Source organism: Streptomyces sp. NPDC004721, assembly GCF_053601495.1.
In genome coordinates this window covers 1-55,315 of sequence record NZ_JBSGBZ010000038.1, presented here as the reverse complement: position 1 = coordinate 55,315, position 55,315 = coordinate 1, and the positions used below count along the sequence as shown (strand labels likewise).

Sequence of the window (55,315 nt, the reverse complement as noted above, 5' to 3'; positions counted from 1 at the left end):
AACACGTGCAGGTTCGGCAGCAGCCAGTGGAAGACGGCCAGCATGAACCCCAGCCCGCCGAACCAGCCGTCGTACGCCGCCCGCTTCCCGGTCGGGGCAGAGCGGACCAGCAGGATCCACGGGACCAGGGCGACGTAGGCGAACCACCACAGCGACGGGGCGGGAAACGCGAACACGAACAGGGCGCCCGCGAGCGCGGCGAACACCGAACGCCGCCACGGGGAGGTGAGCCACCGGCCGAACGTCTTCATACGGTGCCCTCCTACCCCCCCACGGATGGCTCCAGTGTGCGCGCCCCGGAAGATCCCGCCCAGAGGGCCTTGGAGGGGCTCGGAATTCCCGCCTCCGCGCGCGGGCGGCCGGGGTCCTAGGATGATCACATGGGGTGTGGTCGCTCGGGGCTGCGGAGGTCCGAATGAAACGTCTCGTGACAGTCGTCACCGGCGGTGGCCGGGGCATCGGGGCCGCGATCTGCCGGCGGCTCGCGGCCGACGGGCACGACGTGGTCGTGGGGTACGTCGACGACACCGAGGCCGCCGAGGCGGTGGCCGACGAGGTGCTCGAGGCCGGGGCGCGCGGGGTGACCGTGCGGATGGACACCTCGGTGGAGGCGGACGTCGAACGGCTCTTCGCCACGGCGGAGGAACGACTCGGGCCCGTCACCGGGCTGGTGAACAACGCTGGGGTGAGCGGACCGCTGGGCCGGCTCGCCGACACCGACACCGCCGACCTGCGACGCGTCGTGGACGTCAACCTCCTGGGCACCCTGCTGTGCTCGCGCCGTGCGGCCCAGCTGATGGCGCCCCGGAAGAACGGCGTGATCGTGAACGTCTCGTCCGCGGCCGCCACGCTCGGCAGCCCCGGGGAGTTCGTCCACTACGCCGCGACGAAGGCCGCCGTGGACGCCCTCACCCTGGGCCTGGCCAAGGAACTCGGCCCGGACGGCATCCGCGTCAACGCGGTCGCGCCCGGCATGATCGACACCGGGATGCACGCGGCGATGGGCGACCCGGACCGGGTGCGGCGGGCGGCCGGAAACATCCCGCTGGGCCGGGCGGGCCGGGCGGAGGAGATCGCCGCGGCCGTCGCATGGCTGATGTCACCGGACGCCTCCTACACGACGGGAGCGGTACTGCGGGTGTCGGGCGGACGCTGAGCTCGAACCGGGTCGCCGGCCCGGGCCGGAGCGGCGACCGCCCGTGGCCCGGGGGCGTCAGGCGGCCGCGATGAGCTCGTCCCTCATCGCGGTGGCCCACTCGACCACCAGCAACTCGTACTCCTCGCGCTCCTGGGTCGACAGGGACCCGCCCGAGCGCAGCCACAGCGACCGGATCTGCTCGTTCAGCTCGGCGGCGGACCGCACGGAACCAGGGGCCACTGAATCGGGGAACATGGCCACAGCCTAGGGGCAAGGACTGACACTGCGCTACCGGACGGCTACAGCGGCCGTATGGACTCGGTCACCCGCGCCCGTCCCGGCCTCCGTACCGACCGGGTCGCCGAGTACGTGTACGCGTGCGGTGCCGTCAGCGGTTCCGCAGGTGGTGGCGCTTGCGCCAGGCGACCGCCGTGCCGAGCACGGCCGGTACCACGATGCAGGCCATCGCCAGGAGGAAGGCCGGAGAGGTCGGCGCGGAGGCGCGGGCGCCGGCGACGGCGTAGGCGGCGGTGTTGGGGATCGAGCCGAGGGCCGTGGCGAGGAGGAACGTCGTCCAGCCCATGCGGGAGACGGCGGCGCAGTAGTTGGCGGCCCAGAACGGGACTCCCGGGAAGAGCCGGGCCGCCATCATCGAACGGAAGCCGTGCCGGCTGAGCTGACCGTCCGCCGCCTTCAGCAGCCGGCCGCGCAGCAGCGGGCGCAGCGCGTCCTGGCCCAGCACGCGGCCGAGGCCGAAGGCCGCCCCCGCGCCCAGCACGGTGCCGGCCAGCGCCGCCGCCAGTCCCAGCTGCGAGCCGAACAGCGCGCCCGCGGCCAGGTTCAGCAGCGGCCGTGGCACGAACGCCACCGTGCACAGGCCGTACGCCGCGGCGAACACCACCGCCGCGCCGGCCCCGCCCAGCTGCGGCGGCCAGCCGTGCGCCAGCAGTCTCTGCGGCTCGAAGAGCAGCACGGACACTCCGGCCGCCGTGAGCAGGACGAGCAGGAGGGAGAGCCGCGCCCAGGGCGACAGCAGCACGCCCGCGCAGCGGGAGGCGAGGCCGGCCGGCGCGGTGGACGGAACGGCCGGGGCCGGCGGCCCGGTGGGGACGGCGGCGGCCGGCTCGGTGGCGGCGGCCCGGGGAGAGGCCGTGGCGGTGCCCCCAGAGCGGGTGGTGGCATCGAGCATTCGGTGACATTAGCGGACGGATGCGAGTGATCGCCGCATGGCCCGGGTCACGAGTGCGCCGAGTGCGCACGCCGCCGGCGCCTCGGCCAAGTCCCCAACCAAGCCCCCGGCCCTCCTGTCCTGAGAACCGTTCGCCGCCCTAAAACCGTTCGACGGGCGGCCGGGGTGTCGTGAATGATCTGTCCCATGTTCCGGCACGCCTTCGTCCTCGCAGCATCCGCGGTCGCGGATGCCCCGGAGGCTGCCGTCCTCATCCTCGTCGCCGCAGTCGACGGCGCCCGAAGCTGACCCTCCCCGGACCGTCCGGCGGACCCCTCAGGGGGAGGGTCGGCCATCCCGTGGGGTCCCGCAGCATCGACCAGGCTTCGAGGTACAGCCATGCCCAAGACGGCGTACGTACGCACCAAACCGCACCTGAACATCGGCACGATGGGTCATGTCGACCACGGCAAGACCACGTTGACCGCCGCCATCACGAAGGTGCTCGCCGAGCGCGGCTCCGGCACCTTCGTCCCGTTCGACCGCATCGACCGGGCTCCGGAGGAGGCCGCGCGCGGCATCACCATCAACATCGCGCACGTCGAGTACGAGACCGACACCCGGCACTACGCGCACGTGGACATGCCGGGCCATGCCGACTACGTCAAGAACATGGTCACCGGGGCCGCGCAGCTCGACGGCGCGATCCTCGTCGTCTCCGCGCTCGACGGGATCATGCCGCAGACCGCCGAACACGTACTGCTCGCCCGGCAGGTGGGCGTGAACCACATCGTCGTCGCCCTCAACAAGGCCGACGCCGGTGACGAGGAGCTCATCGACCTCGTCGAACTGGAGGTCCGCGACCTGCTCACCGAGCACGGCTTCGGCGGCGACGCGGTACCCGTCGTACGGGTCTCCGGGCTTCGCGCCCTGGAGGGCGACCCGCGCTGGACGGCGTCGATCGAGGCGCTGCTCGACGCGGTGGACACCTACGTGCCGATGCCCGAGCGGTACCTGGACGCGCCGTTCCTGCTGCCGGTGGAGAACGTGCTCACCATCACCGGCCGCGGAACCGTGGTGACGGGCGCGGTCGAGCGCGGCACGGTCCGCGTCGGCGACCGGGTCGAAGTGCTGGGTGCCGGCCTGGAGACGGTGGTCACCGGACTGGAGACCTTCGGCAAGCCCATGGAGGAGGCGCAGGCCGGGGACAACGTGGCGCTGCTGCTGCGCGGGGTGCCGCGTGACGCGGTCCGCCGCGGCCACGTCGTCGCGGCGCCGGGCAGCGTGGTCCCGCGCCGGCGCTTCACCGCGCGGGTGTACGTGCTGTCGGCGCGCGAGGGCGGCCGTACGACACCGGTGTCCACCGGCTACCGGCCGCAGTTCTACATCCGCACGGCGGACGTGGTGGGCGACGTCGACCTTGGCGAGGCGGTCGTCGCGCGACCCGGCGACACGGTCACGATGACGGTGGAGCTGGGGCGCGAGGTGCCCCTGGAGCCGGGGCTGGGGTTCGCCATCCGTGAGGGCGGCCGCACCGTCGGCGCGGGGACCGTGACCGCCGTCGTGTGAACGCCGTCGTGTGAAGGGGACCGCGGAGGCCGGGGACCGCCGGCCGGTGCTTGCCGGCCGGCGGTCCCCTCGCCGCCCCTTGCATGGCGGAGGCGTCCGGTGTGTGACGGGGCCGTCCGGGGTGTGACGGACCGGCACAATGGACACGTGAACGAGCCCATACCCGTGACCCGAGCCGTCGATCACGGGACCGCCAAGCTGATGCCCGACGTCGACCGCGAGCGGGCCTGGCTGCTGACCGTGGACGGTGCGCCGCAGTCGTACGTCGACCTGGACGAGCCCACCCACCTGGAGTTCGAGTACGCGCGGCGGCTCGGCCACGCCCTGGACACGGTCGCGCTGCCGGGCTCCCCGCTGGACGTGCTGCACCTCGGCGGGGGCGCCCTCACACTGCCGCGGTACGTGGCCGCGACCCGGCCCGGCTCCCGGCAGGACGTCGTCGAGGCCGACCGCGGCCTGCTGGAGTTGGTCGTCGCCCAGCTGCCGCTGCCGGACGGCGCCGACGTCTCGCTGCACACCGCCGACGCCCGCGCCTGGCTGGAGGCCGCCCCCGACGACTCGGCTGACGTACTGGTCGCGGACGTCTTCGGCGGCTCCCGCGTGCCGGCCCACCTCACGTCCCTCGGCTACGTCCACGAGGCGGAGCGCGTGCTGCGCCCCGACGGCGTCTACCTCGCCAACCTCGCCGACGCCGCCCCGTTCGCCTTCCTGCGTTCCCAACTCGCCACCCTCGCGGTGGCCTTCGAGGAGATCGCGCTGATCGCCGAACCCGCGGTGCTGCGCGGCCGCCGCTTCGGCAACGCGGTGCTGATCGCCGCGCACCGCCCGCTCGACGTGGCCGCGCTGACCCGGCGGACCGCCTCCGACGCGTTCCCCGCCCGCGTCGAACACGGCGCCGCACTAAAGGAGTTCACCGGGAACGCCGAGCCGGTGCGGGACGACGAGGCCGTAGCGTCGCCCGAGCCTCCGGACGGCGCGTTCGGCATCGGCTGACCAGGGCCGCCCGGCGCCGCCACGGCGGCCGGTCAGCCGCCGGTCGGGGTTCCGTGCAGCCGGACCGTGCCGAGGATCTTCATGATGGTCGCGGTGGGGACCTCCTCGCCCACGCCCTTGGCACCGTAGAAGTTCCAGGACACGAAGTCCCCGGCGGAGTTCTTGAAGCCGAAGGAGAGCGCCTTGCCGTCGCTCGCGCACTTGCCCTTCTGGGGCGTGTTGTTCGACTGGGCCCAGGCGACGCTGCCCTTGATGCCCGACGTGGTCGTGTAGGGCTTGGCCTTCTGGTCGAACGTCAGGCTCTTCTTGTCGGGTTGGGTGTAGCCGCCGTAGACCCACCAGCCCACGGTGTTCACGGCCACCTCGTTGGTGTCCTTGGCGCCGTCGGCGCCCTTGGTGCCCACCGCGGCGAGCGACGTGTCCTCGTCGCGGCCGTCCTTGTCGTCGTCGGACGTGCACCACTTCGACTTGTACTCGGCCACGCCGGACATGATGGTGAGCAGCTTGCCGTTCTTGTGGTCCTCGAAGCCGATGCTCACCCCCGCCGACTGGACCTCCCAGTCGGCCGGGACGTCGAAGGCGATGCCCCGCTTGGGGTTCACGACGACCTTCCAGCCGGGGATCGTCGGCTTCTCCGTCTCCGTGCCGCGCGGATTGTCGTCCGAGCCGGAGCCCGAGTCCGAGGCGCTCGGGTCGACGGAGGCCGAAGTGGTGGGCGACGGGCTCGACTTGGCGTCGTCCGATCCGCCGTCGGCCTTGTCGTCCTTGTTCCCGCCGAGAACCAGGAAGCCGGTCACACCGGCGGTCAGAGCCACGGCCGTGACGCAGAGGATCGCGATGAGCTTCGTCCGGTTGCCGCCCCCGCCCGGCTGCTTCGGCGACTGGGGAGCGCCAACCTGTGTGGGCGTACCCCACTGCGGTTGCTGGGCATATGGGTTGGGCTGCTGGTAGCCGGGCTGCTGATAGGGATTCGGCTGTTGGTATCCCGGCTGCTGGTACGGGTTGTTCTGCGGGTTCTGCTCGCCCCCGGGCGGCTGCTGTCCTGGCCACATGGGCAGTAACCCTAGTGGCGCCAGGGACACGATTCGGTCACCGCCTTTTGTCAGGGACGTACCAGTGACGGGCGCGGATACCCGCCCGCCCGCTCTGGCCCGGACGGCCTACTGGTGAGTAACATTCCGGCATGAGCGCTGACCAGATGTCGATCGGCGAGATGCTCGCCGCCACCGTGCCGATGGCCCGGACCCTGAACCTGGAGTTCCTTCAGGCCACGCCGGAGAAGGCGGTGGTGACCCTGCCGGACCAGGCCGACTACCACAACCACGTCGGCGGGCCGCACGCCGGCGCGATGTTCACGCTGGGGGAGTCCGCGAGCGGGGCCATCGTGCTGGCCGCGTTCGGCGACCAGCTCTCCCGTGCCGTGCCCCTCGCCGTGCGGGCCGAGATCGCCTACCGGAAGCTGGCCATGGGAGCCGTCACCGCCACCGCGACCCTGGGCCGTCCCGCCGCCGACGTCGTCGCGGAACTGGACGCGGGACAGCGGCCGGAGTTCCCGGTCTCGGTCGAGATCCGGCGCGCGGACGGGGCCGTCACGGGAGAGATGACGGTGGTCTGGACCCTGCGGCCCAACGGCTGAGCGGCTGCCGCCGCCCTTCACGTGGCCGTGGAGCGCCGAGGCGGACATCGGGCGAGTCCCCGAGCATCAGGCGAGCCTTCAAGCCGACGCTCCCGTCCGATCGCGGGCGGGAGCGCCGGCGCGGTCCGCGGGAGCTGTCCGGCCGGGCCGAACCGGTAGGCTTCCCCGGGGGTGCGTCTTCGTGGCGCTCCGCAGCACATGCACGCGAAACGGGGAGGAACCGGCGGTGCACGTCCAGGAATGGCTCGACACGGTACCTGCGGCCGCCGTCTACGCCGTGGTCGGCCTGGTCATCGGTCTGGAGAGCCTGGGCATCCCGCTGCCCGGCGAGATCGTCCTGGTCTCCGCGGCCCTGCTGTCCTCGCAGCACGCGGGGATCAACCCGGTCGTCCTCGGCGTGTGCGCCACCGTGGGCGCGGTCGTCGGCGACTCCATCGGCTACGCCATCGGCCGCAAGGGCGGCAGGCCGCTGCTCGCCTGGCTGGGGAAGAAGTTCCCCAAGCACTTCAGCGAGGGGCACATCGCGACCGCCGAGCGCTCCTTCGAGAAGTGGGGCATGTGGGCGGTGTTCTTCGGCCGCTTCGTCGCCCTGCTGCGCATCTTCGCCGGCCCCCTGGCAGGCGTGCTGCACATGCCGTACTGGAGGTTCCTCGTCGCCAACGTCCTCGGCGGCATCTGCTGGGCGGGCGGCACCACGGCGGTCATCTACTACGTGGGTGTCGTGGCCGAGTCCTGGCTGAAGAAGTTCTCCTGGCTCGGCCTGGTGGCGGCCGTGCTCTTCGGGCTCGGCTCGATGCTGGTGCTCAAGCGCAGGGCGAAGAAGGCGCAGTCGGGCGCGCAGAGCGAGACCGAGGAGCCGGAACCGGTCCCCGCCGCGGAGTAGCCGGGCGTCCCCGAGGGGGCGCGGATCCTGGGTCCTAGGCGTGCACCTCTCGGTGCGCCTGCGCGAGCTGCGTGTACATCGTGCCGTTCAGGGTGATCCCCTCGCGCTCCTCCCGCGTCAGCTCCCGCCTGACCTTGGCGGGGACGCCCGCGACCAGCGACCCCGGCGGCACGCGCATGCCCTGCGGCACCAGCGCCTGCGCCGCCACCAGGGATCCCGCGCCGATCACCGCGCCGTTCAGCACGGTGGCCCCCATGCCGATCAGGCAGTCGTCCTCGACGGTCGCGCCGTGCACCACGGCGTTGTGCCCGATGGAGACGCGCTCGCCGACGCCGACCGGGAAGCCGGGGTCGGCGTGCAGCGTGCAGTTGTCCTGGACGTTGCTGCCCGCGCCGACGGCGATCCGCTCCACGTCGCCGCGCAGCACCGCGCCGTACCAGACGCTCGCCCCCGCGCCCAGGGTCACGTCACCGATCACGGTGGCCGTGGGCGCCACGAACGCCCCCTCGTCCACCTGCGGCTCGCGGCCGCCGATGCCCGCGATCAGCGCCTTGTCCGTCATCCTCGTCTCCCTTTCACCGCATGGGTCCGACGGCACCGTACGTCATCCGGTGGGGCGAAGATCACAGACGTGCGGCGTCATGGGCGTGGCCCGGACTGAGTACGGTGAGCGGGTGCCCACGCGTAGGAACACGTTCTCACCATGGTGGCGCCGCCTCGCGCAGCGCGCCGTCCACGCGGGCTGGGCCTGGGTGCAACGCACGGGCTCCGTCACGGCCGAGCGGCCCGGACGCCTCCGCTTCGGCGCGATGGGAACAGGTACCAGGCTGGCCTTCCCGCTCGGCACCGTCTTCGGCGAACCGTGGATCCACCTCGGCGCGCACTGCATCGTCGGCGAGCAGGTCACGCTGACCGCCGGTCTGATGCCTGACCTGGACCTCGGCCCGGAGCCGATCCTGCGCATCGGGGACGGGGTGGTGCTCGGCCGCGGCAGCCACGTCATCGCCGACACCACGGTCACCATCGGCAGCGACTGCTACTTCGGCCCCTACGTCTACGTCACCTCCACCAACCACTCCTACGACGACCCGCACCAGCCCATCGGCAAGCAGTGGCCCCGGATGGAGCCGGTGGAGATCGGTCCCGGCTGCTGGATCGGCACCGGCGCGGTGATCCTGCCCGGGGCGCGGATCGGGCGGAACGTCGTGGTGGCGGCCGGCGCGGTGGTGCGCGGCGAGGTCCCCGACCACGCGGTGGTCGCGGGGGCGCCCGCCCGGGTCGTACGCCGCTGGACCGCCGCCGAGGGCTGGCAGCCGCCGCTGCGGACCCCGGCCCCGGTGCCGATACCGCAGGGCATCACCCCGGAGCAGTTGCTGGCGCTGGCGGAGCTGGACGAGGAGAGCGCTGCCCGGCTGGCCGAGTGGGGCCGGGAGCCCGGTTCCCGGCTCGCGGGGCTGGAGACCGAGGGCGGCTGATTCGGTCCCGGTCGTCCTCCGCCCGGCCCACTGGCTCAGCCCGTCGCCAGCAGCAGTGTCCCCACCAGGGCCAGACCCGCTCCGGCCGCCTGGACGGCCCGCAGCCGTTCGCTGAGGAAGCCGCGGGCGGCGAGCGCGGTCACCACCGGGTAGAGGGAGGCGAGGACGGCGGCCACCGTGACCGGGCCGTGCTGGGCGGCGACGCAGTACGTGCCGTTGGCGGCGACGTCCGCGAGGCCGACGAAGCCGAGCGCGGGCAGCGAGCGCCAGGGGAATCCGGTCTCGGGCAGTACGGGCCCGCCGCGCCGCGCGGAGGCGTACAGCGCGGCCCCGCCCGCCGCCACGTTGGTCACGCGCTGCACGAAGAGCGCGAGGAACAGGCCGGTGACGGTGGTGGAGGCCTCGGCGATCAGCGCGAACACCGTGCCGAAGCCGAGGGCCGCGACCAGGGTCAGCCCGATCGCCCGCCGCTGCACGGCGGCGCCTCCCAGGCGCGGCCCGCCCGCGAGCACGACACCGGTGACGGCGACCGCGATCCCCGCGACCTGGAGGAGTCCCGGCCGCTCGCCCAGCACCAGTCCGACGGAGATCGGCACGGCCACGCCGAGCGAGGCCAGTGGCGAGATCACGCCCATCGGGCCGAGGGCGAGCGCCTTGTAGAAGGAGAGCATCGCGACCGGGCCGACCAGGCCCGCGGCGAACGCGAACCACAGCCGCGGTCCGGCCTCGCTCCAGCCGCCGGTGGCGACGACGATCGCGCCCAGCACCGCCGCCGCGACGGACTGGGAGACCACGACGACCGTCAGCGCGGGCATGCGCCGGGTGAGCAGTCCGCCGCCGAAGTCGGCCAGCCCCCACAGGAGGCTGGTGGCCAGGGCGAAGAATGCTGTCACGACGTGCCTCGCAGTACAGTTCGGTGAACGATCGGGTGCAACCCACCGTAGTTCAGCGAAGTAAACTCTGTCATCCAGAATATTGGACGGAATGTGTCGGACCTCGAACTGCTGACCCAGTCCCTGGCGCGCAACGTCAAACGCTGGCGTACCGAGCGGGGCTTCACCCTGGACACCCTCGCCGCACGCGCGGGAGTCAGTCGCGGCATGCTCATCCAGATCGAGCAGGCCCGCACCAACCCCAGCCTCGGCACCGTCGTCAAGATCGGTGACGCGCTCGGCGTCAGCATCACCACCCTGCTCGACTACGAGCAGGGCCCTCGGGTCCGCGTCGTCCCCGCCGACCAGGCCGTCCGGCTGTGGCACACCGACGCCGGCAGCTACAACCGGCTCCTGGCGGGTGTCGAGGCGCCCGGTCCGCTGGAGATGTGGGAGTGGCGCCTGATGCCCGGCGAGGGCAGCCCCTCCGATCCGCACCCCGTCGGCACCGTCGAACTGGTGCACGTCACCGCGGGGGAGCTGACGCTCACCGTCGACGCGGTGGAGTACCGCGTGGCGGCGGGCGCGAGCGCCTCCTTCGAGGCCAACACCCCGCACACGTACGCCAACGACGGCGCCGAGCCGATGGACATGGTGATGGCCGTGTCGGTCCCGCCCGTGCACTGAGACGCCCCGCCGCACGGTCCGCCGCGGCTGTTAGCGTGCGGTCATGCGCGCACCCATCGGGAACTTCGACCAGGCCACCCCCGCCCCCGACTGCCTCGACGAGCTGACCCGCCCGGTCGCCGACGCCGTACGCCACTGGCACGGCGGTGTCCCGGCCGACCAGATCGTCTACGTCGAGACCGACCCGGAGTGGGCCGACACCGCCGTCTTCGTCGAGCACTACGGCCGGGACCTGCTGGAGGCCTCCGCGAACTGTGTGGTCGTGGCGGGACGGCGCGGCGGCGAGACCCGGCTGGCCGCCTGCCTGGCCCTGTCCACCACCCGTGTCGACGTCAACGGCGTCGTGCGCCGCCAACTCGACGCCCGCAAGGCCTCCTTCGCGCCGATGGAGGTGGCGACCGGGGAGACCGGCATGGAGTACGGCGGCATCACCCCCATCGGCCTCCCCGCCGACTGGCCCCTCCTGGTCGACTCCCGCGTCGTCGACCTGCCCTACGTCCTGGTCGGCAGCGGGCGGCGCCGCGGCAAGCTCCTGGTGCCGGGCAAGGCGTTCGCGCAGCTGCCCGGCGCGGTGGTGCTGGACGGGCTCGGGGTCTGATCCCGCCCGCGGCGCTCAGGCCGGCGCGTGGTGGGCGAGGCGCAGATGGGGGTCGGCCTCGCCCGGGGCCGGGGCCGGGTCCGCGTGGACCAGGGCCGCGGTGAGGCCGGGTACGGCGTGGAGCAGGGCGTGCTCGGCCTCCACGGCGGTGACGTGGGCCTGACGCACGGTCGCCTCGCCGTCCACGACCACCGCGACCTCCGCGCGCAGCCGGTGGCCGATCCAGCGCAGCCGGAGCTCGCCGACCGCCCGTACGCCCGGTACCTCGCCCAGCGCCCGTTCGGCGCGGTCCACCAGGGCCGGGTCGACGGCGTCCATCATCCGCCGGAACACCTCGCGCGCCGCGTCGCGCAGCACCAGCGCGATGGCCGCCGTGATCGCCAGCCCCACGATCGGGTCGGCGGCCCGCAGTCCCAGGGCCGAGCCGGCGGCGCCCAGCAGGACGGCCAGTGAGGTGAATCCGTCCGTGCGCGCGTGCAGCCCGTCGGCGACCAGCGCGGCCGAGCCGATGGCACGGCCCACACGGATCCGGTGGCGGGCCACCCACTCGTTGCCCGCGAACCCGACCAGGGCCGCCAGGGCGACCGCGGGCAGGTGCTCGACGGGGCGCGGATCGAGAAGCCGCTGGAAGGCGGCCCAGGCGGAGAAGGCGGCGGACGCGGCGATCGTCACCACGATCACCAGGCCCGCCAGGTCCTCGGCGCGTCCGTAGCCGTAGGTGAAGCGCCGGGTCGCCGCGCGGCGGCCCAGTACGAAGGCGATTCCCAGCGGTACGGCGGTCAGGGCGTCCGCCGCGTTGTGCACCGTGTCGCCGAGCAGCGCGACCGAGCCGGACGCGACCACCACCACCGCCTGCGCGAGCGCTGTGACGCCGAGCACGGCAAGCGAGACCCACAGCGCCCGCATGCCGCGGGCGCTGTGGGTCTCCAGCGCGCGGTCCAGCCGGTCGGCGGAGTCGTGGGAGTGGGGGGCGAGGAGGTGTGCGAGGCGGTGGCGGAGAGAGCGCCCGTGCGCGGGCTCGTGCCCGGGTCCGTGGTGGTGCCCGTGGTGGTGCCGGTCGGTCACGTGGATCCCCTTCCGTGCGCGCGGAGGTGGACGCGTGGCGCCCACGACGCCATTATGTGCGTATGAGCGCACGCATGCACCTGTCATCTGCGCATGATGCGCACCCGCGCATCCCGGGCGAGGAGCAGTTGGCGCTGGCCGCCGAACTCCTCGCCCTGCTCGGCGACCGCACCCGGCTCGCCCTGCTGCACGCGCTGACGTCCGGCGAGGCCGACGTCACCACGCTCACCGAGGCGTGCGGGGCGGCCCGTCCGGCGGTCAGCCAGCATCTGGCCAGGCTTCGGCTGGCCGGGCTGGTGAACACGCGCAAGGAGGGCCGCAGGGTCGTCTACTCCCTGCGCGACGGCCACCTGCGCCGGCTGGTCGACGAGGCCTTGAACGTCGCCGACCACCGGCTTGGCGACCGGCCCCTCCACGACTGAGGCGCCCCCCACGGGCGAGGGCGGCCGGTTCCGGAAAGAGGCGGCGAAGGTCAGCCCAGACGGGGGATCTCGATGGCCGGGCAGCGGTCCATGACCATGTCGAGGCTCGCCGCACGGGTGCGCTCGAAGGCGGCCTCGTCGACCACCCCGAGCTGGAACCAGACGGCCTTCGCGCCCTTGGCGACCGCCTCGTCGGCGACCTGGCCGGCGAGATCGCTGTTGACGAACACGTCGACCACGTCCACCTCGAACGGGATGTCCGCGAGGGAGGCGTACCCCTGTTCGCCGTGCACCGTCTCCGCCTTCGGGTGGACCGGGACGACACGCTTGCCGAAGCGGCGCAGCACCTCGGCGACGCCGTACGCGGCCCGGCCGCGGTTCGAGGACAGGCCCACGACCGCCCAGGTGTCACCGTGTTCGGTCAGGATCTTCCGGATGGTCGCAGCGTCGCCGTACACCAGGGGTCTCCTCGTCTCGGGAAGGGTTGCCGTCCGGCCAACGACGGGCGCCGCCCGGCGATTCCCGGCCGGCGCGGAACCCGCCGTCCCGTCCGGAACGTGCCCCGCCGGCCTGCGCGCGGGCGTCCGGCGGCCTACGCTCGGGCCGTGCTGCGCATCATTGACGCCCGAACCGGCGAGCCCGTGGACGCCGCCCCCGCCCGCCGCGGGCTGACCCGTGTCGAGGCGCACGCGTCGGGCTGCGACGCGTCGGGCCTGCGCGCCCTGCTGGTCGCCGACATCCTGGTCCGCGCCCTCGAACTGAGCGGCACGCCCGTGTGGTCGCTGCTGTCCGGCGGCCGGGAACAGGCGCAGGAGCTGCGGGCGGCCGCAGCCGCCCTCGGCATCCGGCCCTTCGAAGACGGCCGCGGCACCGGCACCGCCCTGGGCGAGGCCCAGATCGTCCATGTGGCCGTCGAGGGCGCCGATACCGCGACCGGCGGCGTCCGCATCGCCGTCGCGCCCGTCGACGCGACGGTACCCGCCGTTCCCGGACGCGACGACGACCCCGCCGCCTGGCGTCTGGCACTGCTCTCCCGCCGCCACACCCGGCACGTCCGGCTGGACGAGGCCGCGCTGGACGACGCCCGCAGGACTCTGGCGCGATGGCGCGCGGCGGTCGCCGACTGGGCGCGGCAGCCCTCCCGGCCGGTCCCCGACGAGGCGCGCGGACGGCTGCGCGGCGCCTGGGAGGACGACCTGGACGTGCCGGCGGTCCTGCGGGTGCTGGAGTGGGTCGGGACCGATCCGGACCTGGCGGACGGCGCGCGCTTCGAGACGTACGCGTACGCGGACCGGCTGCTCGGCCTCGACCTCACGCGCGACCTGGGGCGTGCGGCGTGATCGCCCGCGCGGGAGCCGGCCCGCTGCGCCGCCTGGTGGTCCTGCGGCACGCCAAGTCCGCCTGGCCCGAGGGCGTCGCCGACCACGACCGCCCGCTCGCGACCCGCGGCCGCCGGGACGCGCCCGCGGCGGGCCGCGCGCTCGCCGAGTCCGACTGCCTCCCCGACTTCGCGCTGTGCTCCACCGCGCTGCGCGCCCGGCAGACCTGGGAACTGGCCTCCGCCCAGTGGGGCACCCCACCGCCGGTGCGCTACGACCGCCGGCTGTACGCCGCCGACGCCCCCGACCTGCTCGCCGCCGTGCGCGAGGCGCCGCCCGAGGTCGGGACGCTGCTCCTGCTCGGTCACAACCCGGGGCTGGAGGAACTGGTCCTGGAACTTGCCGGGGACGGTCTGGACGACACGCTGGACCGGCTCCGGACGAAGTTCCCCACCTCCGCGATCGCCATCCTGTCCTGGCACGGCCCCGGCTGGCCGTCCCTCGCCCCGGGCGCCGCCCTCCTGACGGACCTGACCGTGCCGCGGGGCGCCAAGAAACGGCGGTGAACCGCGCGCGTGCCCGGCGGCCGGTTCTCCCGCCGGCCGGCCTGAGCGAACCCTCGTGCGGCACCCGCGCGGGTGCCGCATAGGCTGGACCGATGCAGGACGAGTACCGCACAGTCGCACGCGCGGGCGTGCACGAGACCGAGGTCAACCGCTCGCGCTTCCTGTGCGCTCTCGCCCCGGCGGCCACCGAACGGGAGGCCCGGGACTTCGTCGCCGCCGTCCGCAAGGAGCACGCCGACGCCACGCACAACTGCTGGGCGTACGTCATCGGCGCCGACGCCGGGATCCAGAAGGCGAGCGACGACGGCGAACCGGGCGGTACCGCCGGCGTCCCCATGCTCCAGATGCTGCTGCGCCGCGACATGCGGTACGTCGTGGCCGTCGTCACCCGTTACTACGGCGGCGTCAAGCTCGGCGCGGGCGGGCTCATCCGGGCCTACGGCGGAGCCGTCGGCGAGGCGCTGGACACGCTCGGGACCCGCACCCGCCGCAGGTTCCGCATCGCCACCGTGACCGTGGACCACCAGCGGGCCGGCAAGGTGCAGAACGACCTCAGGGCCACCGGGCGCGAGGTGCGGGACGTGCGCTACGGCGAGGCCGTCACCATCGAGATCGGCCTGCCGGACGCCGACGTGGACGCCTTCCGGGGATGGCTCGCGGACGCCACGGCCGGGACCGCCGGGTTCGAACTGGGCGGCGAGGCCTACGGAGATGCGTGACACATCGGGCATATCGCGCCAATCGGCCTGCCCGGTGCCGTGCATGACGGCCGATACGGGAGTAACCGCCCGTGATGTCAGACCCGGCCGTTAGTCTTCGAGGATCATGAGGCTCCTGCACACTTCCGACTGGCACCTGGGCCGGGCGTTCCACCGCGTGAACATGCTCGACGCCCAGGCCGAGTTCATCGGGCACCTCGTCACGACGGTGCGCGAGCGCGACGTCGACGCGGTGGTCGTGTCGGGAGACGTGTACGACCGCGCGGTGCCCCCGCTGGCCGCGGTCGAGCTCTTCGACGACGCGCTGCACCGGCTCGCCGGCCTCGGCGTGCCCACGGTGATGATCTCCGGGAACCACGACTCGGCCCGCCGCCTCGGCGTCGGCGCGGGGCTGATCGACCGCGCGGGCATCCACCTGCGTACCGAGCCGTCGGCGTGCGGGACCCCGGTGGTCCTCGCGGACGTGCACGGCGAGGTGGCCTTCTACGGTCTTCCCTACCTCGAACCGGCTTTGGTCAAGGACGAGTTCGAGGTCGACAGCGCGGGCCACGAAGCGGTGCTGGCCGCCGCCATGGACCGGGTCCGCGCCGACCTCGCCGCACGCGCGCGCGGCACCCGCTCCGTCGTCCTCGCGCACGCCTTCGTCACCGGCGGCGAGCCCAGCGACAGCGAACGGGACATCACCGTCGGCGGGGTCGCCGCCGTCCCCGCGGGCGTCTTCGCCGGAGTCGACTACACCGCCCTGGGCCATCTGCACGGCTGCCAGACCATCACCGAGCGCGTGCGCTACTCCGGCTCCCCGCTGCCGTACTCCTTCTCCGAGGCCGCCCACCGCAAGAGCATGTGGATCGTCGACCTGGACGCCGACGGCTTCGCCGGCGCCGAGCGGGTCGACTGCCCGGTCCCCCGCGCGCTGGCCCGCATCCGGGGCACGCTGGAGGACCTGCTCGCCGACCCGGACCTCGCCCGCCACCGCGAGGCGTGGGTCGAGGCGACGCTCACCGATCCGGTCCGCCCCGCCGAACCCATGGCCCGCCTCACCGAGCGCTTCCCGCACACCGTCAGCCTCGTCTTCGAGCCCGAACGCGCCCCCGGCGAGCCGGACGTGTCCTACGCCCGCCGGCTCGCCGGCCGCGCCGACCAGCAGATCGCGGAGGACTTCGTGGCCCACGTGCGCGGCGCCGCACCCGACGAGCACGAACGGACGGTGCTGCGCGAGACGTTCGACGCGGTGCGCGCGGACGAGGCGGTACGGGAGGTGGCGCGGTGAGGCTGCATCGGCTCGACATCACCGCCTTCGGCCCCTTCGGCGGCTCGCAGACGGTCGACTTCGGCGCGCTGTCGGCCGCCGGGCTGTTCCTGCTGCACGGCCCCACCGGCGCCGGCAAGACCTCCGTGCTGGACGCCGTGTGCTACGCGCTGTACGGCGCGGTCCCCGGCGCCCGGCAGAGCGGGCAGGGCACGACCCTGCGCAGCGACCACGCCGCCGCGGGCACCCGCACCCAGGTCACCCTCGACCTCACCGTCGCCGGACGCCGGCTGGAGGTCACCCGCCTGCCGCCCTGGGAGCGCCCCAAGAAGCGCGGCACGGGCACGACGCTCGACAAGGCCCAGAGCCTGCTGCGCGAGTACGACGCGGCGGCCGGTGCCTGGAAGGACCTCAGCCGCTCCCACCAGGAGATAGGCGAGGAGATCACCCAGCTGCTCGGGATGAGCCGCGAGCAGTTCTGCCAGGTGGTGCTGCTGCCGCAGGGCGACTTCGCGCGGTTCCTGCGCGCCGACGCCGAGGCCCGGGGCAAGCTGCTCGGCCGGCTGTTCGGCACACACCGTTTCGCCGAGGTGGAGAAGCGCCTCGCCGAGCGCAGGCGCGCCACCGAGGCCCGGGTGCGCGAGGGCGACGCCGCGCTGCTGGCCGACGCGCACCGCATGCAGCAGGCGGCGGGCGACACCATGGAGCTGCCGGAACTCGCACCCGGCGAGCCCGGCCTGGCCCAGGCCGTCCTGACCGCGGCCGCCGTCGCCCGCGCCACCGCGCGCGAGCAACTGACCGTCGCCCGTTGCCGGCTCACGGCCGCCGAGTCCGCCCACGCCGCCGCCGAGGCGTCCTTGCACCGGGTACGCGAAGTGGCCCGGCTGCAACGGCGGTCCGCCGAGGCGCGGGAGCGCGCCGAGCGCCTGGCGGAGCGGGCCGGCGCCCACCAGGAGGCACATGCGCGGATGGAGCGGGGGCGCAAGGCCGGGACGGTGGCACCGGCGCTGGAACTGCGTGAGGCCGCCGACGCCGCGCACCGCCGTGCGGCCGCCGCCGAGGCGCGCGCGCGTGCGGTGCTCCCGGCGGAGTTCGCCGGCGCCGGCGCCGGCGGACTGGCCGCCGACGCGCGCCGCGCCGCCGAGGAGCTGGGCGGACTGGAGTCGGCCCGCCGCGCCGAGCGGCGCCTGGCCGACGTCGTCGCCGAGCGCGGCGCGGCGGACCGGCAGGAACGTGCCGACGACGACGTCCTCCAGGAGGCCGAGGCCTGGCTCGCCGGATGGGAGACGGCCCGGCCGGCACTGCAGACGCGCATCGACACCGCCCAGGAGGCGGCCGCCCTGGCCGAGCGGCTCGCCCTGCGGCTGGAACCCGCGCGACAGCGGCTCGCCGCCGCCAGGATGCGCGACTCACTGGCCGCGGACACCGAAGAGGCGCGGCGGCGGGCCCTCGTCTCCGCCGAAGCCGCCGCAAGCGCCAAGGACCACTGGCTGGACCTGAAGGAGCAGCGCCTGAACGGCATCGCGGCCGAACTGGCCGCGAGCCTCGCCGACGGAGAGCCCTGCGCCGTCTGCGGCGCCACCGAACACCCCGCGCCCGCGCGCAAGGTCGCCGGGCACGTCGACCGCGAGGCGGAGGAGCGCGCGCTCGGCGACCACCAGGCCGCCGAGGAGCGGCGCGCCCAGGACGAGCGCCGCCTCGGCGCCGTACGCGAGGAGCTGGCCGCAGCCACCGCCGAGGCGGGTGACACCCCCACCGCACAACTCGCCGACGAGACCGGGGACCTGGAGGCCGAGCTGGCCCGGGCCCGCCGGGACGCCTCCGCCCTGCACGCGGCACAGCAGGAACTGCACCGCGCCGAGCAGGAGCGCGAGCGGCGGCTGTCCGACCGCAGACAGGCCGAACTCCGAGCCACCTCCCGGCTGGCCCAGCGGGACAACCTGGACCGCCAGAAGGCCGCCCTGGAGGCGGAATTGGCCGAGGCCAGGGAAACCGCCGAGAGCGTTGCCGCGCGCGCCGCCCAACTGGAGCGGCGCGCGGCACTGCTCACCGAGGCAGCCGACGCCGCACGCACCGCCGAGGACAGCGCCGAGCGGCTCAAGGACGCCGACGGGCGGCTCGCCGAGGCCGCCTTCCGGGCCGGCTTCGACACCCCCGAGGCCGCGTCCGCCGCCCTCCTCGACGATGCCGCCCACCGCGAGCTGCAACGGCGCCTGGACGCCTGGCACACGGAGGAGGCCGCCGTGCGCGCGGTCCTCGCCGAGGCCGACACCACGGCCGCCGCCGGGCAGCCGCCCGCCGACCTCACCGCCGCGGAGGCCGCCGCGGCCGCCGCGGACCGGCGGCTGCGGGAGGCCGCCTCCGCGCGGGACGCCGCCGACCGCCGCTGCGCCGAACTCGACCGGCTCTCCGCGAGCGCGGCGACCGGCATGCGCCGGCTGGCGCCGCTGCGCGAGGAGTACGACCGCGTGGCCCGCCTCGCCACGCTCACCGCGGGCACCTCGGCCGACAACGAGCGCAAGATGCGCCTGGAGTCCTACGTCCTCGCGGCCCGCCTGGAACAGGTGGCCGCCGCCGCGACCGTACGCCTGCAGCGCATGTCGTCCGGCCGCTACACCCTCGTCCACTCCGACGACCGGGCCGGCCGCGGCCGCAGCGGTCTGGGACTGCACGTCGTCGACGCCTGGACGGGCCGGGAACGGGACACGGCGACCCTGTCGGGCGGCGAGACGTTCTTCGCCTCGCTCGCCCTCGCCCTCGGTCTCGCGGACGTCGTCACGGACGAGGCCGGAGGGGTGCGCCTGGACACGCTCTTCATCGACGAGGGCTTCGGCAGCCTCGACGACCAGACCCTGGACGAGGTCCTGGACGTCCTCGACTCCCTGCGTGAACGCGACCGCAGCGTCGGGATCGTCAGCCACGTCGCCGACCTGCGGCGGCGCGTCCACGCCCAACTCGAGGTCGTCAAGGGCAGGTCGGGATCCGCCGTACGGCTGCGCGGAGCGGGCTGAGCGACCCGGAGCGGCGGTTCAGGACCGCCGGGACGGCGCTCGCACGCGGGACGGGCGGGGGAGCGGGATCGGCGCGAGAGTGGGACCAGCGCCGGACGCGGGACCGGCGTGGGGCATGGGAGTGGCGGGGGAACGGAACCAGCGCCCGACGCGAGACCGGCAGGGGTGCGGGACCGGCGTGGGGCGGCCGGAGGCCGGCCGCCCCAGGGGGCTCACAGTTGGGCGAGCTCGTCCACCAGGTCGTCCAGGCCCAGCGAGCCCTGCGACAGGGCCGCCATGTGCCAGGCCTTCGCGTCGAACGCGGCACCGTGGCGCTGCCTGGCCTTCTCCCGGCCCAGCAGCCAGGCCCGCTCGCCCAGCTTGTAGCCGATCGCCTGGCCGGGCATCGACAGATAGCGGATCAGCTCGCTCGCCACGAAGTCCCTCGGGCGGCTGCTGTGCGCGCCGAAGAACTCCCGCGCCAGCTCCGGCGTCCAGCGCTCACCCGGGTGGAACGGCGAGTCCGCCGGAATCTCCAGCTCCAGGTGCATGCCGATGTCGATGATGACGCGGACCGCGCGCATCATCTGCGCGTCCAGATAGCCGAGCCGCCGCTCCGGGTCGGTGAGGAAGCCGAGTTCGTCCATCAGACGTTCCGCGTACAGCGCCCAGCCCTCGGCGTTGGCACTGACCCCGCCGACGGTGGCCTGGTAGCGCGAGAGGTTCTCGGCCACGTGCACCCACTGGGCGAGCTGGAGATGGTGGCCGGGGACGCCCTCGTGGTACCAGGTCGAGACCAGGTCGTAGACCGGGAAGCGGGTCTGCCCCATGGTCGGCAGCCAGGTCCGGCCCGGCCGGGAGAAGTCCGCGGACGGCGCCGTGTAGTAGGGGGCCGCGGCACCTCCGGGCGGCGCGATGCACGACTCCACCTTCCGCACCCGCTCGGCCAGTTCGAAATGGGTGCCGTCGAGTGCCTCGATCGCCTCGTCCATCAGGTCCTGCAACCACCGGCGGACCTCGTCGACGCCCTCGATGTGCGTGCCGTGCTCGTCGAGGTGCGCGAGGGCCACCCACGGGGTCTCGGCGCCGGGCAGGACCTTCTCGGCCTCCTGCCTCATCTCGCCGAGCAGGCGGTGGAACTCCGACCAGCCGTACGCGTACGCCTCGTCGAGGTCCAGGTCCGTGCCGTTGAAGTAGCGCGAGAAGCGGGCGTAACGCTCGCGGCCGACGGTGTCCGGGGCGTCGCCGATCGTCGGCGCGTACACGTCGCGCATCCAGTCCCGCAGCTCCACGACGGCCGCGGTCGCCGCGCGGGCGGCCTCGTCCAGCTCCGCGCGCAGGGACTCGGGGCCCTCGGAGGCGAAGTCCTCGAACCAGCCGCGGCCGTTGCCGTCGGTGTCCGACCACTCGGTGAGCTGTTCGATGAAGATCGCGGTCGGCTGCGGGCCGCCGTACAGCTTGCGGTCCAGGCCGAGGGCCAGGGACTCGCGGTAGCCGCTCAGCGCGGCCGGCACGGCCCGCAGGCGCTCGGCGATCGCGGCCCAGTCCTCGTCGGTGGCGCTGGGCGTGATCGTGAACACCTCGCGCACCGAGTGCACCGGGCTGTGGATGTTGCTCACCGTGCGCAGGCCCTCGTCGGCGTCGTGCACCGCGAGTTCCGCGGTCAGGCGCTCGCGCAGCAGGCGTGCGCAGCGGCGCTCGATGTCACTGTCCGCGCCGGGTTGCCGCTCGGCCTCGTCCAGCCGGGCGAGGGTGGTGCGTGCCAGGTCGGCGAGCGCCTGCTGGCCGGCGGGCGAGGTGTCGGGCAGCCTGCTCGAACTCTCCTTCACGCCGAGATAGGTACCGGTGATCGGGTCGAGGGCGATGAGTTCGTCGACGTAGGCGTCGGCGACCTGACGGGGCAGGGGGCTCTTGGTCTGTGACATGCCGACCATCCTCGTATGGACGGGCGGCTCGCGTCAGCCCGGTTTACCCGGCATCGGGCCGTGTTCGGTCCGATTTCGCCGAGGGCGTGCCCGGCTGCGCGCCGGGCGGCAGCAGGGGGCCGCAGTCCCACTGCTGGAAGATCAGCCGGGTCTCCACCCGGGCCACTTCCCGCCGAGCCGTGAACTCGTCCAGGACCAGGCGCTGGAGATCGGCCATGTCCGCGACCGCGACATGGACCAGATAGTCGTCCGGACCGGTCAGATGGAACACGGTCAGCGACTCCGGCAGGGCCCGGATCCGCTCCACGAACGGCCCCACCAGCTCCCGCCGGTGGGGCCTGACCTGCACCGACAGCAGCGCCTGAAGACCCCTGCCCAGCTTGGCGGGGTCGAGCCGCAGCCGGTGGCCGAGAATGAGCCCCGAGCGGCGCAGCCGGGTCACCCGGTCCAGACAGGTCGACGGAGCGACCCCGACCTGCGCGGCGAGGTCGCGGTAGGTGGTCCGGGCGTCGTTCTGCAACAGCCGCAGCAGATGCAGATCCACCGGATCCAGTACGACGGATTCGGCCATGTGGCGAACGTAGCACGGCCCTCGGCCCAGTGATCCCGGCCGCTGTTCACCCTTCGGTCATGGACACGCCCTTGGACTCCGCGAGCACGCCCGCGTACGACGACGTACGCACCGCACCCAGAGCACTGGCCACCGAGGCGGTGCACGCCGGCCGTGACGACCTCGCCCGGCAGGGACTGCACGCCCCGCCGATCGACCTGTCCACCACCTACCCGTCCTACGACAGCCGCGCCGAGGCCGCCCGCATCGACGCCTTCGCGACCGACGGCGCCGAACTCGACGGCACCCCGGTCTACGGACGGCTCGGCAACCCCACCGTCGCCCGCTTCGAGACCGCCCTGGCCCGGCTTGAGGGCACCGAGTCCGCGGTGGCGTTCGCCAGCGGCATGGCCGCGCTGAGCGCGGTCCTCCTCGTCCGGTCCGCCATGGGCCTGCGGCACGTCGTCGCCGTGCGCCCGCTGTACGGCTGCAGCGACCACCTGCTCACCGCCGGTCTGCTCGGCACCGAGGTGACCTGGACCGACCCGGCCGGGATCACCGACGCGCTGCGCCCGGACACCGGCCTGGTCATGGTCGAGACACCGGCGAACCCGACGCTGGCCGAGGTGGACCTGCGGGCCGTCGCCCACGCCTGCGGCTCCGTGCCGCTCCTCGTCGACAACACCTTCGCCACCCCCGTACTGCAACGCCCGGCCGAGCAGGGCGCGCGCCTGGTGCTGCACAGCGCCACCAAGTACCTGGGCGGCCACGGCGACGTGATGGCGGGCGTGGTGGCCTGCGACGAGGAGCTCGCCGGACGGCTGCGGCAGGTACGGTTCGCCACCGGCGGGGTGCTGCACCCGCTCGCCGGCTATCTGCTGCTGCGCGGGCTGTCCACGCTTCCGGTCCGGGTGCGGGCCGCCTCCGCCACCGCCGCGGACCTGGCCGCCCGCCTGGCGGCCGACCCGCGCGTCGAGCGGGTGCACTACCCGTCCATCGGCGGTGCCATGGTCTCCTTCGAGGTGCACGGCGACCCGCACGCCGTCATCGGCGGCGTCGGCCTGATCACGCCGGCGGTGAGCCTCGGCAGCGTCGACACCCTGATCCAGCACCCGGCGTCCATCAGCCACCGCATCGTCGACGCGGACGACCGGCGGGGCGCCGGGGTCGGCGACCGGCTGCTGCGGATGTCGGTGGGCCTGGAGGACGTCGAGGACCTGTGGGCCGACCTGGACCGGGCGCTGGGGGCGCGGCCGGGACAGCCGCAGGTGAAGGGGCTGCACCAGGCGATGAGCTGAGCGGGGCCGTCCGGAGGCCGCGCGGCCGGGCAGTGCCGGGCCGCGCGCCCTCCGGGGCCGCTGCTCAGTCCCGAGGGCGCGACGCCCCGTACTGTGCCTCCTCGGCCTGCGCCTGCTCGGCGTCGTACGGCAGCCGGGAGGCCACCGGGGTCGCGTCCAGCCGGGCCGTGACGACCACGGTGCCCTCCTCGATCTGGAAGTCGAGCGGCAGGCCCAGGCCCCGCATGGCGGCGACCATGCCGGTGTTGGCCGCCTGCGTCACGGCGTACACGCTCGAGCAGCCCGCCTCGACGGCCATCGCCACCAGCCGGCCGAGCAGTTCGCCGCCGACGCCGCGGCGCTGCCAGGCGTCCTCGACGAGCAGCGCGACCTCCGTCTCGTCGCCGTCCCACAGCAGATGTCCGAGGCCCACGATCCGTCCGGAGGCGGTCCGCGCGGCCAGTGTGCGGCCGAACCGCGGGCTCAGCAGGTGCTCGAGATAGCGGTCGGCGTCGCCGACCGGCCCGTGGTAGCGCAGGCCGAGGGTGCGCGCCGAGCAGCGCGCCTGCATCGCCCTGGCCGCCGCGAGGTCGCCGGTGTCGGCCCTGCGCACGGTGATCGCCTCGCCCTCGGGCAGCGTCAGCACGTCCTGGCCGCGCGGAACGCGCGGTCCGAGCCGGGTGTCCAGCTCCACCAGGGCGCGCGCCCGCGCGAACTCGGTGGGCGTGAAGGGCAGATACGGCCGCTCCACGGTGATCGTCCCGCCCTCCGGCGCCCGCAGCCGCATCACCGTCTCCTCCAGCACCCCCTCGGCCGGCACCTCCTGCGGGTCCCTGGCCGCCGCCGGCCGGTCAGGCAGTGAACGGATGGTGCACCGCCCCAGCAACTGCCGCAGTGCCAGCGGGAGTTCCGCCGCGTCGAGCGCTGTGCGCGCGGCCAGGCCCAGGACCCGGGTCGGCGCGTCCACCAGGTCGTGCGCGTCCGCCCGCTCGATCCACGTGTCGGCGCCGCCGGCCAGTGCGACCGCCCGGGTGATGCCGGACGCCTCGAGCCCGCCGGGAGCGCGCAGCAGGAACTCGTCCACCGTGCCGTCGGCCAGTGGATGTGTCTGCAGGCTCAGGATGTCCACGTGCCGGGCCGCCAGGGCCGCGCAGAGCGAGGCCAGCGAACCGGGCGCGTCCCGCACGGTCGTCCGCATCCGCCACAGCGTGCGGTCGCCCGGCGCCGCTTCGGCCGCCGCGGGGCCGGCGGCGGAGGGCCCGGCCTGCTGGGCGGCGAGCGGCCGGGCGCCGGTATCGTCCGCGGGTGGTGCGTGACCGTGGCGCCGTGCCCACCAGGTGTGGAAGGCCGCCGTGGCCACCAGCGCGAACGCCGAGATCACCAGCAGGGCCGGACCGTCGGGGCCGTGACCGATCAGGTTCGCCACCCCGTCGGCCACGGCGACGGCCGTGAAGAGCGCGGCCAGTTCGACCAGGTCCCGCCGCCAGTGATGCGCCCGGCGACTGTGCTTCGCCCACGTCGTGTTCGACATTTCTCGAGTCATACGGCCACTGTGCCGGAACGGTGTTGCGTGATCGCGAACGCGCTGTGACCGATGAGTAAAGCGATGTTCGCACCTTTCGTAGCTGTTTCTCGGGGTTGTCTTCTACGGCTGTTCCAGCGGGCGAGCCGGGGGGCGGCGGGTCAGGCCGCCACCTCCGGAGCCAGCGCGCCGCGCAGCCGGCGGGCCTCAGCGACCAGGCGCGACGAGCGGCGCCGGTCCGCTGGCGGTGCCAGGTGCGGCAGCTCGCCCCGCGCACCGGACCGCTCGGCGCACTCGGCTGCGACGGCCAGCAGATCACCGAGCCCCCGCACCGGACCGGCCGGTCCGTCGGCGGCGAGGTCGGAGAGCAGCGACGGCAGCGCGTGGCCGAGCAGACCCCATACGGTGGCGTACGCCCCGGTGCATGCGGCCGTGCGCAGGGACTCCGCCAGCCGCAGCGGCTTCACCGCACCATGCCGCACCAGCTCGCCGAGGTCCATGCCGAGACGGGCGGCGTCCAGCTGACCGCGCGCGGCGAGGACGAGCAGCGCGTCCACGGCGGCCCGCCGGTCCTCGGTGCCGGGCGCCCAGTCCGTAGGCCACGCGCAGGTGCGTCGCCTCGCCCGCCTCGCCGCCGGACTCGGCGAGCAGCGGAAGGACGGAGGCCGCGCCCCGGCTGTCGTCCACGGCCACGGCGGACAGGTCCCGCAGGATCCGCACGGCCACCAGTTCACGCAGTTCGGGGAGCACGGCCAGCCAGTGGGGGTGCGCGGAACCGCTCCAGTGGGCGCAGTGCCGGCTCTCCGCGAAGGCGCCGGCCGGCCTGCCCAGTGCGCGGAATGCGTCGGTGAAGTCCTCTTGCAGCCCGGGAAGTTCACCGGACTCCGCCAGTATGCGCGGCCCCGATGTGCGGCGCCGGATCGCCGGCAGTGCGGGAGCGCCGGCGGTCAGCCAGTGGGCGAGTCGCTTCCCTTGGGCGTAACCGAGGACGAGGCGCACGCCCTCGTGGCCGGAGTCGGCGGCCACCGCCTGCCGGTACGCCGACAGGGCACGCACCGCGACGTGGGCCTCGGCCATGCGAACGGCCCCGAGGGACGGGGGTGTTGCGTCCGGACCGACGCCGGCGGTGGTCAGCGGCTGCCGTCCAGGATGACGCGCGCGACCAGTGCCGGGTCGTCGTTCATCGGGACGTGACCGCAGCCGGGCAGGCGCACGAGCCGGGCCCGGGGGATGGTCTGCTTGGCGCGCACTCCCTGTCGGCGCACCAGCAGCCGGTCCTTGGTGCCCCAGGCGACGGTGACGGGGATTCCGGGCAGGACATCGGTGAAGCGGACGCCGACGCCCGCCCGGAGGGTCTCCTCGAATCCGTCCGCCTGTGCCAGGGCGAGCGTCTCGGCCACCACGGCCTCGGGTGAACGGCGGGCCGGGTGGGCGTAGATGGTGCTGGTCAGGGCGGTGCGGCCGGCCGCCGTCCGCGAGAGTCGCTCGACCAGCGGCAGCGGCATCCGTCGGGCGAGCGTGCGCATTGCCCGCAGCACGCCGAAGGCGTAACGCCGCTCGGCCTGCGTCCAGAACCCCGCCGGGGCCAGGGCGGTGACGGACCGTACGAGCCTCTCGCGGCCCAGTTCCAGGGCCAGCAGGCCGCCCAGGGAGTTGCCAGCCACGTGGGGCCGTTCCATCTCCAGCGCCTCGCACAGGGCGCCCAGCACCACGTTCATCGTGGGCAGGTCGTGCCGGAGCCCTTCGGGCAGTGCGGGGGAGGCCCCGAAGCCCGGCAGGTCCACGGTGATCACCTCGCGTTCGGCCGCGAGCAGGTGGACGACCGGGTCCCAGGCCTGGCGGTGGTGTCCGATGCCGTGCAGCAGGAGCAGCGGCTCGCCGCCGCCCACGCGTGCGTAGGAGAGGGTCACGGTCCGCGGGCCGCGCGCGGAGGGGACCTCGAAGGAGACGGTGGCGGACATGGGTGCTCCTCGTGGGGGAATCGCCGACAACGACGGTAGGCAGACTGTCAGCAATTGCTACCGACGGGTAGCCCCCGATCTCCGGGGATCGCGCCGACCCCGAGACTCACACGCCGTTCCGCGGCCATGGCCCCCAACCCGGCGCGCCTGGACACGAATGCCGAACGTCGGCTGGGATGAGGGCGTGACCATCGATAGCGGGACCGAAGTCTTCGAAGAGCACCGCCCCGTCCTCATGGGTGTCGCCTATCGCATGCTCGGGCGCGTGGCGGACGCCGAGGACGTGCTTCAGGAAGCCTGGTTGCGCTGGTCCACCGCCGACCGGGACGCCGTGCGCGAACCGCGCGGCTACCTGGTGCGGGTCACCACCCGGCTCGCCATCGACCGGCTCCGCCGGATCCAGGCGCGCGGCGAGTCCTACATCGGCCCCTGGCTGCCGGAACCGCTGGTCACGGATCTCGCGGGGACAGTCCCGGACGCGGAGGAGCGGGCCGTCCTCGCCGACTCCGTGTCGCTCGCCGTGCTGGTCGTCCTGGAGACGCTGTCACCGCTCGAACGCGCGGTGTTCGTCCTGAGAGAGGCCTTCGGTTATCCGTACGCGGAGATCGCCGCCCTGCTCGACCGCGGCGAGCCCGCGGTGCGCCAACTGGCCGGCCGGGCCCGCAGGCACGTAGGCGAACGCCGGCCGCGCTACGAGGTCGACCCCGCGCACCGGCGCGACCTCACTGAGCGGTTCCTCGCCGCCGCGGCGGGCGGCGACCTGGACGGGTTGATGTCGCTGCTCGCGCCGGACGCCCGTCTGGTGGGGGACAGCGGCGGCAAGGCCAGGGCGCCGCTGCGGGTCCTGGAGAGCGCCGACAAGGTGGGCCGCTTCCTGGTCGGCGTGGCGCACAAGGGCATCCCGGATCCGTCCGTCCGCTTCCTGGAGGTCAACGGCGGCCCCGCCGTGCTGATCCTGTCCGGGGGCAAGCCCGACAGCGTCTTCCAACTGGACGTGGCCGACGGGCGCGTCCAGGCCGTCTACATCGTCCGCAACCCCGACAAGCTGCGGTCCCTGACCGCCTGAGCCTGCCGGCCCCGATGCGCACGGCCGCCGCGACCTCCGGCCCCGGACGTCTGCGCGGCTGCCGCGGCCTCCGGTCCCAGGCGCCCGCACGGCTGCCGGCCCCGACCCGGATGGCGGGGGCTGCGGCGTGGTGCCCGGGAATCCGGCCCCGTGCGAACGGGGCGTGAACACCGCGCGACAGGCGCCTGTGCGCTGTCCGAGGGAACGAGGATTGGTCTTGACCAAGGGTGGGGGCCGCCTTATCGTCGCAGATAAGTACAACAACCTTTAATAAACAAGGGCGCTAAAACGCGGCCGGATCACGGCGATTGCGGAGGACAGGGTGGGGACCACGCAGCTGGAATCGGTGCCGGAGCCGAAGTACTGGCATCTCAAGACCGTGCTCAGCGAGGCACTGGACTCCGAGTTCTCGGTGGGCGAGATCCTGCCCAACGAACGGGAGCTCGCCGCCCGCTTCGGCGTGGCCCGTGCCACGCTGCGCCAGGCACTGGAGCAGCTGGAGCTGGAGGGACGGCTGCAGCGCCGCCGCGGTGTGGGTACGACCGTCGCGCCGCCACGCGTGGGTGTGGCCGTCGGCACCGAGCAGCACGCCTGGCCGGGGGCGGCAGGCGACGCCTGGCAGAGCGTCGACTGCACCCGGGCCGTCCCGCCGGCCGCGATCGCCGACGCCCTGGAGATCGGCCACGAGGAGCCCGTGCACACCGTGCGCCGGTCCCGGATGAGCCACGGTCAGCCGGTCGCCGCCGAACTGCTCTACGTTCCGGACGGCTCGGTGCCCGACCTGAGCGCGATCGACGCGCCCTCCGGGCCCGCACGCGCGCGTGCGGTGCTGCGCGAGCTGCACCGCCTCGAGCTGGAGGGCCAGGACCGCTCGGTCGAGCTGGGCTCGGCCCGCGCGGACGACGCCAAGGAGCTCGACCGGCTCCCCGGCGCCCCCGTTCTCGTCGTTACCACCCGCTTCGTCGTCCGGGGACGCACCGCCGCGATCTCCGTGGCCACCTACCGCGCCGACACCTGCCGGCTGACCTTCGGGGACTCGGGCGGCGTGGAGATACACCACGGACCGCACCAGCAGGCCTCCTAACCGGCAGGCCTCCTGGCCGACGGGACCCGCCCTCGGTGGCGGGCCGTCACCGGAACAGCAGGCCCGCACCGGAACAGCGGGCGCTGACTGGGAACGGCGGGCCCTCGCCGGCAACGCCCGGCCGTCACTGGGAGCGGCGCGCCGTCACCGTGCCCTCCACCGCGAACAGCTGCTCCTCGACGTGGTCGAGGGCCAGCCGGAGCGCGCCCGTCGCCACGGCCGCCTCGCCGAGCATCGACAGGGTGACCTTGGGCGGCCGCAGGCAGTAGCGATCCAGTTCGCGCCGTAGCGGCTCCAGCACGCCGTCCAGCCCGGCCGCCCAGCCGCCGATGACGACCAGTTCCGGATCCAGGGCCAGCACCAGCGCCGCCACATCGTGGACGAGTCGCTGAATGAACCGCTCGACGGCCGCGCCGGCCCTCCGGTCACCCCGGCGGGCCAGTGCGAAGACCTCGGCCACCGCCCGCTCGTCCAGCGGGTGCAGCGGCTGGTCCGTCGTCGACAGCAGCGTCTCGGGGGTCGCCTCCCGGCCCAGCAGGTGCAGCGCGCCGATCTCCCCGGCGGCCCCGCCGAACCCGCGGTGCAGCCGCCCGCCGATCAGCGAACCGGCGCCCGGGCTCAGCCCCGCCAGTACGAAGACCATGTCGTCGGACTCGGTGGCGGCGCCCTTCCAGTGCTCGGCCACCGCCGCCGCGTTCGCGTCGTTCTCGACGAGCACCGGGCACTTGAACGAACGGCTCAGCCGTTCGCCCAGGTGCAGGCCGGTCCACCCGGGCAGGGCGGTGCCCAGCCGTACCGTGCCGTCCGCCTCGACGATCCCGGGCGTGCCGACCCCGACGGCCCGCAGCGAACTGCGCGGGACACCGGCCCTGCGCAGCAGTTCGGCGACCGCGCCGCGCAGCCGCTCCAGCCGCTCGTCCGCCTCGGCGGTCTCCTCCACGTCCTTGGTCTGGGCACCCACCACGCGGCCGTCCAGGTCGGCCAGCAGCGCGGCGACCCGGTGCGCGCCGATCTCCAGGCCGAGCAGGTACCCGGCCTCGGCCCGGAACCGGAACCGGCGCGCGGGCCGTCCCTGCCGTCGTGCGGCACCCTCCTCGGCCGCCGTCTCGACGACGAGTCCGGCCTCGATCAGGCCCTCCACGACGCCCTCGACCGTCGGCCGGGACAGCCCCGTCACCCGGGTGATCTCTGTGAGCGTCGCACAGTCGGTGGCACGCAGCGCGTGCAGCACCACCGCGGAGTTGATCCTTCGCAGCAGCGAGGGATCCCCGCCGGTCAGCCGCCCCACCGTCCGTCCTCCCAGCTCGTGCGCGTGTTGGGCGGATCGTACTCGGCACGGGCCGGGGCAGCGAGCGCCGGGGACGGCACGAGCGCGCACCGGCGGAGCGCCACCCGCCCCGGGTGCGGTCGCTGACGCCCCGCCAGTTGTCAGTGGGGGCCGGTTTACTGGAGCACATGGACATCGCGAAGGCTCTCGCCGTCATCGACCGGCTGCGCCGCGGGGAGTATCCCGCCCAGCGCACCAGGACGGACGTCGGCACGGCCGGACCCGGTTACCGGATAGCCGAGTTGGAGACGAGCGACGACTTCTGGGAGGACGACGGCAGCCGGCGGGAGGCGACGGCGGAGCAGTACGAAGTCGACCGGGACGGACTGGGGGAGCGGCTCACCGGGCGCTGGGGCCCGCCGCAGGTGTTCAGCCTGTACAGCGTGCTCGAACGGACCCTGTCGGGTGAGGACGTGCCCGAGCCGTGGGCTTCGCTCAGCGGGCACGTACCGGACGTCCAGTTGTGGAGGGCGCAGGAGACCGGCCCGTGGATAGCGCTCGCGGTCTCCCAGTGGGACAAGGAGCTGCCGTTCCAGCTCCTGGCCGTCGTCACCGACGTGGATCCACCGTGACCGGTCCGCTAGTGCCCCGACAGACAACGTTCGCCCCGTCGCGACGCCCGGCACGCCCTCTCGCCGCACCGGCCGAAAGCCCCAGTACGTCCAGTACGAGGACTTCCGGCCGGCACTCCCCCAAGCTCTTCGAGCAGGGGGTACCCCCAGAGCACGCACCGGACGCCGCTCCTTCACGGGCAAACGTTGCCTGCCGCGGCACTAGGACGCCTCCGCGGCCACCCTCAGCCGTGCGAACTCCTCGGCCATCGTCTCGGCCGTCCAATGCGCGTTCAGCCCGCTCGGATTGGGCAGTACCCACACCCGCGTTTCGTCGAACGTCCGTTCCTGCGGCCCTACTTGGGCCGTGGGGTCGCCGAACGCCGCCCGGTACGCGGTGACGCCCACCACGGCCAGCCACCTCGGCCGCAGCCGCGCCACCTTCAGCGCCAGGAGCCGTCCGCCCTCCCGGTACTCCTGGGACGTCAGCTCCTGCGCCGGGCCGTCGGCCGCGCCACGACGTTCGTGATGCCCAGCCCGTACGACGGCAACTCGCCCTGCTCCGCGGGCTTCATCAGCCTCGGGGTGAACCCCGACCGGTGCAGCACCGGCCAGAACCGGTTGCCCGGCCGGGCGAAGTGGTGGCCGGTCGCGGCCGTCATCAGACCGGGGTTGATGCCGCAGAACAGCACCCTCAGGCCGTCCGCGACGACATCCGGGACCGGATGGTCGCGGGCGGCCTCGAGCTCCGCCGGGGTGAAACGGGTCAGAGGATCGCCCCCGGCGCGTAGGCCGCGGCCTCCGGGCGCTGCTTCACGATCTCCTCGATCCGGCCCACGACCGCGCCGACCTGGTCGGCCGCCGCGCCGGTGAAGGACAGCTTGTCGGCCATCAGCGCGTCCAGCCCCGCTCGGTCGAGCGGGAGTCGGTCGTCGGCGGCCAGCTTGTCGAGCAGGTCGTTGCGCTCGGCGCCCTGCTCGCGCATGGCGAGCGCGGTCGCGACGGCGTTCTCCTTGATCGCCTCGTGGGCGACCTCGCGGCCGACCCCGGCCCGCACGGCGCCCATCAGCACCTTGGTCGTGGCCAGGAACGGCAGGTAGCGGTCCAGTTCGCGGGCGATCACCGCGGGGAAGGCGCCGAACTCGTCGAGCACCGTCAGGAACGTCTCCAGCAGGCCGTCCAGCGCGAAGAACGCGTCCGGCAGCGCGACCCGGCGCACCACCGAGCAGGACACGTCGCCCTCGTTCCACTGGTCGCCCGCCAGCTCGCCGGTCATCGAGGCGTAGCCGCGCAGGATCACCATCAGGCCGTTGACGCGCTCGCAGGAGCGGGTGTTCATCTTGTGCGGCATCGCGGAGGAGCCGACCTGGCCCGGCTTGAAGCCCTCGGTGACCAGCTCGTGCCCGGCCATGAGCCGGATCGTCTTCGCCAGCGAGGAGGGTCCTGCCGCCAGCTGCACCAGCGCGGTGACGACCTCGTAGTCCAGCGAGCGCGGGTAGACCTGGCCGACCGACGTGAACGCCCGCGAGAAGCCGAGGTGCCCGGCGACGCGCCGCTCCAGCTCCGCGAGCTTCGACGCGTCGCCCCCGAGCAGGTCCAGCATGTCCTGGGCCGTGCCCACCGGACCCTTGACACCGCGCAGCGGGTAGCGGCCCAGCAGCTCCTCGACCCGCCCGTGCGCCACCAGCAGCTCGTCCGCCGCGGTCGCGAAACGCTTGCCGAGGGTGGTCGCCTGCGCGGCGACGTTGTGCGAGCGGCCGGCCATGACCAGCTCGCCGTACTCGGCGGCCAGCCTGCCCAGCCGGGCGAGGACGGCGACCGTGCGGTCCCGCATCAGCTCCAGCGAGAGCCGGATCTGCAGCTGCTCGACGTTCTCGGTCAGGTCGCGGGAGGTCATGCCCTTGTGCACGTGCTCGTGCCCGGCGAGGTCGTTGAACTCCTCGATCCGCGCCTTCACATCGTGCCGGGTGACCTTCTCGCGCTCCGCGATCGAGGCCAGGTCGACCTGGTCGAGGACCCGCTCGTAGTCGGCGATCGCCTCGTCCGGCACCTCGATGCCGAGGTCCTTCTGGGCGCGCAGCACGGCGAGCCATAGCTGCCGCTCCAGCCTCACCTTCTGCTCGGGCGACCAGAGCGTGGCGAGCTCGGCGGAGGCGTAACGTCCGGCGAGGACGTTCGGGATGCGGGGCTTGGCGGGCGCTGAAGTCACGTAGACGGATTCTACTGGCGATTCGTGCAGGCCAGCGCCGCGGGGGTGTTCGTGGGAAGCTACGAGAGCTCCGCGTCGGCCGCCGTCGGCGGCTGCGCCGGGTCCTCGTAGGGCAGCAGCTCGGGCCGCTTCGCGGGGCGGCCGTCGCCCGAGGAACGGCCGGTCAGGCGCCGTCCTATCCACGGCAGCAGATGCTGCCGGGCGAAACGGGCGTCCGCCACCCTGCGGGCGCGCCAGTCCGGACGCGCTGTCGCCGGCATGGGCGTGTGCCACTCGGAGTCCTCGGGCTCGTGGCCGAGCGTCTGCCACACCGCCTCCGCGACCCGGCGGTGGCCCTCGGCGGTCAGGTGCAGCCGGTCCACGTCCCACAGCCGGGGGTCGGCGAGCGACGGAGCCCCGTACAGGTCGACGACGAGCGCGCCGTGCCGTTCGGCGAGCTCGTCGACGCAGGCGAACAACTCCTCCATACGGGGCCGGAAGCGCTCCAGGACGGGGCCCTGCCGGCCGGGGCTGCGCATCAGCACCAGCCGCTCGCACGACGGCGCGAGCCGCTCCACGGCCTCCGTGAGCAGCCCCGTGACCCTGCCCATGTCGCACTTGGGGCGCAGCGTGTCGTTGAGGCCGCCCACCAGGGTCACGACGTCGGCCCGCATGGCCGCCGCCGTCTCCACTTGCTCGTCGACGATCTGTCCGATGAGCTTGCCGCGTACGGCGAGGTTGGCGTACCGGAAGCCGGGTGTGCGGGCGGCCATCCGCGCCGCGAGGAGGTCCGCCCAGCCGCGGTACGAACCGTCCCGCAGCCGGTCCGACATGCCCTCGGTGAAGGAGTCGCCGACCGCGACCAGGCTGGTGTAAGTGGGATTCGTCTGCATGGCGTGAGTGATGGTATCCGTGCGGCCCAGCGCCATACCAAGCGGTTGGTCCGCCGGGCTCAGGCCGTCCCGGTCACTCCCGCCGGTCCGAACAGCTCCCGCAGCACGTCCTCCATCGTCACCAGGCCCGCCAGCCGGTCGTCGGCACCCAGGACGGCCGCCAGATGCGCACGACCGCCGCGCATCGCGGTGAGCACGTCGTCCAGCGGTGTGCCCTCGCGGACCCGGGCGATCGGGCGCATGTCCCGCAGCCGGAACGGCTCTCCTCGTGGTGAGGCGTCCAGGGCGTCCTTCACATGCAGGTAGCCGACGATGTGGCGCTCCTCGTCGACCACGGGGAAGCGCGAGAAACCGGATTCGGCCGACAGCGCCTCCAACTGCTCGGGGGTGACCCCCAGACGCGCGTGGACGACCCGCTCCAGCGGGAGCACCACGTCGCGCACAGGCCGGCTGCCGAGCTCCAGCGCGTCGTGCAGCCTCTCCTGCGCCCGGTCGTCGATGAGGCCGGCCGCGCTGGCGTCCTTGACGATCTGGGCCAGTTCCGAGTCCGTGAAGGTCGACGAGACCTCGCCCTTGGTCTCCACCCGCAACAACGTGAGCAGGGTGTTCGCGAACGTGTTCACCGTGAAGATCACCGGACGCAGTGCCCGGGACAGCGCGACCAGCGGCGGCCCGAGCAGCAGCGCGCTGCGCACGGGCTCCGCGAGCGCGACGTTCTTCGGCACCATCTCGCCGAGCAGCATGTGCAGATACGTCGCCAGGGCCAGCGCGATCACGAACGACACCGCGTGGCCCGCACCCGGCGGTACGCCCACCGCGTGGAACACCGGCTCCAGCAGGTGCGCGATCGCCGGCTCGGCGACCACACCGAGGACCAGGGTGCACAGGGTGATGCCCAGCTGCGCCGCGGCCAGCAGCGCGGACACGTGCTCCAGGCCCCACAGCACGCTCCTGGCGCGCCGGTCGCCCTCCTCGGCGTACGGCTCGACCTGGCTGCGGCGCACCGAGATCAGCGCGAACTCGGCGCCCACGAAGAAGGCGTTGACGACCAGGGACGCCAGGCCGATCAGGATCTGTACGGCGGTCACCGGCCGGCCCTCTTCTCGTCGTGCGCGTCACCGCGCGGATGATCGGTCCGCCCTGCGGGTCCCTCGCGGTCCCCGCAGTCCTCGCGGCCGTCGCCGTCCTCGTCGTCGAGCGGCGCGTGCAGCAGCACGCGCGCGGCCCGGCGGCCGCTCGCGTCCACCACGTCCAGCCGCCAGCCGGCGACCTGGAGGATGTCGCCGGTCTCGGGGATCCGGCCCAGCTCGTTGGCGATCAGGCCGGCCAGCGTCTCGTACGGGCCCTCCGGCACCCGCAGCCCGACCCGCGCGAGCTGGTCCACCCGCGCGGAGCCGTCGGCCGAGTACAGGCCGCGGCCCTCCTCATCGGCCCCGGCCGGGGCGAGGTCGGGTGTCTCGTGCGGGTCGTGCTCGTCACGCACCTCGCCGACCACCTCCTCGACGATGTCCTCCAGCGTCGCCACGCCCGCGGTGCCGCCGTACTCGTCGATGACGACCGCCATCGTGCGTTTCCCGGAGAGCCGGTCCAGCAGCCGGTCGACGGTCAGCGACTCGGGGACCAGGAGCGGCTCGCGCATGATCTCGGAGACCCGCGTGCGGGTGCGCCGCTCGGAGGGCACCGCCAGCACGTCCTTGATGTGGGCGGTGCCCACGACCGAGTCGAGGCCGCCCTGGTACACGGGGAACCGCGACAGCCCGGTCGCCCGGGTCGCGTTCGCCACGTCCTCGCAGGTCGCCTGGGCGTCGAGGGCCACGACCTGGACGCGCGGGGTCATCACGTTCTCCGCGGTCAGGTCGGCCAGGTTGAGGGTCCGCACGAACAGCTCGGCGGTGTCCGCCTCCAGGGCGCCCTCCCTGGCGGAGTGCCGGGCCAGGGCGGCGAGCTCCTGGGGGCCGCGTGCGGAGGCGAGTTCCTCGGCGGGCTCCACGCCGAGCCGGCGCACCACGTGGTTCGCCGTGTTGTTCAGGTGGGTGATGAAGGGGCGGAAGGCGGCGCTGAACCAGCGCTGCGGATTGCCCACCCGCCTGGCCACCGCGAGCGGCGAGGAGATCGCCCAGTTCTTGGGCACCAGCTCGCCGACGACCATCAGAAACACCGTGGACAGGGCCGTGCCCAGGACCAGCGCCACCGTGGTCGCGGCGGACCGGGACAGGCCGAGCGCCTGAATGGGGCCCGCGATCAGCTTGGCGATCGACGGTTCGGCGAGCATGCCGACCACCAGATTGGTGACGGTGATGCCGAGCTGCGCGCCGGAGAGCTGGAAGGTCAGGTTCCGTACGGCCTTCAGCGCGCCGGCCGCGCCGCGTTCACCGCGCTCGGCCGCCCGCTCCAGGGCACCGCGCTCGACGGTCGTCAGCGAGAACTCGGCCGCGACGAAGGCGCCGCAGGCGAGACTCAGCAGCACCGCCACCAGCAACAGGAGCACTTCGGTCATCGGGTCACCCCCGACCTATGGTCGGGCAGGACGGGGACAGGCGCGCTATGTCGCGCTCGGGGAGGCTCGCCCATGGGCGGACGCTCACAACCTTTCATGGAGGACCGTGTGTCCTCCAAGAGTAAAGGAAGGGCAAAGTGGAGTCGGGGGCCAGTCCGTCAGGACCTCACGGGCCAATGGGTCAGGACCTCACGGGTCAGTCCGTCAGGGGCTTCACCCAGCGCCGCCAGCGTTCCTCGGGCGCGTAGCCCGCCGCCCGCCAGGCGCGGTGCGCGGTCTCGTTGCGGGTGAGCACCATGGCGTCCCCGCGCCGCCCGCCGAGCCGCACGAACCGCTCCTCGGCGGCCGCCAGCAGGGCCGAGCCGATGCCCCGGCGCCGCCGGTCCGGGTGCACGGCCAGCCGGTACAGGTGGCAGCGCCAGCCGTCGAAGCCCGCGATGACCGTGCCGGCCAGCTCGCCGTCCTGCTCCGCCAGCAGCAGGGCTTCCGGGTCGCGGGCGAGCAGGCGGGCCATGCCGTTCCGGTCGTCGCTGATGCTCGTGCCCTCCGCGGCCGTCGTCCAGAAGGCCAGCACGGTGTCGAGGTCGTCGGCGGTCGCGGCGCGTATGTGCAGATCGCTCATGCGGTGATCAGACCACGCACCGCCGCCCGCCGGGCCCTATTCCAGCATCCGGACGCCAGTGCTGCGACCGGGTCACTCGTGCGCGATCGCCGCCAGCACGTTCATCCGGGAGGCGCGCAGTGCGGGCAGCAGGGCCGCGACGACGCCCACGAGCGCCGAGCCGACCACCACCGCCACGATCGTGGCCCACGGGATGGCCAGCGCCTTCATGCCCTGGAGGGCCAGCACCCGCTGGGTGCACAGGCCCCACACCAGGCCCAGTGCCAGCCCCAGGACCGCGCCGAAGACCGCGATCACCACCGACTCCAGCCGGATCATCCGCCGCAGTTGCCGGCGGGCCAGCCCGATGGCCCGCAGCAGACCGATCTCCCGGGTGCGCTCCACCACCGACAGGGCGAGGGTGTTGACCACGCCCAGGACCGCGATGACGATCGCGAGGCCGAGCAGCGCGTAGACGAGGTAGAGCAGGACCGCGATCTGGTCGTGGACCAGCTTCTTGTAGTCCGCCTGGTCGCGCACCTCCACATTGGGGTACGGAGTCAGGGCCTTCTCCAGGTGGGAGCGCAACTGGCCGGTGCCGGTGCCGGGCGCGGCGTTCACGTACAGGACCGCGTCCGGGGTGCCCGGCACGTACTTCTCCAGGGTCCCCATGCCGAAGTACACGCCGCCCTCGATGCCGAACCCCTCGGCCGCGTCCTGGTTGGTCAGCGCCGCCACGGTCAGCCGGGCCAGCCGTCCGCCCTGGAACTCGACGGGCAGTACGCTTCCGGCCCGCACCCCGTGCTTCCCGGCGAAGCGGGCGTCCATGGCGATGTGCCCGTCGGCGAGGGCCGCCGCCGTGTCGCCGTGGACGTACTTGATGTGGGCGACCGAGTCGAGCCGCGGGTCGTACCCGGATGCGGTGGTCTCGACGCGCTTGCCGTCCGGCATCCGCAGGGCGACCGCCGCCAACCGCTGCCGTACGACGGTGCCGGCGCCCCGGGTGCCGCGCACCGCGTCCGTGACCTCCGCGGAGAACGGCAGGAAGCTGCGGTTCTGCACCAGGTAGTCGGCGCCCAGCACCTTGTCGATCTGGCGGTCCAGGGAGCTGGTCATGGAGGCACTGGCCACGGACAGCCCGCCGACCAGGGCCAGGCCCACCATCAGGGCGGCCGCGGTGGCACCGGTCCGGCGCGGGTTGCGCAGCGCGTTGCGCTGGCTCATCCGTCCGATGGACCCGAACAGGGCCGGGAAGGCCCCGCCCAGCACCCGGATCAGCGGGCGCACCAGCAGCGGCCCCGCGACGACGGCGGCGACCAGGGTGAGGACGATGCCCACGCCAAGGAGCGAGGCGGCGGTCGCGGTCCGGTGCGCGGCGGCGCAGCCCGCGAGCGCGGCCGCGCCGGCCGCTCCCACGCCGGCGCCCGCCAATGCGCGCACCCGCAGCGGCCGGCCCACCCCGGTCACCTCGGCGTCCGCCAGGGCCGCCATGGGCGAGACGGTGGCGGCGCGGCGGGCCGGGAGGTAGGCGGCCAGGAAGGTGACGCCGATGCCGACGGCGTACGCGGCGACGGGCGTGATCCACCGGACGACCATCGCCGCGGTCGTCAGGTTCATGCCGAAGGCGCTCATCAGCCGGATCAGCCCGGCCGCGAGGCCGATCCCGGTCGCCAGCCCCACCGTGGAGCCGACCACGCCGAGCAGCACCGCCTCGGCCAGCACCGAGCGGCGAACCTGCCGCCGGTCGGCGCCCAGGGCGCGCAGCAGGCCCAGTTCGCGGGTGCGCTGGGCGATCAGCATGGAGAAGGTGTTGACGATCAGGAAGATGCCGACGAGGACCGCGATCCCGGCGAATCCGACCATGACGTACTTGATGATCTTGACGAATCCGCCGAGCCGGGCGGCGGCGGACTTGGCCTGCTCACTGGCCGTCCTGAGGTCGTAGCCGGTGGTACCGACGGCCCGGCCGACGCGCTGCTTGAGCTCGGCGTCGGTGACGCCCTTGGCCGCGTCGACCGAGATGCTCGTCGCGCGGGCCGTGGAGCCGAGCAGCCTGGATTGGGCGGTGGGGGTGTCCAGGAAGAGCCTGGCCGCGCCCGGGTTGGTGGTGGTGAACGTGGCGATGCCGACGACCCGGACGCGGAACGAGCCAAGCTGCGCCTGGACCGCGAGCACGTCGCCGATCCGCACGCCGTTGTGCCGGGCGGTGTCGGCGTCCAGCAGGGTCTCGGCGTCGCCGTGCGGGGCGTGGCCGGAGGTCAGCCGCACCGGGCTGCGGTCGGTGACCTGCCAGTTGGAGACGATCGTCGGGGCGCCCGTGGTCGGGCCGACCGGGTTGTTGTGGCTGTCGACGACCATGGCGTTCTGGACGGCCACGTCCACGTGCGTCGCCGCGACGCCGTCGACCCCGGCCACCCGTTGGGCGAGGGACGCCGGCACGGTCTGCACGACCCCGGTGGGCAGCGCGGACTGCAGCTCCTGCTTCGGGGCCACCGTCACATCGGCTGCGGTGGAGGCGAAGAGCCGGTCGAAGGTGCGGGCGACGGTGTCGGAGAAGATCAGGCTGCCCGTGACGAAGGCCACGGACAGGATGACGGCCAGGGCCGAGAGCAGCAGCCGCCCCCTGTGGGCCAGGAAGCTGCGCAGTGTCGCCTTGAGCACGGGGTCAGGCCTCCTCGACGGCGACGCCGTCCCCGTCGAACCGGTCGTGGACCACGTCGAAGCCGGGGGTGAGGCTGGGGGTGGGGCTGGGAGTGGGAACGGCCCCTCCGGCGAACAGGCGCATGCGCTCCAGAACGGCCTCCGCGGTCGGGTGCTCCATCGTGTCCACGATCCGGCCGTCCGCGAGGTACAGCACCAGGTCGGAGTGGGCGGCGGCGTTCGGGTCGTGGGTCACCATGACGACGGTCTGCCCGAGGCTGTCGACGGCGTCGCGCAGGAAGCCGAGCACCTCCAGGCCGGCCCGCGAGTCGAGATTGCCGGTCGGTTCGTCGGCGAAGATCAACTCCGGCCGCGAGGCCAGGGCCCGCGCGCAGGCCACGCGTTGCTGCTGGCCGCCGGACAGCTGGGACGGCCGGTGCCTGAGCCGGTTGCGCAGCCCCAGGGTGTCGATGACCTCGTCCAGCCACTTCTCGTCGGGCTTCCGGCCCGCGATGTCCATCGGGAGGGTGATGTTCTCCAGCGCGTTCAGGGTGGGGATGAGGTTGAACGACTGGAACATGAAGCCGATCCGGTCACGGCGCAGCCGGGTCAGTTCGCGGTCCTTCAGTCCGGTGATCTCGGTGTCGCCGACCCAGACATGACCGGCCGAGACGGTGTCGAGCCCGGCCAGGCAGTGCATCAGCGTGGACTTCCCGGAGCCGGAGGGGCCCATGACCGTGGTGAAACGGCCGCGCTCGATGTCGACGTCCACCGAGTCCAGCGCGAGGACGGCGGTCTCGTCCGATCCGTACGACTTGGTCAGTCCGCGGGCGCGGGCGGCGATCCCGTCGACCGACGCCTGGGCCGGCGGCGCAGCAGGTGTGGACACGGGGGCCTCCTTGGGGGTCCTTCGACCCGTTACGTCCTGGCTCATGACAGGTTTGTCCCCGGACGAGCGTAATGTGATCGGGCCCACAGTCGGTATCCTCCGTTGGGCCCAGAAGCGGTCTCCGCCTTCAGGACGGGGCCCTGATACCCCTGTAAGGGGCATGCGGGCTCCACCCTGTGCCTGTGCCCACGCGGCCGAGGCGCGAGTGAACACCTGATGGGCCGATCAGGTGGCCGGCCGATCACCGAGGCCGGTGGAGACCGGTCGCCAGGCGGTGCCCAGCGCGCAGTACGAGGAGGGCAGGACCGGACCCTGTTCCGGAACCAGCATCCGCCGGTAGGGGCCGAGCTCGAACCCGGCGTCGCGCAGGGCGGAGACCGGATCGCGGGACAGATGGCAGCCGCCGCTCAGCAATGGCCACACCGTGAGGTCCAGGGCACGCTGGGTCAGGGTCATCGCCCGGCCACCGCCCCTGCCGTGCTCGAAGAACCGCACCTCGCCGCCGGGCTTCAGCACCCGCCGCGCCTCGGCGAGCGCGCGCGGCACGTCGCGCACGCTGCACAGCACCTGCGCGAGCACCACCGCGTCGAACGCCTCGCTCTTCACCGGCAGCGCCTCCGCGCAGCCCGGCACCACGTCGACCGGGAGCTCGGCGCGCACGGCGGCCTCGAGCGCCCGCTGCCGCAGCAGCCGCTCCGGTTCGATCGCGACGACCTCCGCGACGGAGCCCGGATAGCGCGCGAAGTTCAGCCCGTTGCCCGCGCCGATCTCGATCACCCGCCCGGACAGCCCGGCCAGCAGTCTCTGGCGCACCCCGGCGATGCCCATGCTGGTCTCCGCGGCCACGCTGGCGCGGGCGTAGTAACGGGCGAACACCGGATGACGCACGGCATCCCGTGCCGCCTTCCCGGAGTCGACGGACCGCAAGAACATGGCACCCTCCCCGACCGCGACGGGCCTACGGTGAGTGTCCCCCACGCCTGCCCACCGCACGCCCACCCATGCCGATCCCCAACCCCGCCCGCACGTCCCGGCCGAGCCTGCGGCACGTGCGCTGGAGCCGTGCGCCGTCCCCCGCCGTCCGGTCCGCGTCCCCGATGTGCGTGGCGCACGTACGCGGGGGCTCGTCGTACGTGCCGCACATCCGCAGGGCTGGGGTGGTCTCCGGGTGTCACCCGGGGCCGCCTGGCGCGCTCGTCCGCAGGACCGCAACGCGCCTCCGCGCCGGGAGGCCGTCGCAGCCCGCCGCGCGTTGGATGGCGCAAGCCGTACCCGTCCGCGGCGTGCCCGCCTGTGCCGTTGGCCGTGCGCTGGTCCGGGTTGGTCCGACGAGCCTGCCGGCACGGGGGACGGTCCGGCGCTCGGCTGCCGTGTGCCGGTCTGTCGTGGTCGGTCGCCCGGCTGCCGTAGCCCGAGCGCCGCCCGATCCGCGCTGGGTGGCCGCGGCGGCCGACCGCGTTGGGTGGCGCAAGGCCTAGCCGTCCGCGGTGTGCCCGCCTGCGTCGTCGGCCGTGCGCTGGCCGGGTTGGTCCGACGAGCCTGCCGGCGCGGGCGACGGTCCGGCACCCGGCTGCCGCGTGCTGGCCTGTAGTGGTCGGTCGCCCGGGCGTCGTGGTCCGAGGGCCGCCCGATGCGCGCTGGATGGCTCGTCGCGGCCCGCCGCGCGTGGGATGACGTAAGCCGTATCCGTCCGCGGCGCGCCCGCCTGTGCCGTCGGCCGTGCGCTCGTCCGAGCTGGCTCGACGGCTCAGCGTCCGGCCGCCGCACACGGGCCGTCGTGGCCGGTCACCCGGCCGCGACCCGGCCGCACACGGGCGGCGTGCGAGCACGTGGGCCAGGTGTCCGTACATCCGCTGCCCCGCTCAGGCTCCCCGTACGAACGGCGCGGGTGCCTCCCGGGCGGTGAACTCCTCCGCGTTCCACAAGCCGTTCAGACACGGGGCCAGCCACTCGGGGGCCATGGTCCGGAAGGTGGCCGGGGGCAAGGCTCCGGCGGCTTCGGGGAGGGCGCCGAGCAGGGGGGCGCCGGCCGCTTCGGGGAGGTCGGTGACGTTGCAGCGGCAGGCGAGGTCGGGCGCGGTGGGCCAGCTGCCGATCACCACGCCGAGGAGATCCAGCTCGCGGGAACGCAGTTCACGGGCCGTCAGCTCCGTCGTGTTCAGCGTGCCCAGACCCGCCGTGGCCACGACCAGCACCGGGGCACCCAGCAGCTTCGCCGCGTCCGCCAGCGTGCCGCCGTCCGCGTCGAAGCGGACGAGCAGCCCGCCCGCGCCTTCCACCAGGACCAGATCGTGCTCGGTCGCCAGCTTGGCGGCGGCCTCGGCCACCTCGGGCGGGCGCACCGGCGCCCGCCCGGCCCGAAGGGCCGCCGTCGCGGGCGCCAACGGCTCGGGATAGCGGGCGAGTTCGCGCGCCGTCACCGCACCGGCCAGCCGAGCGACCTCGTCGGCGTCCCCGCGCTCGCCCGGCCCCACGCCGGTCTGCGCGGGCTTCAGCACGGCCACCGACCGCCCGGCCGCGACGGCCGCAGCGGCGACGGCGGCCGTCGCCACCGTCTTGCCGACCTCCGTGCCCGTTCCCGTGATCACCAGTACCGGCATCTCAGCCCTCCCGCGCCGCCGCGCACACCGCGCGCGCGATCCGTGCCACGTCCACGTCACCGGTGACGTACGGCGGCATCGTGTACACCAGGTCACGGAACGGCCGCAGCCACACGCCCTCGCGGACGGCCGCCCGGGTGGCCGCCGCCATGTCCACCGCGTGGTCGAGCTGGACCACTCCGACGGCGCCCAGGACCCGTACGTCCCGCACCCCCGGCAGCTCCGCGGCCGGAGCCAGTCCGTCCCGCAGCCCCGCCTCGATCCGCTTGACCTCCATGCGCCAGTCCTGGCCGAGCAGCAGTCCGATCGACGCGCAGGCCACGGCCGCCGCCAGCGGGTTGGCCATGAACGTGGGGCCGTGCGCGAGCACCGGCACCTCGCCGCGCGAGATCCCCTCGGCCACCCGCGTGGTGCACAGCGTCGCCGCCATCGTCAGATAGCCGCCGGTCAGCGCCTTGCCCACGCACATCACGTCCGGCGTCACGGCGGCGTGCTCCGCCGCGAACAGGGCGCCGGTGCGCCCGAACCCGGTCGCGATCTCGTCGAACACCAGGAGCACGTCGTGCGCGTCGCACACCTCGCGCAGCACCCGCAGATAGGCGGGGGAGTGGAAGCGCATCCCACCCGCGCCCTGGACCACCGGTTCGACGATCACGGCGGCCAGTTCGCCGGCGTGCCGTTCGACCGTCTCCCGCAGATGGTCGGCGTACGCCTCCTCGTACTCGGTCGGCGGCGCGTCCGCGAAGACCTGACGTGGCAGCACACCGGTCCACAGCTCGTGCATCCCGCCCTCGGGGTCGCACACGGACATCGGCTGCCAGGTGTCCCCGTGGTAGCCACCCCGCCAGGTCAGCAGCCGCCGCTTGTCCGGGCGGCCGAGCGAGCGCCAGTACTGAAGGCACATCTTGACCGCGACCTCGACCGACACCGAACCGGAGTCGGCGAGGAACACATGCTCGAGGCCCTCTGGTGACATGTCGACAAGGAGCTTCGCGAGCCGGATGGCGGGCTCGTGCGTGAGCCCGCCGAACATCACGTGGCTCATCCGCTCCAACTGCTCCCGTGCGGCCTCGTTCAGCACCGGGTGGTTGTAGCCGTGGATCGCCGCCCACCACGACGACATGCCGTCGACCAGTTCGCCCGAGCCGTCCGCGAGCCGCAGCCGCACCCCGCTCGCCGACTCCACGACGAGCGGTTCGTGGCGGCCGGGCATGGGTCCGTACGGGTGCCACACGTGCCGCCGGTCGAGCTCCAGCAGTTCGGGCACGCTCTTGCCGGGTGTGGCGTGCGGTTCAGGCATTGGGTGCGAGGTCCGTTCCGGCGCCCCGGCGGCGTACGGCGACGAGATCCGTACGCGGCTCGCTGCCGGTCGCGGTCGCGGCCGGTGCCGATGCCGTTTCCTCCGCCGGTGCAGCGGCGGAACCGCAGACCCCGCCACCCTGGTGCGACCCGCACCCCGGCCCCTCGTGCGCACCGCGGCCCGAGCCCTCGTGGGACCCGCACCCCGCGCCGTCGTGCGACCCGCACCCGCCCCCGGCCGCCCCCCGGTGCTCGGGCAGCGTCACCTGGTCGGCATCCTCCACCTCGAACCCGGCGTCCGCGATCATCTCCAGGTCGGCCTTGCCCGCCTGGCCCTCGCTGGTCAGATAGTCGCCGAGGAAGATCGAGTTGGCCAGGTGCAGCGCGAGGGGCTGCATGGTGCGCAGGTGCACCTCGCGGCCGCCCGCGATCCGCACCTCCACGTCCGGGCAGACGAACCGGACCATCGCCAGGATCCGCAGGCAGCGCTGCGGGGTCAGGTTCCACTCCTTGGCGAGCGGTGTGCCCTCGAACGGGATCAGGAAGTTCACCGGAACGGAGTCCGGGTCCAGCTCGCGCAGCGAGAAGACCACGTCGACCAGGTCCTCGTCGCTCTCGCCCATCCCGGCGATGAGCCCGGAGCAGGCGGACAGCCCGGCCGCGTGCGCCTTGTTCACCGTGTCCACCCGGTCGGCATAGGTGTGGGTGGTGGTGATGTCGCCGTACGTCGCCTCGGAGGTGTTGAGGTTGTGGTTGTAGGCGTCGGCCCCGGCCTCGCGCAGCCGTTCGGCCTGGCCGTCGGAGAGCAGGCCGAGGCAGGCGCACACCTCGACGCCCTCGTTCTGCTCCTTGATCGCCTTGATGGTGTCGGAGACCCGGTCCACGTCACGGTCGGTCGGGCCGCGCCCGCTGGCCACCAGGCAGACCCGCTTGGCGCCGCCCGCCAGCCCCGCCGCGGCGGCCCTGGAGGCGTCGTCGGGCTTGAGCCAGGTGTACTTGAGGATGTCGGCCTTCGAGCCGAGCCGCTGGGAGCAGTAGGAGCAGTCCTCGGGGCACAGGCCCGACTTGAGGTTGACGAGATAGTTGAGTTTCACCCGCCGGCCGAACCAGTGGCGGCGCACCTTCCCGGCCGCGGACACCACATCGAGCAGGTCGTCGTCCGAGGTGGCCAGTACGGCCAGAGCTTCCCCGCGGGTCGGCGACTCGCGCCGAAGCCCCTTGTCCACCAGCGTGTTCAGCAGGTTCATGAGAGCTGATCCTGTCCTACGGCCCGGTCCGCGGCCAAGGAGACTCCGCACAACGACGGGCACATCGACATGTGGGTATTGCCACATCATGGGCGGCCCGCCCTGCCGCTAGGGTCTGTCCACTGCCTACAAATGCCCCGGAGGACCCATGGCGTTCGGCTGGATCGAGGAGCAGGCGGACGCACGCCGCCGGGCCGGACTCGTACGGACCCTGCGGCCCCGCCCCGCCGACTCGCCGCTGCTCGACCTCGCGGGCAACGACTACCTGGGGCTGGCCCGCCATCCGGAGGTGACCGAGGGGGCCGCGGCCGCGGCGCGCACCTGGGGCGGCGGCTCGACCGGCTCCCGGCTGGTCACCGGCACCACCGAACTCCATGCCGAACTGGAGCGCGAGCTGGCCGGTTTCTGCGGCTTCGAGGCGGCGCTGGTCTTCTCCTCCGGATACGCCGCGAACCTGGCCGCGGTCACCGCGCTCGCGCCGCACGGCTCGCTCGTCGTCTCCGACGCGGGCAACCACGCCTCGCTCATTGACGGCTGCCGACTGGCCCGGGGTACGACGCAGGTCGTCGCGCACGCCGACCCGGACGCCGTGCGCAAGGCGCTCGGCACGCACGAGGGGCCGGCGGTGCTCGTGTCGGACACGGTGTTCTCGGTCGACGGCGACGCGGCCCCGCTGGGGGAGTTCGCCGCGGCCTGCCGGGAGCACGGCGCCGGTCTCGTCGTCGACGACGCCCACGGGCTGGGCGTCCTGGGCGCCGGCGGCCGCGGCGCCGCGCACGCGGCCGGGCTGGCGGGCGCCGGCGACGTGGTCGTCACGGCCACGCTGTCGAAGTCGCTCGGCAGCCAGGGCGGAGTCGTCCTCGGGCCCGCGCGGGTGATCGACCACCTGGTCAACGCGGCCCGGACGTTCATCTTCGACACCGGTCTCGCCCCCGCGGCCGCGGGGGCCGCCCTCGCGGCGCTGCGACTGCTGCGCCGCGAGCCGGAGCGGGCGGCACGCGCGCGTGCCGTGGCGGCCGAACTCCACGCCCGCCTGACCGCCGCGGGCCTGGAGGCCGTACGTCCGGACGCTGCGGTGGTCTCGGTCCGCGCGCCGTCCCCGGAGCGGGCCGTGCGGTGGGCGGCCGACTGCCGGGCGGCCGGGCTGGCCGTGGGCTGCTTCCGTCCTCCTTCCGTGCCCGACGGCATCTCACGGCTGAGGCTGACCGCCCGCGCGGACCTCTCCGGGGCGCAGATCGAACGCGCTGTACGGGTGATCGGTGGAACACGGCCATGAGTCGGCGTGACACGGCCGGGCGTCACCGGGTGTGGATATGACCGGATTGTCCGTCAGGTGCGGTGTGTCGCAGCCATGAAGCCTGCCCAGCTCGCGGGGGAGAAGAGCAGTGCGGGCCCGGCCGGGGCCTTGGAGTCGCGCACGGCGAGCAGCCCGGCCCACGGTCCCGTGGCGGGCCGGGCCGTCTCGACGCAGTTGTTGGCTCCCGTGCTGTAGCTGCTGCGCAGCCAGCGCACGCCGTGCAGATCGGTGCTGGAAGGTACGTGCCGAGGCGGAGCGGACATGGTGCCTCCTTAACGCGGTACGCGGTTGTGCGCCGTCAGGGGGTCTGGCGTATCCCGGCGATGAAGTCCAACGAGTCCTCGGGCGAGAGGGCGTGGAGCCGCAGGGTGTCGAAGGCCTCGGCGTAGGCCTCTAGGTCTTCTTTCCGCTCGAGGTGGAGGCTACTCGTCAAGTGGTCGAGAACCACCACGTTCAGATCAGATGCGTTCGAAAATGAGAAGATAACGAAAGGGCCGGTGATGCCGATGTGGGCGCCGGCGGCGAACGGCAACACCTGGAGCCGTACTTGGGGCAGCCGGGCCGCCTCCGTCAGCCGCTCCAGCTGCCGCCTCATCACCTCGGGCCCGCCCACCTCCCGGCGCAGCACCGCCTCGTCCAGCACCGCGTCCAGCTCCAGCGGCGGTCGCGAGCGCAGCACGTCCTGGCGGGCCAGCCGTACCTCCACCAGCGCGTCCAGCCGGTCCTCGTCGAGGTTGTCCACGGCGGCCCGGGTGACCGCGCGCGCGTACTCGGGCGTCTGGAGCAGACCGGGGACGACCGAGGTCTCCAGGGTGCGCATCCCGCTCGCCTGCGACTCCAGGCTGATGAAGTCCCGGTAGGTCGGCGGCAGCACTCCGCGGTAGGCGTGCCACCAGTGGTGCCGGTCGCCGCCGTCGTCCAGCCCCGCCAGGACCAGGAGCAACTCACGCAGCTGGGTGTCGTGGACCGCGTACGCGTCCAGGAGCGAGCGCACGTCGGCCGGTTTCACCCCGCTGGTGCCGGTCTCGATCCGGCTGACCTTCGACTGGTGCCAGCCGACCAGACGGGCCGCCTCACCGCTGGTGAGACCCGCGCCGGTGCGCAGGGCGCGCAGTTCGGCGCCCAGCTTCCGGCGGCGCACCTCGGGACCGTGTTGCATGGGCTACTCCCTCGCTCCCTCTGAACGCTCCACGCGACCCGCTCCGAATACGGTCTGCCGTCGCAGAGTTCACCGCATCGAGCGACAGATATATGCATATCTCGGTGGATCGCCACCGAGAGCGGAGTGCTGATGGCAGTCTGACGGCGAAGCACCAGTGCGGGACCGTACTCGAATCATCCGCTCAGTGTCGGACTCCGGCCCCGTGGGAAAGGGACGACGTCGCCATGGCAGACCATCTGGAAGCATCCGTCACTCTGCCGAGCGATCCCGCCTCGGTCTGCGCGGCCCGTGCCTATGTGGCCGGCACGCTCGTGGAGTGGGGCCTGCCGCCGGCCGCGGACACCGCCGAGACGGTCCGGCTCATCGTCTCCGAACTCGCCACCAACGCCGTACAGCACACTTTCGGGCAGTCACCCACCTTCACGGTGGACCTCGTCCTCGTGCGTGACGAACGACTGCACATCGGGGTCACCGACAGCCACCCCCGGTTCCCGAAACGCCTGCCGGCCGCCGTCCAGCAGGACAACGGCCGGGGCATGGTGATCATCCGGTGGCTCACCGCCGAGTGCGGCGGCAGCCTGACCGTGCGGCCGACCCGGGAGGGCGGCAAGACGGTCTGCATCGAACTTCCGTGGTCGGTTCCCGCCCGCCCGGTGACGGCCGCGGGGCAGGAACCGTAGGAACGTGCGGTGACGAGTCGAAGCTCCGCCACCGCACCGCACCGCGGCCGGGTCAGCGCACCCGGCCGTACCAGACGCTCTTCGTCCAGATCTTCTGGAGCTTCACCACGTCCCCGGTCTTCGGGGCGTGCCAGATCTTGCCCTTGCCGGCGTAGATGCCCACGTGGTACACGTTCGAGCCCGAGTGGAAGAACACCAGGTCCCCGGCTCGGCGGCTGCCCGCGGAGATGTGCCGGCTCTTGTTGTACTGCTGTGCGGCCGTGCGGGGCAGCGTCTTGCCCGCCCTCTTGAACGAGTACAGCGTGAGCCCGGAGCAGTCGAACCTCCGCGGCCCCGTGGCGCCCCACTGGTAGGGCGACCCCTGCTTGGACGCCGCGATCCGCAGCGCCGCGTTCGCGGTCGTCGCGGCCGAGGCCTCGGAGGCCACACCCGGGACCACGATCGAGCCGCTCACGGCGGCCAGGGTCAGAGCCGAGGCCGTGCCGGCCCGGGCCATCAGCGACGGGACACGATTGAGCGCAGTCATGCGCAACCCTTCGTCAGCCGCCTGTGAAGGATGACCTGTCGGATTCGGGCTGGCGAAGTTGCCCGGCCGCGTTGCCGCGGCTTCACCCCAAGGGCTGCTCGGACCGGCCATGGCGTGACCGTTCCGGCGACCCGTCGTGCTTGGGTCCTCCACTCCTGCCGATCCACTCCTGTCGACCGGTCATCCGGGCGGCGGCAGGACTCGGCGTCCGCCCGGACCGCCCCGCCGTTGTGGCGGGGGCTTGTCGTCAGACAGGGATCTTCACCTACGGATGTCCGAAAATCCCAATGGAACCGCGTGTTTGTGTTGTTACTCACCACGCGCCCGTTCGGGTGGACACCCTCGCGATCGAACGGCTGCCCCCTCCCGCGACGACCCCCGGACCAGCACCGGAACACCTCATTCCGCCATCCGGGGAGGCGTGTTGCGCAACTGCGGCGGTCCCGAAAAGGGAGCTGAACCTACACCGAAAGGCGGTCGGTCATTCGGGGTGATTTCACCCCGTGTCCAGACAGATGGGCCCCTTCACCCGCCGAGACCGCGGCTGTGGATGACGTCAACTTCCGCAGTCGGGCGGCAGGGTGACACGGGCCGTGCGCCGCTCGCCGTCCAGTACTCGCAGCGCCCGGGCCAGAGTGTCCGCGTGCAGCTCGGTCTCGCCCCGCCGGTGCATCAGCGCCAGCGTGTCCCGCAGCTCCACCGCCCTGCCGACGAGCGCCTGGGCGGCCCTCAGGGCCCGGTAGGTGTCTCCGGGCCGTCCCGGGTTGACGCGGCCCAGCAGGTCGGCCGCCTCCAGGTAACGGTCGATCAGCTCCGCCTCGGCGCGGGTCAGCGCCGGCAGGGGCGGCAGCTCGGGTGGCAGCATCGGCGGCTCACCCCGCGTCCGGCGCGGTGCGTGTGGCCCCGCGGTTCGGGATTATTCGGTCAATCAGCCCATATTCCAGGGCCTCTTGTGCGTCCAGCACCTGCTCCCGCTCCAGGTCGGTCCGTACCTGCCGGGCGGACCGCCCGGTGCTCCGCGCGAGCAGTTCCTCCAGGCGGGCGCGCACCCGCGTCAGCTCGTCCGCCTGGATCGCCAGGTCGGACGCCTGGCCCTCGACCGGCTCGGGCAGTGACGGCTGCCGCAGTACCACGCGGGCGCCGGGCAGCGCGTACCGCTTGCCCGGGGTGCCCGCGGCCAGTAGTACCGCCGCTGACGCGACGGCCTGGCCCAGGCAGATCGTCTCCACGTCGCAGCACACGTACCGCATCGTGTCGTGGACGGCCAGCATCGCGCTGAACGAGCCGCCGGGGGAGTTGATGTAGAGCGAGATGTCCCGGTCGGGCGTCCGGTGCTCCAGGTGGACGAACTGTGCGATGACGTCGTTCGCCGCGGTGTCGTCGATCGGTGTGCCGAGGAGGACGATCCGCTCCTCGAGCAGTTTCGCGTACGGATCCAGGGACCGCCGGCCGGCGCTGGTGATCTCGGTGAACTCCGGCAGGACGTAGCGGGCGGACGGTCGCGTCATGGCACACCCCTCCATGCGGCGGTGCCGTCTCCGGTCGGAGAGGCCTCTGTAAAAAATGTACAGGATGTACGTAAGTCGCGGCGAGCTTTCCGGGGCCGGGTGCGGGAACGGCTCCGGGTCGTGCACGGCGTCCTCCGGGGTGAAGCTGGAAGCACGGGTGCTCGACGACCCAGGGGACTGGTCATGGTGTTCTTCGCGATGTCCGAGCGGCACCCTCTCCCGCCGCTCTCCGCCACCGATCCGGTGCTGGAGCACGAGCGACTGCACCAGGAGATCGAGCAGCTCCAGCGGGCCCTGACCTCGCACGCGGTCATCGACCAGGCGATCGGCGCCGTGGTGACCTTCGGGCAGATCCCGCCGGAGGACGCCTGGCAGGTCCTGCGGGAGGTCTCCCAGCGGTCCAACACCAAGCTGCGCACGGTGGCCGAGCACGTGCTGAAGTTCGCCCAGGGCGGTGCTCTGCCCGACATCGAGCTGGAGCAGCTGAGGCGGGCGCTGGGGCGGTACTCCGCACGCTTCTGCGGCGAGCGGTCGCAGCCCTGAGAGCGGCGCGAACGCCCCGTAAGGTGGGGGTATGGCCTACGAGATTCCGGTGACGCAAGCCAGGGCTGAGCTCGCCGACCTGATCAACCGGGTGGTGTACGGCGGAGAGCGCGTGGTCGTCACGCGGCACGGCAAGCCGCTCGTCGCCCTGGTCTCCGCCGCCGATCTGGAACGACTCGAGCAGCTCGCGGAGCCTGCCGGGGACCCGGTGGTCGGCGCCGTCTCGCAGGTTCGCGACGTCCCGTCCGCCCCTCCTGAGCAGCAGCAGCGCTTCGGCATCACGGCGGACCATCGGGGGCCGGAGGTCCGCTAGCGGTGAGGCCCGGGGCGGCGCGTGTTCCGCGTCGCCGGCGGGTCTGAACTGCACTGCCCGAAGAGGCAGTTGAATTCCCTGCGGGGCCCGTGAGGGGCCCCGCCCCGCTGTCACGCCGCAAGGCGGCGCGCTCCGACGGCCGGGTGAGTGACGAACAGCCCTATCTTCAGGCCGCTGCCGAGCCCTTTGGTACTCCGCTCAGCGGGACACGCCGCGCCGCTTATCGGATTGGCAAAGAAGGTCAACGACCCCTGTTCTCAGGCACCTCACAGCAGCAAGGATCCCCGTACCCAATTCGCAACGATGTACGGGGAGGTCCCACTTGAGGGACATGAGACCCAAGAACCGTGCGCTGGCGCTCGGTTCGGCCGGCGCGCTGGTCACGGCGACCCTGATAGCCGGCGCCATGGCGACGCCCGCAGCCGGAGCGAACAACGGCCAGGGCCAGGACCGCGAGACCCGCGGCGCGGCGATCGCCGCGGAGCGTGCCGCGAAGGCCGGCATCGACTGGCAGGACTGCCCCGCCGACTGGGGGCTGGTCAAGCCCATCCAGTGCGGATACGTCTCGGTGCCGGTCGACTACGCCGACCCGTACGGCAAGCAGATCAAGCTGGCCGTCGACCGTATCGGCAACACCGGCACCAAGGAGGAGCGCCAGGGCGCCCTCGTCTACAACCCGGGTGGCCCCGGCGGTTCGGGCCTGCGCTTCCCGACCCGGGTCACCAACAAGAACGTCATCTGGGCCAACGTCGCGAAGGCCTACGACTTCGTCGGCTTCGACCCGCGCGGTGTCGGCCACTCGGCGCCCATCTCCTGCGCGGATCCGCAGAAGTTCGCCCAGGGTTCCGGGATGGATCCGGTGCCCGACTCCGAGGCCGACAAGAGCATCCAGCGCAAGCTGGCCCGCGAGTACGCGCAGGGCTGCATCGAGCGCACCGGCGCCGCCATGCTCCAGTCGATGACCACCGCGAACACGGTCCGCGACCTGGACGTCATCCGCGCCGCGCTCGGCGAGCAGAAGCTCAACTTCCTCGGCGTCTCCTACGGCACCTACCTCGGCGCCGTCTACGGCACCATGTTCCCGGGCCACGTGCGCCGGATGGTCGTCGACAGCGTGGTCAACCCGGCGCGCGAGAACATCTGGTACCAGGCCAACCTGAACCAGGACACCGCCTTCGAGGGCCGCTGGAAGGACTGGCAGGACTGGGTCGCCGCGAACGACGCCACCTACCACCTGGGCGCCACCCGCGACGCCGTCCAGGAGCAGTGGCTGAAGCTGCGCGCCACCGCCAAGAAGAGCCCCATCGGCGGGGTCGTCGGCCCCAACGAGCTGATCTCCTTCTTCCAGAGCGCGCCGTACTACGACTCGTCGTGGGCGCCGGTGGCGAGGGTGTTCAGCAAGTACGTCGCCGGTGACACCCAGGCGCTGATCGACGCCGCCGCCCCGGACATGTCCGACATCGCGGGCAACATCTCCTCGGAGAACGGCAACGCCGTCTACACCGCCGTGGAGTGCACCGACGCCAAGTGGCCCACCAACTGGCAGACGTGGGACCGGGACAACACGCGGCTCCACAAGACCGCCCCGTTCATGACGTGGGCCAACGCGTGGATGAACCTGCCGTGCGCCACGTGGCCGGTCAAGCAGCAGAACCCGGTGGACGTGAAGACCGGCAAGGGCCTGCCGCAGGTGCTGATCGTGCAGTCCACGCGCGACGCCGCCACCCCGTACGCGGGCGCCGTCGAGCTGCACAAGCGCTTCGCGGGCTCCCGTCTGATCACGGAGAAGGACGCGGGGTCCCACGGCGTCACCGGCCTGGCCAACCCGTGCATCAACGACCGGGTGGACACCTACCTGCTCACCGGCAAGGTCGACACTGCGGACGTGACCTGCGCACCGCACGCCACGCCGAAGGCGTAGCGATCGGCGGAAGGTGACGACGAGGGGCGGCCGGATACCCGGCCGCCCCTCTCGCGTGTACGGCGTGCCCCGCGGCGTCAGGTGAGCGGCGCGCGCGGGAACCTGCGCCTGTCGCCCTTCGCGTCGTCCTGCGCCGCCTTGGCCACGGCCGCGTACTGGTCGACGTACTCCTGCTCGGACAGCGACAGGATGGCGTACATGATCTCGTCGGTGGCGGCGCGCAGGATCGCCTTCTCGTTCTCCATGCCCGCGTAGCGGGAGAAGTCCAGCGGCTTGCCGAAGCGGATCACGATCGGGTGCGGGCGCGGGACGGTCTTCCCGGGCGGCTGGGCCTCGAACGTGCCGATCATCGCGCACGGGACGACCGGCACCCCGGCCTTGAGCGCCATGACCGCGACGCCGACCTTGCCCTTGTACAGGCGGCCGTCGTGCGACCGGGTGCCCTCCGGGTAGATGCCGAGCAGCTCGCCCTTGCGCAGCACCCCGAGCCCCTCCCGGATCGCGGCCTGCCCGGCCTCCTTGCCCGAGCGGTCCACCGGGATCTGCCCCGCGCTGCGGAAGAAGGCCGCGGTGAGCCGGCCCTTGATGCCCGGGCCCGTGAAGTACTCGGCCTTGGCCAGGAAGGTGATCCGCCGTCTCAGGATCGCGGGCATCAGGAAGTGGTCCGAGAACGACAGGTGGTTGCCCGCGACGATGGCCGCTCCCGAGGCCGGCACGTGCTCCAGTCCCTCGATACGGGGCCGGAAGACCAATCTGAGCAGCGGTCCCAGCAGAACGTATTTGAGCAGGTAGTAGAACACGGTTCGCCCCTCACTCCGACCAGCTCGGCTTCAGACCGGTGTTTTGCCAGGTAAAGGGCAGGATCCCGGAATTGGTCCACGTGCGTCAGTAGTCATCTGTAACCGCCTTCGACCGTGCTCATGCTGACCCGTCGCCCCCGCGCCGGACGGACGTGCCGGTATGCGGCAGACGGGTGGCGCGGACCTGCGAGAATGAGGCCCATGCCAGGGTCCGAGGGTTTTGAGTCCGAGTCCGAACGCGTCACGCGACAGCTGCGCGACCAGATCCTCGACGGTGACCGACGGCCAGGCAGCAAACTCGTCGAACGGGAACTCGCCGCCGAACTCGGGGTGAGCCGGCTCCCGGTCCGCGAGGCCCTGAAGGCGCTGGTGGCGGAGGGACTGGTCACACCGCGCCCGCGCACCTGGGCCGTCGTACGCGAGTTCACCTCCACCGACATCTCCGACCTCGACGAGGTCCGCACCGCCCTGGAGACGCTGACGTTCCGGCTCGCGGCTCAGCGGCGCAACCGCGCCGGCCTGGAGAAGCTGCGCGCGGACCTGGACTCCGAGCTCGAAGCGGCGCGCCAGGGAGACGCCGTCAAGGCGCGGCGGGCTGCGGCCGACTTCCACGAGACCGTGACGGCGATGGCCGCCAACGAGCTGCTGAACGAGCTGGGTACCACGCTCCGAAGCCGTATGCGCTGGCTGCTGGCCCAGCACGACGACCTCGTGACCGTCGCGAAGGAGCACGAGGCGCTCTACGAGGCGATCGAGGACCGGGACGTGCCGAGGGTCGAGGAGCTGGTCATGAAGCACCTGGCCACCAGCCGCGACGTCGCCTCGACCCACCGCAGGCAGTTGCCGCGATAGCTTGAGAACGCGCTCGGCGGCGGCCGGACGGACGGGGAACCGGTGCATCTTCCCGGAGTCCGCGCGAGCCGGTCGGCGGGGGCCGCGGCTGCCCGGCCCCGGGCCGGAAGACACTCGGGCCGGAAGACATGTGGGTGGCCGGAAGCCCCCCGGGGGGGGGGGGGGGGGGGCGGGGTTCGGAAGAGCACACGAAATAAAACCAATCACTTCAGAAACAAGATAGGTTTGCGGCAGAGTGATTTAAAAA

55 protein-coding genes and 1 pseudogene (1 of these 56 cut by a window edge) are annotated in these 55,315 nt (G+C 73.2%); 24 read left to right on the top strand and 32 right to left on the bottom strand.

The genetic code is table 11. The features are described 5' to 3' along the window. Positions 1–251: the 5' end (the start) of an apolipoprotein N-acyltransferase gene (gene lnt, locus ACWEK3_RS29050; RefSeq protein WP_450544361.1), read on the bottom strand. 1,324 nt of this gene lie to the left of the window's left edge; 251 of the gene's 1,575 nt are visible here — the first part of the coding sequence; its start codon is at positions 249–251; its stop codon lies off the left edge, out of view. A 164-nt stretch (positions 252–415) separates the two neighbouring features. On the opposite strand from lnt, the gene ACWEK3_RS29045 reads away from it, so the two are divergent. Then, the gene (locus ACWEK3_RS29045; protein WP_450544359.1) at positions 416–1,156 is read left to right on the top strand and encodes an SDR family NAD(P)-dependent oxidoreductase; all 741 of its coding nucleotides are present in this window, start codon (positions 416–418) and stop codon (positions 1,154–1,156) included. 57 nt (positions 1,157–1,213) lie between these two features. Here ACWEK3_RS29045 and ACWEK3_RS29040 read toward each other — a convergent pair whose 3' ends face one another. Beyond that, complete coding sequence (locus tag ACWEK3_RS29040) at positions 1,214–1,393, bottom strand: hypothetical protein (protein WP_390727840.1); 180 nt, start codon at positions 1,391–1,393, stop codon at positions 1,214–1,216. Positions 1,394–1,526: 133 nt separating this feature from the next. Further along, positions 1,527–2,327, bottom strand: coding sequence for a TVP38/TMEM64 family protein (locus ACWEK3_RS29035; RefSeq protein ID WP_453250962.1), 801 nt, complete (start codon positions 2,325–2,327; stop codon positions 1,527–1,529). Between the two features lie 378 nt (positions 2,328–2,705). Between ACWEK3_RS29035 and tuf the strand changes: the two genes are divergently transcribed. Together tuf and ACWEK3_RS29025 are read left to right on the top strand one after the other, a co-directional pair. Next, positions 2,706–3,875 (top strand): elongation factor Tu, encoded by a 1,170-nt coding sequence (gene tuf / locus ACWEK3_RS29030; RefSeq protein ID WP_450544356.1) that lies wholly within the window; start codon positions 2,706–2,708, stop codon positions 3,873–3,875. 147 nt (positions 3,876–4,022) lie between these two features. Further along, entirely contained in the window at positions 4,023–4,868 is an 846-nt protein-coding gene (locus ACWEK3_RS29025) for a spermidine synthase (RefSeq protein WP_453250961.1), read from the top strand. 32 nt (positions 4,869–4,900) lie between these two features. Here the strand turns inward: ACWEK3_RS29025 and ACWEK3_RS29020 are convergent, their stop codons facing one another. Continuing rightward, positions 4,901–5,920 carry a hypothetical protein gene (locus ACWEK3_RS29020; protein WP_450544352.1) on the bottom strand — a complete coding sequence of 340 codons (1,020 nt, stop codon included), beginning with the start codon at positions 5,918–5,920 and terminating at the stop codon, positions 4,901–4,903. Positions 5,921–6,066: 146 nt separating this feature from the next. Here ACWEK3_RS29020 and ACWEK3_RS29015 point away from each other — a divergent pair, with 146 nt between their 5' ends. Together ACWEK3_RS29015 and ACWEK3_RS29010 are read left to right on the top strand one after the other, a co-directional pair. After that, the gene (locus ACWEK3_RS29015) at positions 6,067–6,504 is read left to right on the top strand and encodes a DUF4442 domain-containing protein (protein WP_450544394.1); all 438 of its coding nucleotides are present in this window, start codon (positions 6,067–6,069) and stop codon (positions 6,502–6,504) included. Positions 6,505–6,730: 226 nt separating this feature from the next. Continuing rightward, complete coding sequence (locus ACWEK3_RS29010; protein ID WP_365776102.1) at positions 6,731–7,387, top strand: DedA family protein; 657 nt, start codon at positions 6,731–6,733, stop codon at positions 7,385–7,387. Positions 7,388–7,421: 34 nt separating this feature from the next. On the opposite strand, the gene ACWEK3_RS29005 is transcribed toward ACWEK3_RS29010, so the two are convergent. Continuing rightward, the gene (locus tag ACWEK3_RS29005) at positions 7,422–7,949 is read right to left on the bottom strand and encodes a gamma carbonic anhydrase family protein (protein WP_384428242.1); all 528 of its coding nucleotides are present in this window, start codon (positions 7,947–7,949) and stop codon (positions 7,422–7,424) included. Between the two features lie 79 nt (positions 7,950–8,028). On the opposite strand from ACWEK3_RS29005, the gene ACWEK3_RS29000 reads away from it, so the two are divergent. Next, positions 8,029–8,862, top strand: coding sequence for an acyltransferase (locus ACWEK3_RS29000; protein ID WP_453250960.1), 834 nt, complete (start codon positions 8,029–8,031; stop codon positions 8,860–8,862). Positions 8,863–8,897: 35 nt separating this feature from the next. Here ACWEK3_RS29000 and ACWEK3_RS28995 read toward each other — a convergent pair whose 3' ends face one another. After that, entirely contained in the window at positions 8,898–9,755 is an 858-nt protein-coding gene (locus ACWEK3_RS28995; protein ID WP_450544347.1) for a DMT family transporter, read from the bottom strand. A 93-nt stretch (positions 9,756–9,848) separates the two neighbouring features. Here ACWEK3_RS28995 and ACWEK3_RS28990 point away from each other — a divergent pair, with 93 nt between their 5' ends. Both ACWEK3_RS28990 and ACWEK3_RS28985 read left to right on the top strand, forming a co-directional pair. Further along, entirely contained in the window at positions 9,849–10,421 is a 573-nt protein-coding gene (locus ACWEK3_RS28990; protein WP_376549760.1) for a helix-turn-helix domain-containing protein, read from the top strand. Between the two features lie 43 nt (positions 10,422–10,464). Next, positions 10,465–11,019: a YbaK/EbsC family protein gene (locus ACWEK3_RS28985; RefSeq protein WP_361414790.1), complete on the top strand. Its 555-nt coding sequence runs from the start codon at positions 10,465–10,467 to the stop codon at positions 11,017–11,019. Between the two features lie 15 nt (positions 11,020–11,034). Here the strand turns inward: ACWEK3_RS28985 and ACWEK3_RS28980 are convergent, their stop codons facing one another. Continuing rightward, the gene (locus ACWEK3_RS28980) at positions 11,035–12,084 is read right to left on the bottom strand and encodes a cation diffusion facilitator family transporter (protein ID WP_453250959.1); all 1,050 of its coding nucleotides are present in this window, start codon (positions 12,082–12,084) and stop codon (positions 11,035–11,037) included. 62 nt (positions 12,085–12,146) lie between these two features. On the opposite strand from ACWEK3_RS28980, the gene ACWEK3_RS28975 reads away from it, so the two are divergent. Further along, on the top strand, positions 12,147–12,506 hold the full coding sequence (locus ACWEK3_RS28975; protein WP_450544342.1) for an ArsR/SmtB family transcription factor: 360 nt from the start codon (positions 12,147–12,149) through the stop codon (positions 12,504–12,506). Positions 12,507–12,556: 50 nt separating this feature from the next. Here the strand turns inward: ACWEK3_RS28975 and ACWEK3_RS28970 are convergent, their stop codons facing one another. Next, positions 12,557–12,964, bottom strand: coding sequence for a CoA-binding protein (locus ACWEK3_RS28970; RefSeq protein ID WP_450544341.1), 408 nt, complete (start codon positions 12,962–12,964; stop codon positions 12,557–12,559). 147 nt (positions 12,965–13,111) lie between these two features. On the opposite strand from ACWEK3_RS28970, the gene ACWEK3_RS28965 reads away from it, so the two are divergent. The 5 genes from ACWEK3_RS28965 (at position 13,112) to ACWEK3_RS28945 (ending at position 19,370) form a co-directional block, all read left to right on the top strand. Next, positions 13,112–13,846: a hypothetical protein gene (locus ACWEK3_RS28965; protein ID WP_450544339.1), complete on the top strand. Its 735-nt coding sequence runs from the start codon at positions 13,112–13,114 to the stop codon at positions 13,844–13,846. Further along, the gene (locus tag ACWEK3_RS28960; RefSeq protein WP_450544337.1) at positions 13,843–14,391 is read left to right on the top strand and encodes a SixA phosphatase family protein; all 549 of its coding nucleotides are present in this window, start codon (positions 13,843–13,845) and stop codon (positions 14,389–14,391) included. The genes ACWEK3_RS28965 and ACWEK3_RS28960 overlap by 4 nt, the downstream gene beginning before the upstream one ends. Before the next feature lie 92 nt (positions 14,392–14,483). Then, positions 14,484–15,110, top strand: coding sequence for a YigZ family protein (locus ACWEK3_RS28955; protein WP_453250958.1), 627 nt, complete (start codon positions 14,484–14,486; stop codon positions 15,108–15,110). A 106-nt stretch (positions 15,111–15,216) separates the two neighbouring features. After that, complete coding sequence (locus tag ACWEK3_RS28950) at positions 15,217–16,380, top strand: exonuclease SbcCD subunit D (RefSeq protein ID WP_453250957.1); 1,164 nt, start codon at positions 15,217–15,219, stop codon at positions 16,378–16,380. Continuing rightward, a complete protein-coding gene (locus ACWEK3_RS28945) occupies positions 16,377–19,370 on the top strand; it encodes an AAA family ATPase (RefSeq protein ID WP_453250956.1) in 2,994 nt (997 codons plus the stop codon). The genes ACWEK3_RS28950 and ACWEK3_RS28945 overlap by 4 nt, the downstream gene beginning before the upstream one ends. Before the next feature lie 212 nt (positions 19,371–19,582). Here the strand turns inward: ACWEK3_RS28945 and ACWEK3_RS28940 are convergent, their stop codons facing one another. Then, on the bottom strand, positions 19,583–21,274 hold the full coding sequence (locus ACWEK3_RS28940) for a DUF885 domain-containing protein (protein WP_376606705.1): 1,692 nt from the start codon (positions 21,272–21,274) through the stop codon (positions 19,583–19,585). A gap of 43 nt (positions 21,275–21,317) precedes the next feature. Continuing rightward, positions 21,318–21,845, bottom strand: a complete 528-nt coding sequence (locus ACWEK3_RS28935; protein WP_384428222.1) for an Lrp/AsnC family transcriptional regulator — start codon at positions 21,843–21,845, stop codon at positions 21,318–21,320. A 59-nt stretch (positions 21,846–21,904) separates the two neighbouring features. Between ACWEK3_RS28935 and ACWEK3_RS28930 the strand changes: the two genes are divergently transcribed. Further along, the gene (locus ACWEK3_RS28930) at positions 21,905–23,122 is read left to right on the top strand and encodes a trans-sulfuration enzyme family protein (protein ID WP_390727825.1); all 1,218 of its coding nucleotides are present in this window, start codon (positions 21,905–21,907) and stop codon (positions 23,120–23,122) included. Between the two features lie 64 nt (positions 23,123–23,186). Here ACWEK3_RS28930 and ACWEK3_RS28925 read toward each other — a convergent pair whose 3' ends face one another. From ACWEK3_RS28925 to ACWEK3_RS28915, 3 genes are all read right to left on the bottom strand, one after another. Continuing rightward, positions 23,187–24,632, bottom strand: a complete 1,446-nt coding sequence (locus ACWEK3_RS28925) for an N-acetyltransferase family protein (RefSeq protein WP_453250955.1) — start codon at positions 24,630–24,632, stop codon at positions 23,187–23,189. 152 nt (positions 24,633–24,784) lie between these two features. Next, complete coding sequence (locus tag ACWEK3_RS28920) at positions 24,785–25,180, bottom strand: hypothetical protein (protein WP_453250954.1); 396 nt, start codon at positions 25,178–25,180, stop codon at positions 24,785–24,787. 573 nt (positions 25,181–25,753) lie between these two features. Then, entirely contained in the window at positions 25,754–26,584 is an 831-nt protein-coding gene (locus ACWEK3_RS28915) for an alpha/beta fold hydrolase (protein ID WP_450547227.1), read from the bottom strand. A gap of 157 nt (positions 26,585–26,741) precedes the next feature. Here ACWEK3_RS28915 and ACWEK3_RS28910 point away from each other — a divergent pair, with 157 nt between their 5' ends. Further along, entirely contained in the window at positions 26,742–27,650 is a 909-nt protein-coding gene (locus tag ACWEK3_RS28910) for an RNA polymerase sigma-70 factor (protein ID WP_453250953.1), read from the top strand. 322 nt (positions 27,651–27,972) lie between these two features. Beyond that, positions 27,973–28,734: a GntR family transcriptional regulator gene (locus ACWEK3_RS28905; RefSeq protein ID WP_390726493.1), complete on the top strand. Its 762-nt coding sequence runs from the start codon at positions 27,973–27,975 to the stop codon at positions 28,732–28,734. A 124-nt stretch (positions 28,735–28,858) separates the two neighbouring features. Here the strand turns inward: ACWEK3_RS28905 and ACWEK3_RS28900 are convergent, their stop codons facing one another. Continuing rightward, on the bottom strand, positions 28,859–30,022 hold the full coding sequence (locus ACWEK3_RS28900) for an ROK family transcriptional regulator (protein ID WP_450547224.1): 1,164 nt from the start codon (positions 30,020–30,022) through the stop codon (positions 28,859–28,861). 167 nt (positions 30,023–30,189) lie between these two features. Between ACWEK3_RS28900 and ACWEK3_RS28895 the strand changes: the two genes are divergently transcribed. Continuing rightward, the gene (locus ACWEK3_RS28895) at positions 30,190–30,633 is read left to right on the top strand and encodes a hypothetical protein (protein WP_453250952.1); all 444 of its coding nucleotides are present in this window, start codon (positions 30,190–30,192) and stop codon (positions 30,631–30,633) included. A gap of 201 nt (positions 30,634–30,834) precedes the next feature. Here ACWEK3_RS28895 and ACWEK3_RS28890 read toward each other — a convergent pair. The 12 genes and pseudogenes from ACWEK3_RS28890 to bioB form a co-directional block, all read right to left on the bottom strand. Continuing rightward, a pseudogene (locus tag ACWEK3_RS28890) lies at positions 30,835–31,274 on the bottom strand (mismatch-specific DNA-glycosylase). A gap of 104 nt (positions 31,275–31,378) precedes the next feature. Next, a complete protein-coding gene (gene purB / locus ACWEK3_RS28885; protein WP_361414754.1) occupies positions 31,379–32,821 on the bottom strand; it encodes an adenylosuccinate lyase in 1,443 nt (480 codons plus the stop codon). Between the two features lie 59 nt (positions 32,822–32,880). After that, positions 32,881–33,693, bottom strand: coding sequence for an SGNH/GDSL hydrolase family protein (locus tag ACWEK3_RS28880; RefSeq protein WP_450547363.1), 813 nt, complete (start codon positions 33,691–33,693; stop codon positions 32,881–32,883). Positions 33,694–33,752: 59 nt separating this feature from the next. Continuing rightward, positions 33,753–34,781: a hemolysin family protein gene (locus ACWEK3_RS28875; protein WP_450547364.1), complete on the bottom strand. Its 1,029-nt coding sequence runs from the start codon at positions 34,779–34,781 to the stop codon at positions 33,753–33,755. Then, positions 34,778–36,190, bottom strand: a complete 1,413-nt coding sequence (locus tag ACWEK3_RS28870) for a hemolysin family protein (protein ID WP_450547365.1) — start codon at positions 36,188–36,190, stop codon at positions 34,778–34,780. The genes ACWEK3_RS28875 and ACWEK3_RS28870 overlap by 4 nt, the downstream gene beginning before the upstream one ends. Positions 36,191–36,386: 196 nt before the next feature. Next, positions 36,387–36,812: a GNAT family N-acetyltransferase gene (locus tag ACWEK3_RS28865; protein ID WP_450547366.1), complete on the bottom strand. Its 426-nt coding sequence runs from the start codon at positions 36,810–36,812 to the stop codon at positions 36,387–36,389. Positions 36,813–36,884: 72 nt separating this feature from the next. After that, complete coding sequence (locus ACWEK3_RS28860; RefSeq protein ID WP_450547367.1) at positions 36,885–39,452, bottom strand: ABC transporter permease; 2,568 nt, start codon at positions 39,450–39,452, stop codon at positions 36,885–36,887. Between the two features lie 4 nt (positions 39,453–39,456). Next, complete coding sequence (locus ACWEK3_RS28855; protein WP_453250951.1) at positions 39,457–40,320, bottom strand: ABC transporter ATP-binding protein; 864 nt, start codon at positions 40,318–40,320, stop codon at positions 39,457–39,459. 225 nt (positions 40,321–40,545) lie between these two features. Further along, entirely contained in the window at positions 40,546–41,253 is a 708-nt protein-coding gene (locus ACWEK3_RS28850; protein ID WP_450547368.1) for a class I SAM-dependent methyltransferase, read from the bottom strand. A gap of 929 nt (positions 41,254–42,182) precedes the next feature. Further along, entirely contained in the window at positions 42,183–42,920 is a 738-nt protein-coding gene (bioD, locus tag ACWEK3_RS28845) for a dethiobiotin synthase (RefSeq protein WP_453250950.1), read from the bottom strand. Position 42,921: 1 nt separating this feature from the next. After that, the gene (locus tag ACWEK3_RS28840) at positions 42,922–44,220 is read right to left on the bottom strand and encodes an adenosylmethionine--8-amino-7-oxononanoate transaminase (RefSeq protein WP_453250949.1); all 1,299 of its coding nucleotides are present in this window, start codon (positions 44,218–44,220) and stop codon (positions 42,922–42,924) included. Continuing rightward, positions 44,213–45,466 (bottom strand): biotin synthase BioB, encoded by a 1,254-nt coding sequence (gene bioB / locus ACWEK3_RS28835; protein ID WP_453250948.1) that lies wholly within the window; start codon positions 45,464–45,466, stop codon positions 44,213–44,215. The genes ACWEK3_RS28840 and bioB overlap by 8 nt, the downstream gene beginning before the upstream one ends. Before the next feature lie 148 nt (positions 45,467–45,614). Between bioB and ACWEK3_RS28830 the strand changes: the two genes are divergently transcribed. Beyond that, positions 45,615–46,742 carry an 8-amino-7-oxononanoate synthase gene (locus ACWEK3_RS28830; RefSeq protein WP_450542531.1) on the top strand — a complete coding sequence of 376 codons (1,128 nt, stop codon included), beginning with the start codon at positions 45,615–45,617 and terminating at the stop codon, positions 46,740–46,742. Positions 46,743–46,795: 53 nt separating this feature from the next. Here ACWEK3_RS28830 and ACWEK3_RS28825 read toward each other — a convergent pair whose 3' ends face one another. Together ACWEK3_RS28825 and ACWEK3_RS28820 are read right to left on the bottom strand one after the other, a co-directional pair. Further along, the gene (locus ACWEK3_RS28825; protein WP_361414730.1) at positions 46,796–47,026 is read right to left on the bottom strand and encodes a DUF397 domain-containing protein; all 231 of its coding nucleotides are present in this window, start codon (positions 47,024–47,026) and stop codon (positions 46,796–46,798) included. 35 nt (positions 47,027–47,061) lie between these two features. Next, complete coding sequence (locus tag ACWEK3_RS28820) at positions 47,062–47,922, bottom strand: helix-turn-helix domain-containing protein (RefSeq protein ID WP_450542529.1); 861 nt, start codon at positions 47,920–47,922, stop codon at positions 47,062–47,064. A 227-nt stretch (positions 47,923–48,149) separates the two neighbouring features. Here ACWEK3_RS28820 and ACWEK3_RS28815 point away from each other — a divergent pair, with 227 nt between their 5' ends. Beyond that, positions 48,150–48,605 carry an ATP-binding protein gene (locus tag ACWEK3_RS28815; RefSeq protein WP_450542527.1) on the top strand — a complete coding sequence of 152 codons (456 nt, stop codon included), beginning with the start codon at positions 48,150–48,152 and terminating at the stop codon, positions 48,603–48,605. A gap of 52 nt (positions 48,606–48,657) precedes the next feature. On the opposite strand, the gene ACWEK3_RS28810 is transcribed toward ACWEK3_RS28815, so the two are convergent. From ACWEK3_RS28810 to ACWEK3_RS28800, 3 genes are all read right to left on the bottom strand, one after another. Continuing rightward, positions 48,658–49,131: a C40 family peptidase gene (locus ACWEK3_RS28810; protein ID WP_384428178.1), complete on the bottom strand. Its 474-nt coding sequence runs from the start codon at positions 49,129–49,131 to the stop codon at positions 48,658–48,660. A 556-nt stretch (positions 49,132–49,687) separates the two neighbouring features. Further along, positions 49,688–49,996: a hypothetical protein gene (locus ACWEK3_RS28805; RefSeq protein ID WP_450542526.1), complete on the bottom strand. Its 309-nt coding sequence runs from the start codon at positions 49,994–49,996 to the stop codon at positions 49,688–49,690. 7 nt (positions 49,997–50,003) lie between these two features. After that, positions 50,004–50,639 carry an ATP-dependent Clp protease proteolytic subunit gene (locus ACWEK3_RS28800; RefSeq protein ID WP_450542524.1) on the bottom strand — a complete coding sequence of 212 codons (636 nt, stop codon included), beginning with the start codon at positions 50,637–50,639 and terminating at the stop codon, positions 50,004–50,006. A 183-nt stretch (positions 50,640–50,822) separates the two neighbouring features. On the opposite strand from ACWEK3_RS28800, the gene ACWEK3_RS28795 reads away from it, so the two are divergent. The 3 genes from ACWEK3_RS28795 to ACWEK3_RS28785 all read left to right on the top strand — a co-directional run bounded on the left by ACWEK3_RS28795 (position 50,823) and on the right by ACWEK3_RS28785 (position 53,416). Beyond that, positions 50,823–51,182: an ANTAR domain-containing protein gene (locus ACWEK3_RS28795; protein WP_361414718.1), complete on the top strand. Its 360-nt coding sequence runs from the start codon at positions 50,823–50,825 to the stop codon at positions 51,180–51,182. Positions 51,183–51,213: 31 nt separating this feature from the next. Continuing rightward, positions 51,214–51,495 carry a type II toxin-antitoxin system Phd/YefM family antitoxin gene (locus ACWEK3_RS28790; RefSeq protein WP_453250947.1) on the top strand — a complete coding sequence of 94 codons (282 nt, stop codon included), beginning with the start codon at positions 51,214–51,216 and terminating at the stop codon, positions 51,493–51,495. A 322-nt stretch (positions 51,496–51,817) separates the two neighbouring features. Continuing rightward, positions 51,818–53,416, top strand: a complete 1,599-nt coding sequence (locus ACWEK3_RS28785; protein ID WP_453250946.1) for an alpha/beta hydrolase — start codon at positions 51,818–51,820, stop codon at positions 53,414–53,416. Between the two features lie 77 nt (positions 53,417–53,493). On the opposite strand, the gene ACWEK3_RS28780 is transcribed toward ACWEK3_RS28785, so the two are convergent. Continuing rightward, positions 53,494–54,216: a lysophospholipid acyltransferase family protein gene (locus tag ACWEK3_RS28780; RefSeq protein WP_450542520.1), complete on the bottom strand. Its 723-nt coding sequence runs from the start codon at positions 54,214–54,216 to the stop codon at positions 53,494–53,496. A gap of 201 nt (positions 54,217–54,417) precedes the next feature. On the opposite strand from ACWEK3_RS28780, the gene ACWEK3_RS28775 reads away from it, so the two are divergent. Continuing rightward, positions 54,418–55,068 (top strand): GntR family transcriptional regulator, encoded by a 651-nt coding sequence (locus ACWEK3_RS28775; RefSeq protein WP_453063162.1) that lies wholly within the window; start codon positions 54,418–54,420, stop codon positions 55,066–55,068. Positions 55,069–55,315 lie beyond the last annotated feature (247 nt).

Excerpts from the sequence above, each read along its gene's own strand:
- ACWEK3_RS29045 (WP_450544359.1), top strand. The coding sequence starts at position 416 with ATGAAACGTCTCGTGACAGTCGTCACCGGCGGTGGCCGGGGCATCGGG.
- ACWEK3_RS29040 (WP_390727840.1), bottom strand. The coding sequence starts at position 1,393 with ATGTTCCCCGATTCAGTGGCCCCTGGTTCCGTGCGGTCCGCCGCCGAG.
- ACWEK3_RS29035 (WP_453250962.1), bottom strand. The coding sequence starts at position 2,327 with ATGCTCGATGCCACCACCCGCTCTGGGGGCACCGCCACGGCCTCTCCC.
- tuf (WP_450544356.1), top strand. The coding sequence starts at position 2,706 with ATGCCCAAGACGGCGTACGTACGCACCAAACCGCACCTGAACATCGGC.
- ACWEK3_RS29020 (WP_450544352.1), bottom strand. The coding sequence starts at position 5,920 with ATGTGGCCAGGACAGCAGCCGCCCGGGGGCGAGCAGAACCCGCAGAAC.
- ACWEK3_RS29015 (WP_450544394.1), top strand. The coding sequence starts at position 6,067 with ATGTCGATCGGCGAGATGCTCGCCGCCACCGTGCCGATGGCCCGGACC.
- ACWEK3_RS29005 (WP_384428242.1), bottom strand. The coding sequence starts at position 7,949 with ATGACGGACAAGGCGCTGATCGCGGGCATCGGCGGCCGCGAGCCGCAG.
- ACWEK3_RS29000 (WP_453250960.1), top strand. The coding sequence starts at position 8,029 with ATGGGCGTGGCCCGGACTGAGTACGGTGAGCGGGTGCCCACGCGTAGG.
- ACWEK3_RS28985 (WP_361414790.1), top strand. The coding sequence starts at position 10,465 with ATGCGCGCACCCATCGGGAACTTCGACCAGGCCACCCCCGCCCCCGAC.
- ACWEK3_RS28975 (WP_450544342.1), top strand. The coding sequence starts at position 12,147 with ATGAGCGCACGCATGCACCTGTCATCTGCGCATGATGCGCACCCGCGC.
- ACWEK3_RS28955 (WP_453250958.1), top strand. The coding sequence starts at position 14,484 with ATGCAGGACGAGTACCGCACAGTCGCACGCGCGGGCGTGCACGAGACC.
- ACWEK3_RS28950 (WP_453250957.1), top strand. The coding sequence starts at position 15,217 with ATGAGGCTCCTGCACACTTCCGACTGGCACCTGGGCCGGGCGTTCCAC.
- ACWEK3_RS28940 (WP_376606705.1), bottom strand. The coding sequence starts at position 21,274 with ATGTCACAGACCAAGAGCCCCCTGCCCCGTCAGGTCGCCGACGCCTAC.
- ACWEK3_RS28935 (WP_384428222.1), bottom strand. The coding sequence starts at position 21,845 with ATGGCCGAATCCGTCGTACTGGATCCGGTGGATCTGCATCTGCTGCGG.
- ACWEK3_RS28930 (WP_390727825.1), top strand. The coding sequence starts at position 21,905 with ATGGACACGCCCTTGGACTCCGCGAGCACGCCCGCGTACGACGACGTA.
- ACWEK3_RS28925 (WP_453250955.1), bottom strand. The coding sequence starts at position 24,632 with ATGTCGAACACGACGTGGGCGAAGCACAGTCGCCGGGCGCATCACTGG.
- ACWEK3_RS28915 (WP_450547227.1), bottom strand. The coding sequence starts at position 26,584 with ATGTCCGCCACCGTCTCCTTCGAGGTCCCCTCCGCGCGCGGCCCGCGG.
- ACWEK3_RS28910 (WP_453250953.1), top strand. The coding sequence starts at position 26,742 with ATGCCGAACGTCGGCTGGGATGAGGGCGTGACCATCGATAGCGGGACC.
- ACWEK3_RS28895 (WP_453250952.1), top strand. The coding sequence starts at position 30,190 with ATGGACATCGCGAAGGCTCTCGCCGTCATCGACCGGCTGCGCCGCGGG.
- ACWEK3_RS28880 (WP_450547363.1), bottom strand. The coding sequence starts at position 33,693 with ATGCAGACGAATCCCACTTACACCAGCCTGGTCGCGGTCGGCGACTCC.
- ACWEK3_RS28870 (WP_450547365.1), bottom strand. The coding sequence starts at position 36,190 with ATGACCGAAGTGCTCCTGTTGCTGGTGGCGGTGCTGCTGAGTCTCGCC.
- ACWEK3_RS28865 (WP_450547366.1), bottom strand. The coding sequence starts at position 36,812 with ATGAGCGATCTGCACATACGCGCCGCGACCGCCGACGACCTCGACACC.
- ACWEK3_RS28850 (WP_450547368.1), bottom strand. The coding sequence starts at position 41,253 with ATGTTCTTGCGGTCCGTCGACTCCGGGAAGGCGGCACGGGATGCCGTG.
- bioD (WP_453250950.1), bottom strand. The coding sequence starts at position 42,920 with ATGCCGGTACTGGTGATCACGGGAACGGGCACGGAGGTCGGCAAGACG.
- ACWEK3_RS28840 (WP_453250949.1), bottom strand. The coding sequence starts at position 44,220 with ATGCCTGAACCGCACGCCACACCCGGCAAGAGCGTGCCCGAACTGCTG.
- bioB (WP_453250948.1), bottom strand. The coding sequence starts at position 45,466 with ATGAACCTGCTGAACACGCTGGTGGACAAGGGGCTTCGGCGCGAGTCG.
- ACWEK3_RS28830 (WP_450542531.1), top strand. The coding sequence starts at position 45,615 with ATGGCGTTCGGCTGGATCGAGGAGCAGGCGGACGCACGCCGCCGGGCC.
- ACWEK3_RS28825 (WP_361414730.1), bottom strand. The coding sequence starts at position 47,026 with ATGTCCGCTCCGCCTCGGCACGTACCTTCCAGCACCGATCTGCACGGC.
- ACWEK3_RS28820 (WP_450542529.1), bottom strand. The coding sequence starts at position 47,922 with ATGCAACACGGTCCCGAGGTGCGCCGCCGGAAGCTGGGCGCCGAACTG.
- ACWEK3_RS28815 (WP_450542527.1), top strand. The coding sequence starts at position 48,150 with ATGGCAGACCATCTGGAAGCATCCGTCACTCTGCCGAGCGATCCCGCC.
- ACWEK3_RS28810 (WP_384428178.1), bottom strand. The coding sequence starts at position 49,131 with ATGACTGCGCTCAATCGTGTCCCGTCGCTGATGGCCCGGGCCGGCACG.
- ACWEK3_RS28805 (WP_450542526.1), bottom strand. The coding sequence starts at position 49,996 with ATGCTGCCACCCGAGCTGCCGCCCCTGCCGGCGCTGACCCGCGCCGAG.
- ACWEK3_RS28800 (WP_450542524.1), bottom strand. The coding sequence starts at position 50,639 with ATGACGCGACCGTCCGCCCGCTACGTCCTGCCGGAGTTCACCGAGATC.
- ACWEK3_RS28795 (WP_361414718.1), top strand. The coding sequence starts at position 50,823 with ATGGTGTTCTTCGCGATGTCCGAGCGGCACCCTCTCCCGCCGCTCTCC.
- ACWEK3_RS28790 (WP_453250947.1), top strand. The coding sequence starts at position 51,214 with ATGGCCTACGAGATTCCGGTGACGCAAGCCAGGGCTGAGCTCGCCGAC.
- ACWEK3_RS28775 (WP_453063162.1), top strand. The coding sequence starts at position 54,418 with ATGCCAGGGTCCGAGGGTTTTGAGTCCGAGTCCGAACGCGTCACGCGA.